The following is a 57671-nucleotide window of genomic DNA, read 5'->3' as shown; positions in this document are numbered from 1 at the left end:
GGCCGGGAAATGGGGTTGGCACCAGCTACGGTAACGGATCGGCTGGCTGCCTTGGAGGAGCATTACGGCGCGCGTTTATTGACGCGCACCACGCGATCCATCACGCTTACCGACGAGGGGCGCGAGCTTGTGACTGGAGCGCGCCGCATTCTGGCAGAAGCCGAAGAAACCGAGGCCCGCATCAAGCTAGGTGTCGAGAAAATCTCTGGTGCCATCCGATTGAGCACGCCAATTGATCTGGGCCACAATCGAATTGTACCGATCCTTGATGCGTTCATGGACGAGCACCGCGAGGTCAGCGTTGATCTGACATTGTCAGATGGCATAGTGGATCTTGTCGGCCAAGGCATTGATCTAGCCTTGCGATATGGCAAGTTGACTGACAGCTCAATGAAGTCAAAGAAGCTGCACGACAATCACCGTCTGCTGTGTGCCTCCCCCGAATATCTGGAGATAAACGGCGTTCCGCAGCACCCCAAAGACCTGGTACAGCACAATTGTATTGTTATTAGATTTGGCACCCAATTGTTCCACGATTGGTCATTTTCGGTTGATGGGCAGCAGCAAACCTATCGTGTTCAAGGAAACCGGGTGGCCAATGATGGTGAACTGGTGAGGCGCTGGTGTGTGGAAGGGCGCGGTCTCGCGTTAAAGTCGGAATGGGATGTACATGCCGATTTAAAGGCGGGACGGTTGGTTTCGCTTCTTGAAGATTTTGCACCACAACCCAATTCGTTGCAAATGACGTATCCCGCTGGAGCCGTTCAGCCCCGTCGGGTACGTGCATTGATGGAGTATCTTTCAAACGCATTTGCGACATGGGATCAGACAGTTTGACCTTGGCCTAACAGCGGGCCGGATTGCTCACGCCTGTCTTAGCGTCCTGTTTTTCTGTAAAGTCCGTGGTTATCACCGAGACGCGGCCTCGAACTTGGCTGAAAATTCTCTACGTAATTAACGGCACCTTCTGCCGAATTCAAATCGCCTCTTGTCGATTTCATCAGTAATTTCAAGTTAAATGAACCCGATTTTTGCCTTGAGGCGTGTGCGTTAGGCGGATCACCCCTGCCGCAATACTTTGCACGACAGGGGTAGTGGCTTGGGAAACGGCCAAGCTAATTCAGGCGTTTCAGGCCGAAACCTTGTCAGAATAAGCAAGGTAATCCGTGTAGCCCACTTCCGTTCCACCAAAGAGTGTAGCGCCATCAAAATCTGCAAGGGGCAGATCATTAGCATAGCGGTTTGCCAAGTCGGGGTTGGCGAGAAACGGACGGCCATAAGCTACCAGATCGGCTAAGCCAGCAGACGTTATTTGTTCGCCACGCGCCTTATCATATTTGCCGGCAACAATGATTTTCCCACTGTAAGCCGCCCGCAGATCGTGGCGGAATTGCTCTGGTACTTTGGGCGCATCGTCCCAATCGGCCTCGGACAAGTGGATATAAACGATCCCGATCTTCTCCAATTCTTGTGCCGCTTTCAGAATCACTTCGATGATTTCATCATCAGCCATGTTGCGTTGTGTGATGTAGGGTGACAGGCGGATACCTGTGCGTTCTGGCCCTACTTCATTGGCGACGGCCTGTGTCACTTCTTGCAGAAAGCGAATGCGGTTTTCCTGGGATCCGCCGTATTCGTCCGTGCGGTGGTTCGACGATGTCCGCAGAAACTCGTCGATCAGATACCCGTTGGCACCGTGGATTTCTACACCGTCAAAACCTGCAGCGATGGCGTTTGCGGCGCCTTGGCGGAAGTCCTCAATCACGTCCTTAATTTCGCTGTTGCTCAGCGCGCGGGGCATCGGGCAATCGACCATGCCGCCAAGACCTGTTTCAGGGTCCACAACCCAGACCTGCGCATCAGGTGACAGAGCAGAGGGAGCTACGGGCAGGCCATCTGCATGAAAGCTTTCGTGGCTCATCCGGCCAACGTGCCAAAGCTGCAAAAAAATACGCCCATCCGCTTTGTGGACGGCGTTCGTAACCAGTTTCCAGCCCGCGATCTGCTCCGGAGAATGGATACCGGGGGTAAAGGAATAGCCTTGACCTTGTGGCGAGATTTGCGTCGCGTCGGTGATCATAAGTCCCGCGCTAGCGCGTTGGGCAAAATACTCTGCCATCATCGCATTTGGCACATTTCCGGGCTGCGTTGTACGCGCACGGGTCATCGGGGCCAAAGTAACTCGGTTCGGCAAAGTCATTGTGCCCATTTTCAGTGGTTGGAAAAGTGCATCGGTCATCTTAAATCCTCGTGTTTGCAAAGTTATAGGGCGGTACGCCAATAAGATCGACGGTTATCCTTGGCGACAACTTGGAGTTTTTCACGAGCTTTATTAAGGGCTCTTTCACAATATCGCTTTTGAGTGTATTCAAACAATATGATCGAAAAGATATCTGACCTTAAACTTTTTAAACGTATCGTCGAAATGGGTACGCTAAGCGCTGCCGCCGGCGAGATCGGGCTTTCACCTGGATCGGCGTCGCTGCGGTTGTCGGGCATGGAGCGTGTGCTTGGCGTGCAGCTGTTCAGGCGCACAACGCGGCAAATGCATCTTACACAGGCAGGCGCGGAGTTTTTGGAAACCGCCGAGGCCGTGCTTGCCGAGCTTTCCAATCTGGAAGAAAATCTCTCGGACAAAAATCAGAACCTGTCTGGCAGTCTGCAGATCACCGCTCCCGTGGATTTGGGCCGCAATTATATTGCCCCGTCGATCGACAAATTCATAAACGCCAATCCCAATGTGTCGATCAATCTGGTCTGCACTGACAGGATCACTGATCTGACCGAACGCGGGATCGACATCGCGATACGGTATGGTGCGCTGCGTGACAGCAGCCTGCGATTGCGACGCGTTTCGTCCAATCGGCGCATTCCTGTGGCGTCCCCCGCGTATATCCAAGAGCATGGTAAGCCGATGCACCCGCAAGACCTGAAGACGCACAATTGTATGTTGCTGTCTTCGCAGGGGAAGAAGAACAGCAATTGGACATTCTTTGAAAATGACAATGCGATAACGGTTCGTGTCTCTGGCGACCGCTCGACAAACGATGGCGAGGTCGCGCGCCATTGGGCCAAGCAGGGGTTCGGGATTGCGCTAAAATCCGCGTGGGATGTTGCGGAGGATATCAACTATGGAAGATTGGTCCCACTGCTTACAAGTTATTGTCCGCCGAATGTCGACCTACAGCTGGTGTTTCCGCCGCTTGCACGACAACCGCAGCGGGTCCGCCGTTTGGCGGACCATCTCGTTGGCGACCTTAAGAAACTCGACACTTGCCTGACGAATGTTGAACTGACCCCGTTTTATCGCAATCAGGACGCATAATCGCTAGGTAAGGCGCATGCCGTCAGCGCTGAAGTAGTGAAAATACTGTGGGTCAATGCCAAGACGCACTTCGGCAACATCTTCGAAATTGTGACTTGCATCAACGCTTGCGGCTATTGGAACATCTTGTGCAATCAACAGCAGCGTCGCACGATTTCCCAGAGGCTCTTGATCCGTGATCCGAGAGATCAGCGTAAAGGCGTCGTCCCCGCAGTTCACGTGCAGGTCCTCAGGGCGTATTCCGATAACCACGCCTGTTTGATCCGCGCCGTCTGGAAGGGGTGTTTTGATATCAATCGTAAGTGACCCGACCTGTGCCGTGGCACCGCTAGCAGTTTTCTTAATCTTGGCGGACATCAGGTTCATGGGCGGATTGCCAACGAATGTTGCGATTTCTGAATTGGCAGGGTGGGTGTAAAGATCAACGGCACTGCCGCTTTGCACAATCTTGCCAGCCAACATGACGTTCACATTGTCGCCAAGTGCCAGGGCCTCGGTGTAATCGGGTGTCGCAAAGATGAAGCTATGACCAGACTCTTTTAGCAGGCGTTTCAACTCGGATCGCAGACCGGTGCGCAGAACCGCATCAAGACTAGAGAGCGGTTCATCCAGCAGGTAGATTGCGGAAGGTTTGATCAGCGCACGACCAATCGCAATCCGTTGTTTTTCGCCGCCACTAAACGAGGCAGGCTTGCGATCCAAGATGTGCGACACATGAAGGATTTCGGCAAACTTCCCGACTTCTTGTTTGATTTCGCTTTCAGATGCACCACGAATCCGCAATGGGTGCGCCATGTTTTCGAACGCTGAGAGGTTCGGATAAAGGGCAAGGCTTTCAAATACGACGGACACATCGCGCTGGTTGGGCTGTAATGTTCCCATTTCGCGCCCGTTGATCAGCACTTGACCCGCGTCTGGTTTCTCAAGGCCAGCAACAACGCGTTGCAATGTTGTTTTCCCCGCGCCGGTCGGTCCAAGCAGCACAACAAGGCTGCCTTGCTCGACCACAAGGTCGATGTTGTCTAACGCCTGCGTATCGCCAAAACGTTTCGAGACACCTTTAAGTTCGAGTGCGTTCATGTTGGCTGTCCTTGCGTTTGCGATGCTGTATCAAGACGGACACCGCTGGTTGGCTCAAAAATGCTGATCATCCCCGCAGGGGCGGTCAGGTGGCACTCATCACCCGCGTTCAATGACGTAAGGCCGGTCGTCAGGATACGCATTTCCTGCCCCTCAAGATCGGCACTTAGGACTGTATCCGCACCGATCTGCTCGACCAATGTGAGTTGTGCAGACACGCCAGTCGGGGCCTCAGAAATTTGGATGGACTCAGGGCGGATGCCCAAGGTGACGCTACGCCCGTTTTGCGCCTCGACAGCAGGCAGGACACGGCTGACATCCATGCGGGTTTGCCCGGTTTCAAAGAAGCTGCGCGACTTTTCCACAACGATCTTACCCTTGAGAAAGTTCATCGGTGGATTGCCTAAGAAACCTCCGACGAAGGTTTCTTGCGGATAGTGGTAGACATCATAGGTGTCGCCATATTGCACGAGACGGCCCTGTTCCATGACAGCGATCTTGTGGGCCAGCGAAAGGGCCTCGATCTGGTCGTGGGTCACGTAAATGACCGTCTGCCCCGTCTTTTTCTGGATGCGGCGCAGCTCTTGACGCATTTCATTGCGCATCGCGGCTTCAAGGTTCGACAGCGGTTCATCCAGCAATAGGATTGAAGGATTGGTGATAAGGGTTCGGCCCAAAGCTACACGTTGTAGCTGTGATCCACCCATATCCGCCGTTGCGTCATCTAACGTGCTGCTAAGCCCCAAAAGATCGGCGGTTTTCTCTACCTCTTCTTGAATTTTACTTTTGCTCAGCTTGCGAACCTTAAGGCCAAACGCAAGATTCTGACGGACCGTCATGTTGCCAAAAACGGCGTAGTCTTGGAACACCAAACCGATACCGCGCTGGCCGGGTGGTGTGCCGATCACTGATTTACCGTCGATACGAATGTCGCCAGCAGTAGGTTCGGTCAGACCGACAATCATGTTAAGCGTCGTCGATTTGCCGCAACCTGATGGACCCAAAAGCGCGACGGTTTCGCCCTCTTCAATCTCCAAGTCTAAACCATGAACCGCCGTGAACCCGCCATACGTTTTGCGAAGATTTGATATCTGAAGTTTGGTCATCGCTTAACTGCCCCGAATGTAAGACCCCGAACGAGGTGGGTCTGAATGAAGTAACCGATCACGATCAAAGGCAGCACGGCCACAACCGCAAGTGCGGCTTGCACACCGTATAATTGCCCCGCAGTCGCCGCGAAGTATTTGGACAGTTGGACTGGGATTGTCACAACGTCTTTGGCTGTTAGCACCAGACCGAACAGGAACTCGCTCCAGTTCAGAATGAAGATGAACAAAGAGGTCGAGATCAGTCCGCCACGGATCAGTGGAATAGTGAACTTGAAGTGCGCTTGAATACGCGTCAGCCCGTCAATCATTGCGGCCTCTTCGATCTCCTTTGGAAGATCGTCGATGAAGCTTTTGATCATCCAAACCGAGAAGGGCAGGGTGAAGGCTGCGTAACACAGGATCAGACCGATATATGTGTCAATCAGCCCGATGGAGTTGAACATCACCAGAAACGGAATGGCGATTGCGATGGGTGGAAACATCCGCCCGCTAAGGATCATCAACGGGGTCGAGGTGCCGCCGAACTTGTAGCGCGAGATAGCGAGTGATGCCGCTAAGCCAACAGAGATGGATAGGATCGTGGCACAAATGCTGATGATCAATGAGCCGATGATAGCGCGCCACCCGGTTTCCGAGACAGATGTCACAGACGTATTGGCCGCATCCGCTTGGCTGATGAAGACAGCGCTGAAATTGTCCAGCGTTGGCTGGCCAGATATCCACACGGGCGGAACGGCGACCCATTCGGTAGAGGGTTTGAACGCGGTCGACGTGATCCAGAAGATCGGGAAGGTGGCAAAGAATAGCGCCGCTGCCAACGCCACCCATGCCCACCATGTCATTTTTTTTGAAACAAACATGAGTTTAGCCTTCTTTCAGAAGTTGTTTGGTGATGGGGCGCAGCATCAAATTGACGCCGATGACCGTGAGAATAAGCACGATGAAGGCCGCAGCCGCTGCATATGCGAGTCTGAAGTCTTGAAACGCGAGCTTATAAAGATATTGACTGACCATTTCAGTCGCAGTGCCTGGGCCGCCACGTGTCATCAGGAAAATTTCGTCAAAGATTTTTAGGATTTCCATGGTGCGGATGACAAAGGCTACGATGATCACGGGCAGCAAAGTAGGCAGCACTACGGACCAAAATATTCGAACCGGTCCGGCACCAAGCATGATCGCGGCACGGATTGGGTTTTGCGGCACAGCGTTAAGTCCAGACAACAGCACTAGAAAGAAAAGCGGTGTCCAGTGCCAGACTTCGGCAATGACGATAGATGTGAAGGCGGTCACATCATGGCGGAACCATTCAATTTGTGGCTGACCGCCCTGAAAGGTGATCCAACCGATGATCTGATTGATCGGGCCGTTGGTTTGAAAAAGCATAAACCATGTGTAGCCAACCACGACGGGCATAATCATCATGGGACTGAGCAACAAAGAGAACAGTAATTTGCGTGCCGGGATTGCCTTGAGGAACAAGATTGCCAGACCAAGACCAAGCATGAATTCCAGCGAAAGACAGATCACAGCAAACAGGATCGTGCGGCCGAGCGCTTGTAGGAAGCGCGGTTCGTAGATGATGAGTTCTTTGTAGTTAAACAGCCCCGAAAATTCCGCATCGCCAAGCGATCCGAAGGTGGGCTGCCAGTTGGTCAGGCTAATCCAGAGTTCCAACAGAAACGGGAAAACCATCATTCCCATCAGCAAAATCTGTGATGGGATAATCAAAAGTAGAGGAAGAGTTTTAGGATCGTTAGCGTTGAAACCGCGTTTGGTCTTCGCGGTTGGGGAACCCGTTTCCGGGCCCCCACTGGTATTTAGTTCGGACATTTTAGGTCTCCAAAATATGCTGGCGAAGCTCAGCCCCAAGACGCGACGTCGTTACGCGCTTTGATTTTTTCGGGGAAGGTCCGTGCAAGGGAGCGCCAAGATTGAACCTGACGATCTTGTCCAAGCCGCCGCGTGATCCGCGCCATCTCAGTGGCCGCATCATCCATCGCTTCTTGCGCAGTCTTCTTGCCTAAGATTGCTTCGACACAATTGCGGTCAAGGGCTTCGGAGTATTCGAACGTGCCACGGATAACGAAATCGGGGATCACGTCACCGATCTGCTCCCATGCCGAGTCCAACCATGCTTGCGTGTATTTGGCTTCCATCTCTGGGCCTGGCTCTTTGAAGTGGTTGGTGCGAGTGGGGTCAAAATAACCACCGTTTTTCGGAATAGCGCGGTCCGAAATGTCAGGTGCCGTGTGCCACTGGGCGAATAGATATGCCAATTCCGGATTGTTGGAATGGTCGCTAACTACATACAGCCAACCAAACGCGTTGACAGACGCACGTATCAATTCGCCATCGACCATTGTGCCGGGAACAGGGACAGACATCAGGTTGCCTGCAACCGCCTCGGAAATGTCTGGATCGTTGTTGTAGCGGAAGAAGGACGGCCAGCTAAACGTCGCGAAAACCTCGCCCAAACCGTATTGGTTATAGTTCTCTGACCAGCCATTGGTGAACGCTTCTTTCGGCATTGTGTTTTCAGTTGCGATCAATTCCTCAAGGGCGGCTACGCCTTCAGCGCTGTTGCACTGTGGAACCATATCTTTGTCGAAATACATTGCGCCTTTCGAGCAGAACCGCTGCATCCACTGCCATTTTGTATAAAATGGCGCGCGGTATTCGAGCGAGCCGTAGCGATCATTCTCTGGTTGCGTGAAGAATGTGATCAGGTCGTCATACTCATCCCATGTATTCGGCGCTTCTAGGTCGCGACCATAGGCCTCTTTGAAGGCAGCTTGCTGTTCAGGGTCCTCCAACCAGTCCTTGCGCATGTAAAGTGCCCAGTTGTCAGCATCCGCATAAAGCGCGCGATATTCATTGTTATATTTGCAGCCAAATTCCGAAAATGGATAAGGAATACGGTACGGACCGGTATCCAGCTCCGGTTGGTGGGCTGCTACATATTCAGTGATGTTTTTTGCCAATCCGGCTTCCGAAAAATCGGGCAGAGCGTAGACAGGGCCAATGACCAGGTCATATTGGCCGGTCTTCGCGACGGCCTCTTGCATAGCCTTGGAGTAAAGTTCTGTGTTGGGAACTTCGACAAGCTGAATGTCGATGCCTGTCAGCTCTTTCCACTCGTCGATGAATGGCGTGATGTTACCGCCCGACCCACCAGGGATCAGGATGGAGATCTCGGTCTGTCGGCTACTTTCAGAAAGAGCCTTGGCGGCGGTTGCAGCGCGATTAGCAATCGCGTGTATGTCGCCTCCTTCGGCAAACGCCGGCCTGAAGATACCTGGTGCCACGCTGCCAATGGCAAAGGCGGTTCCTGTCAGGGCGGTCGATTTCAAAAACTGGCGACGCCCGATTGTTGATAGAGTTGTCATGCTGTCCTCCCGATTGCATTTCCGATAGCATGACGGTTAAATATTGCTCAATAATTCCACTTTATTATAAAACTTTATTGAGTTTTATTAACCAATCGGGTGAGGAGGGTGGTTGAATTTTTCAAATTGCGATCCCAAGCCATGGCAAGGCCCTGTGTCTGGCGCGGCCAAAACTGCTCGTTGTCGGCATTTTTGATCCTAAAGGATTGTTAATCCTATAATGCGTATTTTCAGGATTATAATCCAACATTTAGGGTAATTATCCAATTCATAAGAAGTATCTAGTCTCCACTTAGAAATGGCCGGCAATGGCGCTTGCCCATTACCAATGGAGATACAGATGAAAACTAAAGCACTTTGGGCTGCGGCCACACTGGTTGCCACGTTCGGCACCTCTGCGCTGGCTGATTTTTCGGTCACCAGTTCTGACTTGACCCCAGGCGGTCAGATATCAAATGCGCAATATTGGAGTGACTTTGGCTGTACCGGCGAAAACGCCCGCCCGGAAATTAGCTGGCAAGGCGCGCCAGAGGCAACCAAAAGCTTCGCCGTGACCTTCTATGATCAAGATGCACCAACAGGTAGCGGCTTTTGGCATTGGGTTGTTTTTGATGTTCCGGCTAATGCAACGGGAATTTCGTCAGACTCGATTCCTGCAGGTGCGATGGAAGGCAACACAGACCTTGGTCAACCGGGGTTCTTTGGTCCATGTCCTCCCATTGGTCGTGAGCACACCTATACGTTCACAGTCCATGCGCTTGACACTGACACGCTGGAGGCACCTGAGGGCGCAACTGCTGCACTGACCAGTTTCTTCATCAACATGCACAGCATCGAGCAAGCGACCTTGTCTGTTCAAGCGGGCCCACGCAGCGAATAAACTAACGGGCTGAACTCAGCCAAGGACACAAACGCCCAACAGCCCATGCCATGTTTTGACACCGTCAGATCGCAGCATGGGCTGTTGATTACTATTTGGTTCCTGCAAAGAGTGAATTTGGTTCTATGCCGTAACTCCATTGATCTTCTGCCCATAGGCTGATTGGGAAAGAGGAGGTCGCCCGTGCCGAATACTAATGAGACCGATTTTAGAAGCATTTTGCGCGATCTGGAACGCAAAGCACTGTGGCTTGCCGCGTGGACTGTCCACCATGCAAACCACGTCCGGCCAAAAGATGATGATCTGAAGGTGGGTGGTCATCAGGCATCGTCCGCATCGCTCGCGTCGTTGATGACGGTCTTGTATGGACACATCCTTAGGCCCGAAGATCGCGTCGCGGTAAAACCACACGCGTCACCGATGTTTCACGCGCTGCAATATCTTATGGGCCGACAGACACGCGACAATCTTGAAAACTTTCGTGGCTTTGGCGGTGCGCAATCTTACCCATCACGCACCAAAGATGCCGACGATGTGGATTTTTCGACCGGGTCCGTCGGGTTGGGCGGTGCCATTACCGTGTTTGCATCGCTTGTGCAGGATTACATCGCTGCCAAAGGCTGGGGGGATTTGGCCACTGGGCGTATGATCTCAATTCTGGGTGATGCAGAGCTGGACGAAGGCAACCTGTATGAAGCCCTGCTAGAAGGTAAAAAACATGACCTACGCAATTGCTGGTGGTTTATCGACTACAACCGTCAAAGCCTTGATGCCGTAACACCTGATGCGCAGAACCGTCTATTTGGTGACATTTTTCGGTCGATGGGGTGGGATGTTATCGAATTAAAGCACGGTGCTTTGTTGCAAGCCGCATTTGCCGAAGAAGGCGGTGCCGCGTTGCATGATTGGATCGATGCGTGTTCCAACCAGACGTATTCGGCGCTGACCTATCAAGGCGGGGCTGCCTGGCGCAAACAGTTGTTGGATGATCTGGGTGATCAAGGACCGGTGACGGCGCTGCTAGACCGACGTACCGATGATGAATTGGCGATCCTAATGACCAATCTTGCAGGTCATGATCAGGACGCTTTGATCACGGCACTGGAAGCAATCGACCATGACCGTCCGACCGTTTTTGTCATGTATACCGTCAAGGGATACGGACTGCCGCTTGCCGGTCACAAGGACAACCACGCAGGCATGATGAACCCGACGCAAATGGAAGTTCTGCGCAAGCAACACGACATTCGTGAAGGCCACGAATGGGGCCTGTTTGAAGGCTTGCCCGCAACTGACCTGGTATATGAAGCCTTCCTGGAGAACATTGCCTTCCTGCAAAAAGGGTTGCGCAGATATGAAGCACCCACGCTTGATGTGCCGACCATCGGCGCTCCGATGACCAAGGGCCACATGTCGACGCAAGAAGGCTTCGGCAAAATCCTTGATGAGATTGCCAAAAACGGCGGTCCTTTGGCCGAACGGATCGTAACGACAGCACCTGATGTGGCGACCTCGACGAGCTTAGGAGGCTGGGTCAACCGGACAGGGGTGTTTGCGAAGGCAAAGACGCGTGACGTGTTCCGCGATAGCGGCATACCATCAATGCAAAAATGGGCGGCTTCGCCGGAAGGACGGCATATCGAATTGGGCATCGCTGAGATGAACCTGTTTACTTTACTTGCTGCTGCCGGCTTGTCGCACTCCATTTTTGGCGAGCGCTTGATCCCTGTAGGCACACTATATGATCCATTCATCGAGCGTGGAAAAGATGCGCTAAATTATGCGTGCTATCAGGATGCCCGTTTTATCGTAGCGGCGACACCTTCGGGAATTACGCTAGCGCCAGAAGGTGGCGCGCATCAATCTATCGGCACGCCTTTGATCGGGATTAGTCAAGACGGGTTGGCGTGTTTTGAGCCCGCGTTCGTTGATGAATTGGCCACGATTATGGAATGGTCGTTCGATTATGTGCAACGTGACGGTGAAAGAGCCCCAGACTTAGCCGATTGGTTGCGCGATGAAACTGGCGGGTCGGTCTATCTACGAATGACAACGCGTAAATTGGAGCAACCCGGCCGGACGCTAAGCGAGGAGCAACAAAGGGATATCATTAACGGAGCCTATTGGCTGCGCGCCCCGGGCCCAGCCTGCCGCCTGATTATCGCTTACACAGGTGCGATAGCACCAGAGGTGATAGCGGCGGCGGGCCAGATCGGTCAGGATCACCGCGATGTTGGCGTTTTGGCGATCACCTCAGCCGATCGATTGAATGCGGGCTGGCACAGCGCTGACCGTGCGCGTGGCTTAGGTCATGACGATGCACTCTGCCATATTGAAAAACTGGTGGGCGAAATCAGCACAGATGCAGCCATCGTTACCGTGACCGACGGGCATCCGCTTGCCTTGTCATGGATCGGATCGGTTGCGGGCCATCGGGTCACACCGCTGGGTGTCGAGCATTTTGGTCAAACCGGTAGCATCGCGGAACTTTACAGGGCGCACCGGATCGACACGCGGGCCATTGTCCGCGCCGCAGAGATGGCGTTGCGCGGGCGACCCCTGCGCCTGTCACAAATAGCCTGAATCGAAACGACCAAGAAACCTAAATGGGAGGAAAGAACATGAGACGTACAATGCTATCAATGGCGCTTGCCGTCGTAACAACAACGGGCGCATTCGCACAAGACGTTCAACAAGCCGAACTTTTTGCAGAATTGCCGGGCTCTGTAGGGAATATCACCTTCACGCCCACCAACCGCGTGATCTATAGCCACCACCCGTTTTTCGGGCCGGATATTCGCGTTGCGGAGCTGGGCGCTGATCGCAAGTCCTACACACCGTTTCCGAACGCTGAATGGAACACCCCGCGCGACGGAACTGACTGCTACTTTGACAGCGTGCTCGGGCTGCGCGGAGACGAAAACGGCATCGTCTGGATTTTGGACATGGGGCAGCGCAATGGCCTGACGCCCAAGATTGTTGGTTGGAACACCTGGACTGATGAACTGGAGCGAATTTACTACATTCCCGCCCCTGCATCGGTGCCGGAAAGTCAGCACAACGATATGGTCGTGAATCTTAAGGATCAGGTGTTTGTCATCGCGGATGAAGGCATCGGACCAGGTGGTGACGGCAGTCAGGCCGCGCTTGTGATTGTGGACATGCAAACCGGCGCCACGCGCCGCGTGTTGCAAGGCCATGTGTCAACTTTGCCAGAGGATGTAGCAATTGTAGTTGATGGCAATCCGCTGACCGTGCCTGATGGCAATGGTGGCCAAGTGGTCATCAAGGTGGGTGCCGACGGGATTGCTGCGGATTCTGATTTTGAATGGCTCTACTATGGTCCACTGAGCGGATCAGCAATTTACCGCATCCGTTTTGCAGACCTGTTGAACGAAGAGCTGAGCGATGAGGCATTGGGCGAGACAGTCGAGCGCTATGCCGACAAGCCAAACAATGGCGGTCTGACGATGGATCAGGCTGGTAACCTATATCTGACTGAAGTGGAATCCAACGCAGTAGGCATAATCCCTGCCGATACGCGGGAGTATCGACGTTACGCCGAGGCAGATGATCTGTCTTGGCCTGATGGGGTCAGCTTTTCGTTGGACGGGCATATGTATGTGTCTGCCGCGCAAATATCTCGTGCGGATTTATTCAATAACGGCGAGGTCAAAAATGCGCCGCCCTACCTGATCTACCGGTTCGAGCCTGAAGCACCGGGCCGAATTGGCCATTGAGAACAATTTGGCCGCGTTAATCGCGGTCAAATGCCTACAGTAGATAATTTGATATTTCTGCATTAAGTTACCTGAAGGAGATCAACAATCTGGAATGGCGGAAGAATGACATTGGACATTAGATCAGTTGAACTCTTCCTTCGTGCTGCAACGCTTGGCGCTTTGGGGCGTGCAGGCGAAGAATTTCAGCTTTCCCCGACCGCGACAACACAACGCATTCAAGCGCTTGAAGCAAGCCTTGGCACCAAGCTTTTCAATCGAACGACACGTTCAGTTTCTCTCACTCGCGACGGCGAAGTTTTTCTGGAGCACGCGCGGCACATCATTGACAGTGTTGAAGCGGCACATGCATCTATTGACGAAGCAAAGGGCAGGGTGATCGGAGAGCTACGCGTAACGGCATCCGCGTCCTTTGGCAGGTCACAGATTGTTCCTTACGTCCAAGAGTTTTTGGAACTTTATCCAGATGTCAGGCTCAGGCTTAACTTAAGTGACAGTATCGTTGATATTGTAGACCAAGGTTATGATCTGGCTATTCGGGTTGGGGTACTGTCATCATCCACCTTGCTTGCTCGCAAGTTGGCTCATAATCCCCGTGTTTTGGTTGCTGCTCCCAAATATCTCGAACAATTCGGGACGCCTCAACGGCCCGCAGATTTGAAAAACCACAACTGTATTCTGCTTGGTGAGACTCGAAACTGGAACATGCGTGACCCGCAGGGCAACCTGCACGAGGTTAGGGTCACAGGTCATTTTACTACCAATTTAGGAGAGGCCGTCACTGATGTTGTCTCGGCAGGAGGCGGGATCGGCCTAAAGTCAGTTTGGGATCTGGTCGATCATTTAGAATCCGGTCGTTTGGTGCAGGTTCTTATTGGTCACACCATTGAACCTGCTTGGCAAGTTTGGGCCGTCCGACCACCAAACAAAACTCCACCCACACGTGTGCAGGTGTTTACTAATTTCTTGGAAGACAAATTTCGCCGCGCTCAGCTTGGGGTCATTTAGACCGAGCGTTTTGGCGTGTTATTGTCCGATGTGTCGCAGAGAGTCGTCCTCGATCAACTTCATATCTGAAGACAAGCCTTTGGAATTCCTAAACTGTGTCCTTTGAATTCGATAATTCCCAACCTCGCGATTGAGCCTATTTGTAATGCATTACGCATTACGCGTAGCGGAGAACGGCGATGCAACTTGACCATGTCACAATCAGAACTCAAAATCTGGCGGCAACGCGCGCCTTTTTTCTTGAGGTTTTTGAACACCTTGAAGAAGGGTCGCGTCCACGTGCCATCCAGCGCATTCCCGGACATTGGCTATATGCCAAGGATCAACCAATTGTACACATCATCGGGGCTTACGGGCAAGGGTTTGACGGTGCGCCGGAAGCCTGGGATCATATTGCGTTCAAACTTGACGGGTATGATGAGTTTCGCGCCAGGTTGAACGCGCTGAAGATACCCTACAGTCCGATGGAACTTCCAGAGTTGGGCGAACGCCGTTTGTTTATTCGGGCACCAGGTGGTCCGGTGATTGAAACTGTTTTCCGTGAAAATCGGGAAAACGAGGGACAAGTTGACGGTTAGCCAGCACGTAGTCCTACACCGCTTGGCCCAAACATGAGACGAAAAAAGTAACCAGAGGCTCTCAGAAACTTGGAAAACCGGAAAGAATCTGACTACCGCGCCTATGTGGCACTTTGGATATCCGTGGGGATGCTGGGGCTGAACTGGCCATTTATGAAACAAGGCCTATCCTACATCAGCCCGTTCTGGATGTTGTCACTTCGCTTTTGTCTAAGTGCCCCCGTCGTTGCGGTTTTGCTTATGGTTCAAAAACACCGATTGCCGGTATTCTGCCGGGGCGATCTTCGTGTAATTTGTGGCGTGGCCTTGATGCAGTTTGTCGTTCAAACGGGCCTTGTGACGGTGTCTTTGCAATGGGTGCCAGCCAGCACAGCAACAATTCTGATCTATACAACGCCGCTTTGGCTGGTGGTGTTAGATGTTTTTGTCTTCCGGCATAGGGTGGACCGGCACCGTTTGCTGGTCACTGGCATTTCTGTCCTTGGCTGCGTTATCATTTTATTGGGATCAAGCGGGGGTGGCCCGCTTGGCCCGCTTTTCTTTATTCTTCTGGCCTCTGTGTTCTGGTCCATGTCCATGCGGCTGATTGCAACCCATGTTTGGGTTGGTGACATCCGCGATGCGGTGTTTTGGCAGTTTCTCATTGCTGGTGTCGTGACACTTCCTCTCGCGTGGTTGATCGAGGGCCCACCAGCGAGCAGTGTTTTCACGTTTCCCGGCGTGGCCTATTTGCTGTTTATCGGACCTGCGGCAACTGGACTTGGGTTCGGATTGATGGTTTCGGCTGGCCGTTCGCTTCCTGTTGCTCGGGTTTCATTGATCAGCACCGCAGCCCCGCTCATTGGTTTTCTAAGCTCTGCTATTTGGCTGAAGGAGCCCATCCACACGCCCGTTCTGATTGGTGGAGCAACCATTTTTGCCGCGCTCATTATTGGGTCAATCAATATAGGTAAGCGCATTTAACATCCCGACTTGGCGAGATGGCCGATAATCGGAGGTTTATGTCCTTTTGGCGAATGCGGGCCAAACCGCGATGCACCATCTTTGGTGTGACAGCACAGGTTTCGCACCTTGTGTGGTTTTCGTGAAAAAGGAATGTGACCATGGCGCACCATGATTTACCGACACCCGATTATGCTAAGAACATGAAACTGATCGGCCACTCTGATCAGGGTGGTCGCCCCGATGGGGTTCAGTTGATGGTCAACAAGGGCTTTGCCTTTACCGGACATATGTTCTCAAAGGGGTTTAGCGTCATCGACGTGCGCGACCCGCGTGATCCGAAACCGGTCAATTACATTCCCGCGCCAGCAAATACGTGGAACATCCATTTGCAAACCCACGAAGATTTACTGTTGGTGATCAACGCAAAAGACATGTTCGCCTCGGTCGAATTTCAGGACGAAAGCGAATACTATAAAGGGTCAATTGGCAAAAAAGTAGGCACCGCGCAGCAAGAGCGGGTACGGGACTGGACGGCGGGCATGTCGGTCTATGATATTTCCAATCCCGCAGAGCCACGCAAGATATCGTTCATGCCAGTAGAGGGCGGCGGCATTCATCGCTTGTGGTATACGGGTGGCCCTTGGGCCTATGCGTCGGTGCTTTTGGATGGTTTCACTGATTATATTTTCATGACTATCGACATGAGCGATCCAGCCAACCCCAAAGAGGCGGGCCGCTTTTGGTTGCCAGGCATGAACCTTGCTGCCGGTGAAACGGGCGGTGATGAGCGGCGCGGCGGGCTGCATCATGCCATCATTCATGGGGACACCGCTTATGGCGCGTGGCGCGATGAAGGGATGGTGGTCATTGATGTGTCTGACCGTACTAACCCCGAATTGTTCGTTCACAAAAATTGGTCACCGCCCTTCGGCGGTGGAACGCATAATTGCCTTCCATTGCCGGACCGTGACCTGTTGGTTGTGGTCGATGAAGCGGTGCTCGACAATTGCGAAGATGGCACCAAGCATATCTGGATGTTTGATAACCGCGTGCCGTCCAATCCGGTCAGCATTTCAACATTTCCGATTCCGTCTGAAGCAGACTATTGTAAAAAGGGCGGCCATTTCGGCCCACATAATATATATGAAAATCGCCCCGACGGATTGGTGAGCGATCAGTTGATCTTTTCGGCAATGCAGAATGCAGGCATTCGCGTGACTGATATTTCAAACGAGTACCGGCCCACCGAGGTGGCCGCGTTTGTTCCTCCGAAACCTAACAAGCTGATTGATCAACGTCCCAGAAGGCCCTTGGTTATTCAAAATTGCGATGTGTATGTCGACAAACAAGGCTTGATCTACGCCAATGATTACAACGGCGGGCTGTATATTCTAGAATACGAAGGTTGAGATGAAAGATTTACCACCCCCGCAGGTTGCTGAAGTCGAGGCAGCTTCACTGGCCTATCTGGATGCACTCCATAATGCTGGATTCACGGGGGATGTCGAATCGGATTTGGGTCACCGGATTGCCTGTTCAACGGATAATTCAATCTACCAGATCATGCCGCAAGGTGTGATCTATCCTCGGTGTGCCGCTGATATCTCGCTGGCAATGCAGGTCGCGCAGGAAGCCGGGTTTGAGGATATTCGCATTTATCCACGCGGTGGCGGCACCTCGACAAATGGGCAGTCGCTAGGTGCTGGAATTGTCGTGGATACCTCGCGCCATATGCGAAAAATTTTGAACTATGATCGGGGCACCGGACTTGTGCGGGTTGAACCTGGTTTGGTCCGTGACAAATTGATTGAGTTCTTGGCACCTCACGGACGCTTCTTCGCGCCCCATGTGTCGACAACCAGCCGTGCCACGTTGGGCGGCATGGTTTCGAATGACAGTTCCGGAAAAGGGTCTGTGGTGTATGGCAAGACCTCGGACCATATCCAGTCCATCGAGTTCGCACTGCCCAATGGTGAAGACGTTGAAATCCGCCGCGTCGCGGCGCAAAATCTTGCGGCGCTGGACGGCACCTTAGGCAAGTTGGCCCGCGAGATTGACAGCATGCTTGCGCCTCATGGCGATGACATTAGGGCTAATTTTCCCGAGATGAAGCGTGGGTTCACGGGCTATAATCTCAAAGAAACCCGCACAGAAGGTGGTGATCTCGATCTGATCAAACTGGTGGCGGGATCAGAAGGCACATTGGGCCTGATCAAATCTGTCACCCTGCAAACCGTACCCATTCCGGCACATACAGTTCTCACGGTTCTAGTCTATGCCAGCCATGAGGTAGGGTTGCGCGCCATTCCCAACCTGCTGACTTCACGGCCACACGCGATTGAGTTCATCGACGACAAGATTCTCGGGGCCGCACTACGGTCTCCTTTTGCCCAAGATGTGAAAGATATTTTGGGCATAGATCAGGGTGCAGAGAGCTTAGCCGCGCATTTTTTCGAGATGTCAGAGGAAGATGAGGGCGCGCTGGAAAATCGGCTTGAGGCGTTCCTTGAGCACTTAAGTACTCTGCCTGAAAAATCCCAACGCCCCATCGGGGTTAAGGTGTTGCGCGAACCAGACCAGATTGCCCGGGTCTGGGAGATCCGCCGCGCGTGTCAGGGGCTTCTGGCAGGGTTTGACCGCAACAAACGCGCTGTTGCGTTCATCGAGGATTGCGCCGTTCCACCGGAAAACCTAGCGGATTTCGTCGTGGAAATGGAAGAAGTTCTGAGCGCAAAAAAAATACCACTGGGCATGTATGGTCATGCGGATGTTGGCTGCGTTCATATTCGTCCGCTTATGAACCTGAACTCAGAGGATGAGCGCCGCCAAATTCGTGAGATTTCGGATGCGGTGTTTCACCTGACGCAGAAACACGGCGGGCTACTTTGGGGTGAACACGGAAAGGGTCTGCGGGGCGAATATTCTGAACAGGTGATCGGCCCGAAGCTGTTCGATGTCATGCGGCAGGTCAAAACCATATTTGATCCGTCAAACCGCATGAACCCCGGTAAGATTGCGCGTCCACATGGTGATGCAAACGCCTTGATCAAACTCGACGGAGTTCGGATGCGGGGTGAATTTGACGAACAGGTGTCACCAAGTCTTCGTGAGACATTCTCGAACATTCTGCGCTGTGATGGCAACGGGGCCTGCTTTAATCTTGATGACAGCCTTCCATTTTGTCCTTCTTATAAGGCAACCGGAGATCGACGTTTTTCCCCTAAGGGGCGTGCCATGTTGCTGCGTGAATGGGCGCGAGCGCGCTCGCTGGGTAATGAGGCAGGCGCGCGCGCGATGTCGGGTGAACTGAATGAAGTTTTGGACACCTGTCTCGCCTGCAAAGCCTGTGCCGGGGCAGCTTGCCCTGCTGCGGTCGATATTCCGCAGATGAAAGCACAATTCTTAGACTGGTATCACAAAAAAGCGAAGCGTCCGCTAGCGGACAGGTTTGTTGCCAACCTTGAACGCCTCGCACCAATGATGGATCGCCTTGGTGGGTCTTTGTTCAATACGGTGCAAAGAATGGGGCCCGTTAAACGGTTGATGTCGCGGGGGATTGGGTTGGTCGATTTGCCCGAGCTGCGAAATCGACGGGCATACCTCAAGAGGCTCCGTGCGCTTGAGGCGCAGACAATGGCGGTGAAGGATCTCATGCAACTCCCTGTCGTGGAGCGCAAGAAGACAATTGTCATCGTTCAGGATTGTTTTACTAGTTTCTACGATGCGGACGTCCTTTTGGCACAAGTTGAACTTGTCCAGAAAATTGGGTTTAAGCCCGTGCTACTTGCTTACCGCGAAGGCGGTAAACCGCTCCATATTCGTGGATTTATAAATCGGTTTGCGCGCGTAGCAGAGCGAAATGCGCGTGATTTGTCACAGCTAGATCAAGCGGGTTTCTGCCTTGTTGGGGTCGATGGGGCGACCACTTTGATGTATCGCCATGAATACCCGGAAACTCTGCCAGATTGCCCGGTCTTCAAGGTGCATCTCCTGAGTGAATGGTTAATGAGCGTGACACTGCCATGCCTGGAACCTGGTGCCACGTTCACCTTAATTCAGCATTGTACCGAACGATCTCTATTGCCAGAAACCTCGGGCCAGTGGTCCACGGTTTTTGAAAAGGCCGGCCTTGACGTGCAGATCGTCAAAGCGGGCTGCTGCGGTATGTCGGGCTTGTTCGGCCATGAGGTTGCGCACCAATCCATTTCAACAACGCTCTATGATCAGAATTGGCGCGACATCGTTGATGCTCAGGCAGGTGACACTCTGATCGCGACGGGGTATTCCTGCCGATCACAGGTTAAGCGGCTGTCAGACGTTCAGTCACTGCATCCGGCGCAAGCCTTACTAAAGTACTGGAAAGACTGAACCTGTTGGATACGGATCGGCGGGTGCTAATGAAGGAACCCACCGACATCCTCAAAGATCTTCGCGTTCCTTGTTGTAAGGATGTTCCAGATCGTTCCCGAAAACCGCGCGATAGGTGTCATACCGCTTGCCCTTGTGTTCGCGATAGATCGACACGGCCAACAAAACCACAATGGTAAAAATGATCACTCCGGCCAGTATAGGCATTGGAAACTGCATCAGCCCCGACCCTACCGCGCCCACCGCGCAAGCCATGGTGAAGAAGCCGGCTGTCTTGTGGTAAGACTCCATTCGGCGGCGACGCGCGGTCATGGAAAAATGATCACCTTCCCACGCTTTGGGGTCATTTTGGTCAGCGTTGTTGTAGTAGCGCCCTCCGTGGCTGCCCCTGAAATAGGCGGAAATGCCCTGCAGGACGCCTAGGCCGATCGTCGACAGCCCAAAGACAGAATGCACTGATCCTGAAATACCGCCACTTACGGCTAGCGCGACCGTCATCCCGGCCAACGACATGAAGATTGCAAAGTTCAGCCCGTATTGGTGGATGTGAAACCATACCCACTCAGGCCTGCTGATTGTCCGATAAACAGTAATACCTTCTTTTGTTGGTCTAGGTTTATAATAGCGCAGCGAAATAACGCAGATAGGCACCAGAACAAACCAGATAAGTACCATCAAGATTGCATGGTAATTCCAATGGATTTCAATCGTCCGCCCTAGAAAATCTACATAAGCTTCGGTGGGGATGTGACCTTGCTTTTCCATTACTTTTCCTCCCGAAAACTATTCAGCACGTGGTCCGGCGATCACGGAAAAGCTGGCCTTGGCGAGCGTATGCTGGTGGATGAAGAACCCTGCAAGTGCGCCGGTTGCATTCTCTGGGACGTCAATTGTGTTCGCATCAAGGGCATGCACGTAGTATGTGTAACGATGCTTGCGCCCAATGGGAGGGCAGGGGCCAAAATACCCAGGCTCGCCAAAATCCGAATTGGCTTCTTTTGAGCCTTTCGGATTAGGGCCGCTCGTGACCTCGTTCACGTCGCCAGGAATATCATAACATACCCAATGCCAGAATCCGCTGCCTGTAGGCGCATCTTCATCATAAAAAGTCACCGCAAAACTCTTGGTTCCCTTAGGGGCATTGCACCACTGAAGAACAGGGCGTTCATTTTCCCCAGTGCAGCCAAAACTGTTCAGGTATTGGCTTTCAGAGATGTTGGTATTCTCCGTTAGGGTAGGGCTGGTAACTGCAAAGGCAGTGTTGTCAGACATGCTCGGTCTCCTCAGATTTGCTTATGAGGCCAATCGTTCATAAACGGGCCTTTTGTTTCGGTGCGTTCAGATGTCGCTTGGTTCGCAACCAACGGCTTGGCCTAAAATATCACTTTTCCAAGCATATTGCCAAAAAAGGACATCAACGGCATGCGAAGTCCGGCCAAAGTCAGCCTGGTTTCGGACACTAGGGTTTAGTTCGGCTTTAGTGCAGGACAACATGTCCCGATCTTAGTGTTGCGCAACGCGCTCCGGCTTGTTCCGGATCGTTTTGACAAAAGCAGAAGGGGTTTTCCCGACATAGTTCATAAATGCGCTCGAAAACGCAGAACTGCTTGAAAACCCGACTTCAAACGCAGTTTCAGTTACTGATTTCCGGTCCTTCCCCAACAGAACCATTGCCTTGTTCATCCTCAATTCGCGGATAAAGTCCCGCCAGCTCTGGCCAAGTTCAGACTGCATGTGCCGTCTTAGGTTACGTTCTGACATGCCAACGTGGGCTGCAACTTCGGGCAACGAAATGTCTGGGCCACTCTGTTTCGTAAAATCTATCACCCTCTGGATTGATGAATTCTCTGCATAAGGGGTCCACATAAACCGTTCGTGCTGAAACCAGTTCGGTACCATTTCCCCCACTGTCACAAAGAACGCTTTGGCCTGGTCGCTCGTCCTGTCCTTATGCGAACTCCACTTCAGTGCGTAATCTGAAAGATGCGAAGTAATACTTTGAACTTGGCCAACCCAACATCCGTTGTGATTCCATGAGACTTCATCGCGGCAAAACTTGATGACATTTCCCGACGACGGGAACCGAACCCGAATTCGGAACATACGGGCTGCCGGGACATAGACCATATAGCCTGCGGGAATTATCCACTCACCGTCATGGCCGGACAGCTCAATTTCACCCGATTGACATAATACAAGCTGGCCTGCGGGCTCACTCTCAGATGTGAATGCTGAACGGTCGGTCTTAAATGGCACTGCATAACTAAGGGTCGCATCCGAAACTTCAAATGGGTTTTCCATACAGAACTCCTGTGGTGCAACTTAAATGCGGTTTCAAACGGGCACCCGCATGATTCGATATCAGTGCAACTTGGCCGATTAAAGCAGTATTATGAATTACTATAGGAATTAGACAAGACAAGTTTTTCGATAATTGAAATATTCTTTTTGGCCCGTGATGGGTGAATTTGAAGAAATTACCTCATATGCGCAAGCATAGTAGATTACTATTAGGCTGTGCCAAAAACTGTTTTCCTTCTTGATTGCATAGACAGTAACGAGGTTGGTCAGACATCTTCATCAGAATTTTCAAATAATGAAAGTTATAAATGATGATACAGATAAATACCGAACTCTCCGAAACGGACACTCCGGAAAAGCGTCTTGAAAAACTTGGCCTGACTTTGCCTCCAGTCCCTTCTGCTGTTGGGGATTACGAGCCTTGGATCAAGGTGGGCTCGATCATCTATACATCCGGTCAATTGCCTTGGATCGACGGTGATCTAAAATTTACAGGTAAGATGGGCTCTGATCTGTCCACCGAGGAAGGCTATCAGGCTTTCCATCTCTCGGCCCTCAATGGCATCGCGCAGTTGAAGTCTGCTGTCGGCGAGTTGAGCCGTATCAAACGGATCGTCCGCGTCGAGGGGTCAGCCAATTCGGCCCCCGACTATACCGAGCAACCGGCAGCGCTGAACGGCGCATCCCACCTTATCAATGATGTTTTTGGCACAAAGGGACGGCACACACGGATGATCTATTCCGATCCATCCATGTGCCTTGATTGCGCGACGTTGGTCGTGCTGTGGGCCGAGGTCGAAGATTAAATCAGCCCAACATCCAAATCTGAAAAGAATATCCATATCCTAAAGTCTGGAGTTTTACCGGCAAGCGCACAGGCAACATCTCTGGCAGCAAAGACCTGAAAACAAGATGCGTTTCTTAAGCGTTTGATGCCATTCGCCTCACTTTTGCAGGTTTTCTTGCCCTTTTGCAAAAGGGCGTTGATCTTCAGGCGGCTTGGCCGAAATAAGATATTTTCTGGCCGATTTGCGATTGCGGGCCAATCTCAAACCAGTTGAAGTAGGAAGATCGCAGATTCAGGCCAATCCTGAGTTTTAGGGAGGAAAACAATGTCCAGTAATCTTACACGTCGCGGCTTTATGAACACCGCAGCATTGGGCGCGGGGGCCACTGCCCTTGCCTCACCAGCGCTTGCACAGGGGGGGACTGAGTTGAAGATGCTCATGTGTTGGCCCAAGAATTTCCCCGGACTTGGTACCAGCGCAGAACGGTTTGCAGAACGCGTCTCTACTGCAAGCGACGGCGCGTTGCGGATCAAGGTCTTTGGTGCCGGCGAGATTGTTGCGCCCTTCGAGGTCCTTGACGCCGTAGCATCTGGTGCGGGGGACATAACTCATTGCACTTCCTATTATTGGTTCGGTAAAGATCCGGCTTTCGTATATTTTGCGACGGTTCCTTTTGGTCTGACGGCAGACGAGCATTTCACATGGCTAAAATTCGGCGGCGGTCAGGAACTTTGGGACAAACTCGGCGCTGAGCATGGTGTGAAACCGCTGGCGGTGCTGAACACCGGCGCACAAATGGGGGGCTGGTTCAAGGAAGAGATTAAATCTGCCGCCGATCTTCAGGGGCTACGTCTTCGCTATCCGGGTCTTGGTGGGCAAATGCTTGCCACGTTGGGCGCGACACCGGTCAACATTCCTGGAGGCGAATTGTTCACTGCACTACAGTCGGGAACCATCGACGGGTTGGAATGGATTGCTCCTTGGAATGATTTAGCCTTTGGCTTCCATCGCGCGGCCAAGCACTACTACTACCCCGGCTTCCACGAGATGGGGCACACAATTTCCAGCTATGTAAACATCGACGTCTGGGAAGGGCTGAACGATGCAGAGCGCTCGATCCTGCAATCAGCGGCAGACGCGGAATATGCGACATCATTGGCCGAATACAACGCTCGAAATCTGGCTGCCCTGAACACACTGACGTCAGAGCATGATGTTCAACTGCACCGCTGGCCGGATGATATCATCGCAGCGATGCAAGAAGTTGCACCTGAGATTACTGCGGCAAGTGCAGCGAAGAGCCCAATGGCCACTGAGATCCACGAAAACTGGGTCGCGTTTCGCGAAGAGCAGCGACAGTGGGGTGATATCGGTGAATATGCGAACGCCGAATTGAAAGAGAAGGGCTAAACCATGGGCAAGCCGTTGGTGATTGGCCAAATCTCCCTTTCCTTTCACACGGCGGCTGCCGCAGTCGTGGCCGAGCTTCTCGAACAGCTCGGCCACGACGTTGTGCTTCGCGAGGCACCGCATGAGGCCATGTATGGATTGATGCAAGCGGGCGACGTTGATCTCGTCGTTTCCGCGTGGCTGCCAGACAGTCATGGTGTCTATCTGGAACCGTTTAGAAACGAGATCGAATTCCTGAGCGTCATCTATGAGCCCTATTGCATTTGGGGCATCCCAGCTGATGCGCCAGCAGAAATCACCTGCGTGAGTGATCTGGCCAAGCCAGATGTAGCTAGTCTGTTCCGCAAACGCATTCAGGGGATCGCGCCGGGCGCAGGAATCAGCCGCTTCTCGCGCCAAATGGTCGAAAGCTATGGGCTGGCACCGTTCGGGTTCCACTTTGAAAACGGAACACTAGACGATTGCACCAACGCCTACCTCGACGCGATGGCCGCAGACGAGCTATCAATCATGCCGCTTTGGCACCCGCAATGGGTCCATACTGAACGTCCGCCGCGAGAATTGAGCGATCCAATGGGGTTACTCGGCGGTCAGGATAACGCGACATTGGTGCTGCGCAAAGATGCGATGCACAAGATTTCGGCCCAAGGGCTGAACATGCTGCGCAAAATCTATTTTGGGAACGAAACGATGTCGGGCCTCGATCATGACATCTGTCGCAAGGGCATGACCCCACAAGAAGCGGCCCGGGCCTATCTGACCCGAGCGCCGGAGCGTGTTCGCGGTTGGCAGAAGGACGGCGCGGATGTCTGAAAAAGCGTCACATTTACGAGGCTCGAGCATCGTGGACCGGTTGGTGCAACACGTGGGAAACACGGCCCGATGGCTTTGTGTCGGGCTGGTTTTATTGCAATTTGCCGTCGTTTTAGCGCGCTATATTTTCGATGCGGGGTCGGTGATGGCGCAAGAAGCCATCCTGTATCTGTTCGGAACCATGTTCATGCTGTCGATTGCGGACGCACTGGCGGCAGGGCGGCATGTTCGCGTCGACATGATTTATCATGGACTAAGCGAACGCTGGAAACGGCGTATTGATGCAGTTGGTGTGATCGTATTCCTGCTGCCGTTATGTAGCTTCATGGCCTATACGTCATGGGGATATGTAGCGGCATCTTGGGCTGCACGCGAAGGGTCGCGAGAAGCTGCCGGACTGCCCGGTGTTTTCCTCTTCAAAACTATAATTCTGATTTCACTGGCCCTGTTGATTTTGCAGGCGTTGGCCATTTTGGTGCGTTGCTTGACTGGAAAGCGTCATGACTGATTTTTTCCTCGCCGCGCTTGTCGTCAGCCTGCTGCTCTGCCTGATGTCGGGCTTTCCCGTTGCGTTTGTGCTCGGGGGCGTGTCGTTGGCAGTTGCTGGAATCGCAACGCTTGTCGGCATCTTTGATCCTTCGTTCCTAACCGCCATCCCACAACGGATTTTTGCGGCTATGACCAACGACTTGTTGTTGGCCGTGCCCGCGTTCGTCTTTATGGGGGCCATGCTAGAACGCTCTGGCATTGCTTCTGAAATGTTAGACGGAATTGGTCGCCTGTTTGGCCGCAGGCGCGGCGGCTTAGGTTATGCAATTACCATCGTCGGTGCCTTGCTCGCGGCCTCAACAGGCATTGTTGGCGCAACGGTCACAACCATGGCACTGCTGTCACTTCCTGTCATGTTGAAGTGGGGATATTCCCCGCGATTGGCGTCGGGCGCGATCTGTGCTGCTGGGACGTTAGGGCAAATTATTCCGCCCTCACTGGTTCTGGTCCTGTTGGCCGACACGATTTCGTCCGCCTATCAAAAGGCACAACTCGCTCAAGGAATTTTTTCGCCTGAAACGGTTTCGATTTCAGACCTGTTCGCTGGGGCAATTGTGCCCGGGTTTCTTCTTGTGGCAGTCTATTTGGTGTTTCAGGCTGCTGTGGCTTTCTTTTTGCCGCAGACCAGCCCGCCTCCCCCCGAACAATCAGCCGAAGACGCCAGTATCGGAGTGTTTGAGCTGGCCACCCAATTGTTGCCGCCGCTTGCACTGATCGTTGGCGTTCTTGGGTCCATCCTCGGCGGCGTTGCAACCCCCACTGAAAGTGCATCTATCGGTGCCGTCGGCGCTATCCTTCTCGCAGGGTTTGGTAAAGAACGACGAGGTTGGGCGAATGCCGGTCTTGGTCTATTGGCCTTCCTTGTAATTCTGAAGCAGGTAGTTTTTCCGTTTTTCGGAGCCTCGCTGTTGGTGGAACGACTGGTCTTGGCTGTGCCCACGCTTGGGTTTGTCGCGATCCTAGGTATTGCGCTAATCTCGACTTGGCGCAGCAACAACCTTGCTCGCGTTTGCACTGAAACTGCGCGTCTCAGCGCGATGGTGTTCATGATCCTAATTGGGGCCGCAGTCCTGTCGTTGGTATTCCGTGGACTAGGCGGTGAAGAGGCCGTTCACGCATTGATCGAGGCAGCACCTGGCGGTGTTTACGGCGCTTTGGCGATGGTTATGGCGGTGATGTTTCTGCTGGGGTTCATCCTCGACTTTATCGAGATTATCTTTGTGATCGTTCCTACCGTCGCTCCGGTTCTGCTGATGTCGGGCATTGATCCAATCTGGCTTGCGATCTTGATCTCGATGAACCTACAGACATCCTTTCTAACGCCGCCCTTCGGGTTTGCGCTATTTTACTTTCGCTCATCTGCACCGCCCGAGATCAGCACAAAAGACATCTATCTCGGAGTATTGCCGTTTATTGGTCTACAGGTTGGTGTCCTCATGTTGGTTGCGTTCTTTCCACAAATATCTACATGGTTGCCGTATGCGCTTCGATAACCACTTCGCGGAATGAACAACGCCAACAGTCTGGTTTCACCGCCAAGCAAAACGCTTGCCCGTGGGCTGGAGATTCTTGAGCATATCGCTTTGGCCAATAGATCCATGCGGCTAAAGGATGTTGCTGAGGCCTTCGATATGGATATGGCAAGCGCGCATCGCATTCTCAAAACGCTGGAAGAGATGGGTTTTATCGATAGGTTAGCTGTTGGACGCACATACGGGGCGGGACAGAAACTGCGATCACTTGCCGACCCTCTCCGGCCGACGAAGCGGATAGTGGATGCTTTGCGGTCCTTGGTCCCCAAACTAACAGAATCCACCAGGCATGTTGCGCACGTTGGCATTCTGCAACGCAGTCAAGTCGTGCTGGCTGAAGTTGCACTGACCGAAACTGCCAAACTCCGAACAAATGCCATTACTGCGCGCACAAAGTTTTACCCTCATACTGAATTCACATTGCAGACAAAATTAGCTCTGCGCCGCAGTCTCGCTGATATTAAGACAACCAAAATTGCATTTGATGATCGGGAGGATCCACCGACATCGCCTGTATTGCGGCACCGGTTCTGGATCAAACAGGTTATCCGGTTGCCTCCATTGGGATCTCGACAATTTCTTCTACTCTTGAAGGTCCTATTACTGATCAGACGCGACTCATTGATGCAGTGAACAATGCAGCCCTGCAGGCATCATTTGTCCTGCAACAAAGACCAGTCATATCCTAAAGTCTGGTGTTTGACTGACATGCCAGCAGGTCGCACCTCCGGCAGAAATATCTTAATACTAAGATTGCGCTACCTAGGCGTCTGACACCAGCGATCTTGCTTGTTCAGGATTTCCGGAACTTCTGCAAGGATCACTGGTCTTCTGGCTGCTTGGCCGAAACTAGATGAAAATTGGCCGAATTACGATTGCAGGCCAAACCCAAACCCGACGAGGATCGAAGGATTGCAGATTCAGGCCAATCCTAAAGAATAGGGAGCAATTCGAATGACGTTGGTAAACGCTACAGTTGCGGGAGATCGTGTCTTAACCATTACCTCAGTTAGCAAACGGTTTGGGGGCACGCTGGCAGTGTCTGACGTTGGCTTCTCGGTGTCGAAAGGTGAAATTGTTGCTCTTTTAGGCGAAAATGGTGCTGGAAAGTCGACGCTGATTAAGATGCTGGCAGGCGTTTATACCGCCGATTCCGGAACATTCATGTTTGATGAAATGGAATTTGATCCACGTGAAGTTCATCCCGGCATTGCCTTCATCCATCAGGATCTAGGGCTAATTGAATGGATGACGGTGGCTGAAAACATCAGCCTCATGCAAAATTCCTTTCCCCGTAGATTTGGATTGATCGACTGGACTGCGACACGGGAAAATGCGCGTAAGGCTCTTGCCGCGGTCACAAATACCATTGATCCCGACGCGCGGATACAGGAACTGACCCGAACCGAAAAATCTCTTGTGGCCATCGCACGCGCGTTGGCACGGAATGCAACGTTGCTGGTTCTGGACGAACCCACGGCCAGCTTGCCGCAATCAGACGTCGAAATGCTGCACGATGTTCTTCGCCGCCTGCGCGACACGGGTGTCGCGATGATTTATGTCTCGCACCGTCTGGATGAGGTTTTTGCCATCACTGATAGGGCCGTTGTATTGCGCGACGGTTTTCTGGTCGGGGATAAGTTGATTGAAAATCTGGACGGTGAAAGCCTGATCCAATTGATCATCGGCCGCGCATTAGAAGATGTTTTTGTACATTCTGAAGCCCGAACTGACAGTCCAGTCGCACTTACCCTTAAAAGCCTTTGTACCGAAGACGTCGGCCCGGTCAGTTTCGAGCTTCGACGTGGCGAAGTTCTCGGACTGGTTGGATTGCGCGGGGCAGGGCATGACGCGGTTGGTCATGCGCTTTTCGGGCGCAGCAAAATTACGTCAGGCAACGCCCAGCTTGAAGGCGGCAAAGCCCTTGTAACCGGACACCCCGAAGATTCCATTCGCCAAGGGATTTGTATGGTCGCAGGGGACCGCAATGCGGATTCAGTGGCGCAAGGCATGACGATTCAGGAAAATCTTTTCCTCAATCCCGCGCTGACAGGACGGGGGCCATTTTCGTTCCAGACGCCGGCCTTTGAGGCGCAATCTGCTCGTGACATCGGGACCACTTTTGACATCCGTCCCAATGATCCATTTGCACCAATCGAAACATTGTCCGGCGGTAACCAGCAAAAAGTAGTGATGGCGCGCTGGATGAGTGTTGGCGGATCTATCCTGATCCTCGAAGACCCGACAGCGGGCGTCGATGTTGGGTCAAAGGCAGATATCTATGCGCTGTTGGATAAGGCCTTAAAGGATGGGCTGGCAGTTTTGTTGATTTCGACAGATTTCGAGGAAGTTGCAGCATTGAGTCATCGCGCCTGTGTGTTTCATGACGGTCAGATCATGGCAGAAATTCCTCGAAACGATCTTTCAGTTTCTTCCCTATTGAATGCAGCGTCGCTTGATCCGACGCGTAAGGAGTCCACCCATGCAATCGCTTGAATCAAACGCTCTCGAACCGACACCGGCGCAGTTGAAAGGCCTTTCAGCAAAGGCAAAGTTCATGCGGTATCTGCCCGTCTATGGCCTGCCGATCCTGACCATTCTGTTGATCATTGTCTTCTCGGTTCTGTTGCCGCGCACCTTTCCGACTTTCCTGAACCTAAGGGCCATTCTGGGAGAAAAGTCCGTCATTGCGCTGCTTTCGCTGGCAGCAATGATTCCGATGATGACGGGGCGGATCGACCTGACCGTGGGCTATGGCATCGTTATTTGGCACGTTTTGGCGATCAGCCTGCAGACGGCTTATGGGCTCGATTGGACCGTCACGGTGTTTATCGTCCTGTTGGGCGGTTGTTTGCTAGGGCTGCTGAACGGTCTTTTGGTTGAAGTCGCCAAGATTGACAGCTTCATCGCCACGCTCGGAACCGGTACCGTCATTTATGCGCTGGCCCTTTGGTATACGGGCGGACGGCAGGTCCTTGGCGCGTTACCCGAAGCATTCACCGCAATCTACACAACAAATATATTCGGGCTGCCAATTGCCGCGTTCTATGTTTTGGCGATCGCCATCATTCTTTGGGTGATCTCAGAATATTTACCGATAGGCCGGAACCTCTATGCCATTGGTGCCAACTCACGGGCCGCCGAACTCAACGGAATTCGCACCCGTCGCTATGTAATCGGTGCATTTATTGCCTCGGGTCTGATCGGTGCTCTTGCGGGTGTTGTCTTGGCGGCCAAGCTGCGGATTGGACAGGCAAGTGTCGGGTTGGAGTTTTTGCTTCCCGCGCTGGTTGGGGCATTTCTGGGATCAACAACAATTAAGCCCGGTCGGGTGAATGTCTGGGGCACCATTGTTGGCGTCATAATCCTGGCTGTCGGTATCTCGGGAATTCAACAGCTGGGCGGCGCGTTTTATGTCGAACCGCTGTTCAACGGTGCGACGCTGCTGATCGCCATCGGGATCGCCGGATATGCGCAGCGCAAACGCAGTTCGGTTCGTCATGCGCGACCACCTGAAATTGAAACCACCAAAGTGACTTGAGACCAATCAGTTCAACAAGGAGAGAACCAATGAAAATGAAATTTAGAACAGCGCTATTCACAGCCATGCTTGCAAGCACGACGCTTGGAGGGCAGATCGCCAGCGCAGACGCAGTCAGTGATGCCATTGCCTATGTCGAAGCCATCTCGCAACCCAATCCACCCTGGAGCGGCCCCACAACAGGTCCTGTTGCCCAAGCTGAAAAAATCATCGTTTATGTGTCGGCAGATCAACGTAATGGCGGAGCTTTAGGCGTCAGTGAAGGTGTCGCCGAAGCTGTTGAAGCGATTGGGTGGACATTGCGCATCATGGACGGTCAGGGGTCGGTTTCTGGCCGATCGGCAGCCTTGCAGCAAGCCATTGCTTTGCAGCCAGACGGCATCATCCTTGGTACTGTTGACGCTAATGAGCAAGCGCAGGCAATTATTCAAGCCCATGAAGCCGGTATTGTTATCGTTGGTTGGCATTCAACCGCATCAACCGGCCCATCGGACGTGCATCCCATCTTTACCAATATCACCACAGATCCGCTGGAAATTTCGCGCGCTGCAGCATCGCTAGCGGTGGCGGACAGTAACGGCACTGCTGGCGTGGTGATCTTCACGGACAGCGCTTATGAAATCGCGATTGCCAAATCCGACGCCATTGCCGAGGTCATTTCAGCTTGCGAAGGCTGCTCAATTCTGTCGATTGAAGATACGCCGTTGGCCGATGCCAGTACACGTATGCCGCCGCTGACCAATGCGCTGTTGCAGCGCTATGGCGATGAATGGACCTATTCGCTAACCATCAATGACCTGCCCTTCGACTTTATGGCACCAGCGTTAATTTCGGCGGGTAAACCTCAGGGTGGCTTCCCGCGCAACATTTCGGCAGGAGATGGTTCCGAGGCTGCGTTCCAACGCATCCAGCAGGATTTTTATCAGTACGCGACGGTGGCGGAACCGCTCAATTTGCACGGTTGGCAGGCCGTAGATGAAATGAACCGTGCACTTGCAGGTGAAGATCACTCTGGGTTTGTTATCCCTGTCCATCTGTTCACACCTGAGAACATCAATGAGGATGGTGGCGCTGATTTGTCTTTCGATCCGAGCAATGGATATCGTGATATTTATAGCGGAATCTGGAGCGGCAACTAAAGGATACGAGTACGTCTGAGTACAGCCACTTTCGTGCTCAGTGATACCGAAAAAACGATTGTAGGGTCCGGGCACGTATCGTTTCCGGACCCTGTTTGCTGAGGGCGACGCCTCCCTTCGTCCTCAGCGCCACCTGTCTCACCTCTTAAAGGACCAAGTTATGCTGTTTGATTTACGAACCTATCGCACCTGTCCCGGAACCATCAGGAAACAACTGGACCTTTATGCGAAATCCGGTTTCGATGCCCAACGTCGTCATTTGGGGGACCCTTTGTTTTACGGCACAGTAGAGACCGGCGATGTGAACTCCTATGTTCACCTGTGGCAATACAAAAATGCTGCTGACCGAGAGGCACGTCGCGCTGCGTTGTATCAAGATGCCGACTGGCGTGCCTATCGTGAGGCCGGTGCTGAGCTAGGGTATCAAACCGAGCAACAAAATACATTATTGCGCGCAGCATCGTTTTGGACACCACCTTCCAACAAGTAAGTAGGTTGAGCCGGAAATCCTGCTGGATTTGCAACCAGCACATTGTTTAATTAACAAAATAGAAGGCTTTGCCTCCAAAAAAGAAGAGGGCGCAATGCGCCCTCTTCTTGCAAAAACCCTCAGAAACGTTGGTCTTTAGAATGTACGTGCAGGGTTTTCCGGTGTGTTATCTTGCGCGAGTGCAAAACGGGCAATCTCATCCTTACGCATGAAGGCTACGCCATCGTGTCCTTTTGCATAGGTCAAGAACCGGTCGAGAGCATTCACAACACCCGGAGCGCCGCCGATACGATCATGCGTGCTGATCGACATCATCCGACGGCGGTCGGCCCCCTCAGCATAAAGAACGTCAAATTCAGCCTTCAATTCCTGCTCAAAACCAGCGCCGGTCATGCCTTGTGATGAGAACCGCGCAATATCGTTGCAACGCAGCGTATAAGGCACGACCATAAAGGGCTTGCCGCGAACTGGCATCGTTGCGGGTTCATCGCGTCCCAGATCATCGGTGTGGTACTCAAAGCCGAGGTCCTGCAGAATTTCCAAAGTTGCACGTGTTTGGCGCATCCAGAAGGCGTTGAACCCAACAGGTCGCTGCCCGGTAATACGTTCCAGAACTTCGATGTTTTTTTCGTAGGACTCCCGTTCTTCATCCGGCGTCATCGCGAATTGCGGCGTCCAGTTGTAACCGTGCGCCGCAGCTTCGTGTCCGCGCTGAACCAGCTCTTTGGCCAGATCGGGACGTCGTTCAACAGCTTCTCCGACCATATGCGAAGTCACTTTCACATCGTGCTTATCCCAAAGATCAAGCAGCCGCGGAATACCTTCGTTCATACCGTATTCATACCATGTCGGTGTGATCGTATCGACAAGCCCCGGCTCCATTGGTGGGAACGGGCCTTCGGCGTCTGCACCTTGCGCACCGGCTTCGAACTGCGTTGAAATTGAAATCACCAATTGCGCATTGTTTGGCCAGAAGCCACCGGTAGGTTTCTTAGTTTTCGTCATTTTCTGTCTCCTTCATTAAACAGATCAGGGAAAAAGGGTAAACGCGGCAGCAACTCGGCGCTTGTCCGCCACGCTGCTGCCACGCTTTGAATTTCAGTTTGGAAGTTGAAAAATCGTCAGGGTAAACGGATCGGTTTCAGCTGTGGGATCCGTCAAGACGTCGTTTTGCGTGTTGGCGATAACCACTTGACCATGCGGTAGAAACGCAGCGGTTGCGGGAACATCCAGTCCGTCAACTTCAAACTCCTGCCAAGTGTCTGCAGCGTTTTCTGGATCAAACAACGTCACACCAGGCCTGCCACCTTCGACGACAAGGGCCCTGCCATCATCAAGCATCAAGACGCCATCAACACTTTGCAGCGTGCGGGGCAATTCGATTTCGTTCAGTACGCCGGCTGTTCCATCTTTTTGAATTTCAGCACTGAACATACGGCCATCGTTCTGTTTGACAAAAAACAGTTGATTGTGATGAACGCCAAGACCATTCAACGCAAAGCCTTCACCACCAAGCGCGGCATCCTCGATGAAAACCTCCATCGCATCGCCGTTCTTTGGCAGTCGCAAGATGCGCGGATGAAGAGAATCTGTTGCGTAAAGCGTGCCATCCGGCCCAAAGGCCACATCGTTGCAAAATCCACTGTCGGGAAAATCATATCTGGTAATCGGCGCGCCGGTCTCAAGATCAAACACCAGCACACCCGCTGGCCCTGCCGCTGCTGCAAAATCGCTAAGTCCCAAAATCGGACCCGAGCAGACGTAAAGCCGCCCACTTCGCTCATCAACCTTCAGGCCAACCGCCGAATCCATTCCAAGGGAACCCGGCTCTATGAACTGGGTTATGTTTTGGTGGTCTGGTGACACCACCCAGACTGAACTATCAAGCAAGCTGCTGACAAAAATCCGACCATCGGCCGCCACATCAACACCTTCGATGTGGAGTTTAGCATCGTTGGAAACCACGATCTCTTCTAAGAATGGTAGCGCCTCGGATGAGGCCATAGTCCCAATCATCGCGACACTCGCGATGGCAGCAAGGTTCAGAAATGAATTGTTCATTTTTTCAGCTTTCAATCTATTGAAGTCCTGTCGCTCAATCTAATGGGTGCGGCGCGGGCATCAATTCCCTTGAGCTATATCACTTTTGTGATTTCCTAAATGGTCAGGCCGGCCCAGAGACTAAGGCCTGTGGACATTCAGGATTCCCATTTGCCGTGATTTCTGATTCACCCTTCCAAAATGGAGGGATGAATGGACGAACATCGTTTTGTGGTCTCGGATCGAGTTTGGAACCGGCTTGAGCCCCTCTTGCCGGGGAAAGTTACAGATAGCGGGAGGACTACCTGTAACAATCGGTTGTTTCTTGAGGCCGTCTTTTGGCGCGTGAGAACGGGCGCGCCGTGGCGTGATCTTCCGCCAAGCTTTGGTCATTGGAACAGCCAGTTCCGTCGGTTTCGACGATGGGCTGAGCGGGGTGTTTTCGAGAGTCTTTTCAGTGTCATGAGCGATGCCCCCGACCTTGAATATGCAATGATCGACGGTACGATAGTTTCGGTTCATCAGAAGGCAACCGGCGCAAAAGGGGGACTCGAAATCACGCCATTGGGCGCTCGCGTGGCGGGTTGACGACGAAGATTGTCGCGCTTGTCGACAGGTTTGGCAACCTTGTGCGGTTTTTGCTTTTGCCCGGCCAGGCCCACGACATGAAGGGCGTTGCCCCGCTGATCAAGGATAGGTCATTTGGCGCGTTACTGGCTGATAAAGCGTTTGAGGGGTCGTTTGCGGGAGAGTGTGAAATCCTACGTTAGTGCGTAGCAGCCGTTCGTGCAGCGCGCAGCGAATTCACTGAAAGAGCCCATTATGACCAATGCTGCGACGCACGCAAATTGGTGCAACACACGCTATTCGAACATTCAGATCACATAAGAGCATCCAAGATTTCACCAAACTGTTGATCAATTTCACGCAAGCCAGACCATAAAAGCACGATATCCGCAGTCGCCTGGGGTGAGCTTATCGGAACGGTCACAACAGGTTTGCCATCATAGGAGATGTCGCTGGGCGGATATGAGTAGCTTATGCCAACTCCAACGCCATGCGCAGCGAGGGAACGCATCATCTCCAGAGAAGTCGCCCTTTGAGCAATATTTGGCATTAGCCGGAACTTATCAAAAAGCGTCCGGATATATCCTTCAGATAAGCCCTCAGTGGAAAGGATCAGCGGGTAATTTATCAGTTCTTCAATCTCAACGGATGGTTGCGCCGAAAGAGGGTGATCTATTGAGAGAAACGCAACTGGTTTGATCTCTTTGATTTTCCGGCGTTCAAATTTTCCCTCAAATCCGATATTATAGGAAATCACAATATCAGCACGGCCCTCTGCAAGGTCGGTTGCTAGATTGGAAAAGCGGCCCTCCTGACCCTGAAATTTGATCAACGGGAATCTAGCTTTCAACTTTTCCAAAATGGAAACAAGATACCAAGGCGCGATGTCTTCAAAACACGCCACCACGAATGGAGGCGTCTCATCAGGCCCTGACTCAATCTCGACAGCCAGTTCAAGCAGGTTGCGCGCCTTGTTAACTAGGAGATGTCCGAACGGCGTTATCTGGATTGCGGCACCCTTGCGCCGGACAAAAATTGGCTGCCCAAGTTTTTGTTCGACACGCGTGATCGCAACAGACAAGGACGGCTGCGAAACATGCAGCAGTGCCGCCGCATCGGTCAGGCTTCCTGTCTTGACGACCGCAACAATGTATTCATATTGGCGGAGTGTATTATATAACATAAAGCTATTTATACTATATTTAAACATTATTGGAAGCTAAGTATTGGTGAGGCTATTGTGGCTCCAACATGGAGGATACCAACAATGCATCAACTACTGACACAAGAGCACATCGATACGTATCAACGTGATGGAGTTGTCTTAATAAAAGGGTTGTTCAAAGATAGTGTTGATTCAATTCGTTCCGGAATTGAGCACAATATGAAGGAACCCGGGCCTTATGCTTCTGAAAACCTGAAGGACGGCGAGGGTGGGCGGTTTTTTGATGACTATTGCAACTGGACCCGCATTCCTGAATTCGAACGGATTATCCGCACGTCATCTGCTGCGGAAGTCGCGGCCGATCTGATGGGCTCGAACCGAGTGCAGGTTTTTCACGACCATGTGCTGGTTAAAGAACCTGGGACGTCCAAGCCGACACCTTGGCATCAGGACGCACCCTATTACTTTGTGAGCGGCCAGCAGAATATTAGTTTTTGGTCCCCGATGGACGTGGTCAAGGGCGCTGGCCTTCGGTGCGTTGCGGGAAGTCATGACTGGGAAAAACCCGTCTTGCCAACCCGATGGCTTGCGGACTCAAGCTTTTATCCGAATGACGATGAATACATGCCGGTGCCTGATCCAGATGCCGAAGGCATGGATATCAGGGAGTGGGAGATGGAACCCGGCGATGCCGTCGCGTTCAACTACGGCACGCTTCACGGTGCACGTGGGAATGCAACAGGAGCGCGTCGGCGCGCATTCTCACTGAGGCTGGTTGGAGATGATGCCCGCTATGTAGAACGTCCGGGTCCAACCTCTCCACCATTCCCCGGACACAACATGCAGCCAGGTCAAATATTACGTGAAGACTGGTTTCCAGTTATCTTTCAGCGATAAGGCAATTGGGAGCATTCATTCAGTTGAGTGCTCTCAACTCAAACCAGTTGTCGGCGATAGGCCAAGAGCGGGCATTGGTGCGGTCAAGGCGAACGGTCGCTTTGTCCGCGTTGTGTGGGTTCAGGCGTGCCGCAGCGAAAGGCAGTTCTTTAGGACGTCACGTTTGTCTGGCCAAGCTTCTGTTTGAACAGCATAAAATCGCCTTCCCAATGACCAAACTGACGACGGTGCGCTACGTCGTCCGGGCGGAACAAGATGCTGACATCGCGATGGAACTTGGGTTCTCTGCGACGTCTGGTCCGCCGCGGACGACGGGCAACACGGTGTGTCGGCAGGTACCACCACAAGTCATCACGCATACCGTCCTTGGAATAAATGTAGCGGTATATCGTTTCTTGGCACACCCGCAGCTTGGCACGTTCTTGGATCATGCGATTGCCGATCTGCTCGGGCGTCCAGCCGTCTTTGATCCGTTCAATGACACGCTTACAAAGTTCTGGATATTTGATCAGTTTGCGATCCCGAGCACGTCGATCCGCCTGCATCAAATGCGCAGCGGCGCCATAGTAGCCGTCGTGTTTGGGCATGCTCTCATCGCTGAAATGATTACGTTTGAGCTCACGGAAGATCGTCGAGCGACAGCGGTTCAAAACACGCGCCATTTCATCAACAGGCACTTTAGCATGCCTCCAGCGTTCTATTCTGCGTCGTTCTGTGATACTCAGTTGCGTATAAGTCGTTCCCATACCGATTCCTCTTGCTAGATAAACTACTGTTTTCTAACAAGAGTCGCAGTTGGGGGTAGCGCGCGCCTTAGAATACAGTTTATTCGTATAATAAGGTTTATGTTAAATTTAAGACATGTCGGGGATTACCTGCACTTCAAAGAATATACGCAACATATTGAGCTATTTGTGCAATTCCTTGTTGCTACAAAGTAAAAGTGTAACACTTCCCTGTCGAACAAGTAGGATTGGAATGTGGCTGGTAGAGAGTTCCGAATTGCTCAATCCTCGGAAAATTTCTCTTTCAGCCACTCCATAACTACCTTCCGAATGCGAATAGGCCCAAGATCGTCAAGTGCTGATACTGGTAGTTTTTCGTCTTCGGTTAAATTTAGAAGCCTCTGGGCCAGATGATTTTTGCCGAGTAGTCCTAGCAAGCACTGAGCGGCATCAAAATCGCGGTCAGACAAACCATATGCGCCTAACAACACCAGCGCTCTACTCTGTGACGAATGCGCAATTCGCTCCATGGTTTTTACCACTGCATCAACCTGTCCATGTACTGCCAGTAAAACACTGGAAGACGCGGCTAATGGAGGTGGCAACTGTAGAATGAGTTTAGCACTAATTGCATCAAGAATTTCTTGTTCAACGACCTCTGCCCAGATCAAGGAGTCAACGGCGTCGACGCGAAACCAACTAGGTTGGTCAAGGAAAGATAGTTTCCAAATATTTGAACGGACGTCCGGACTACAACACTGAGCTGCCGTGTTGAGAGCGACAATGCCGAGACCCCTGTCATCAGTGCGTTCCGCAATTTGCAACAATCTTCGGCCAACATCGTCCGGTAAACGCTCATACTTTGCAATGCCAGCTATTGCTCTAGTGGCGATTGGATAAGATGCATGTTCATTATGGTGTGCAGGACTATCCGACCAGTTATCGTCAATGAGATGAAGCAATGTATCGTAATGATTAGAATGTGGCCGGGACGAAATGATGTTAACCAAAGCTCGCCGTACAAGGCTACTTGGATCGTAACACAGGTTCAGCATACTTTGCGGCAAGGGATCGGGAAGTTTGCTCGCGAGGTAGTTGATGGCCACTTCGCGAGCACCTGCGCGAGCATGCTTCAACGCGAGCCAAACCAAATCGTCGTCCTCAATTGCAACTGCAGACTGGGCAGCCGCTTGCGAAAACTGATAGTCAGTTGTTTCAAGAAGCCATCGCCGGATAGTTTTAGCTGGGGTTCCGCCGCTGACAACCATCACAGGTACAATTTCTTTAAGCACACTGGGCCGGACTATTTCGGCAGCATCGCACAGCAAGGATAAGGTCGCTTCTGCCACTTCAGTTGGTGGTTTTTTCTTTGTCGACAAAGCTTCAAATATTTCTATGCCAGCTTCAGAAATCGATAATTTGATCTTATTTAGGAGTCGCTTACGCTTCTTCTTTGGGGAGAGACTATTTGCAGCATGAAAATCAACTAAAAGCTGAACAAATGTCGAAGGTGACTCACAAACTTGTTCGAAACAGCGGATCAATGTGCTTGGCGACTTTGTCATAGCGCAGTAAGCAAGCGACATACGAAGTCTATCATCTTCTGCATTTGAGAGCAGTCGTTGTTCTAAATCTGGAGCTAACTCAGGATGCCAATGCTCACGTGCCGCATCCCACGCACGACTTTCGTATTCGCCAGACCGCGTGGTCGCCATGACTGCACGAAGCTCTTCCACAGAGACCGACCCGGCGGTTTTCGCAATATCATCCGCCCATGCCCTTCCCATCTCGGATACACGGGGATGGCCGCATAAGGATTGCCATTGGCCGAGCGTCCTAATTTGGTTGACATAAGTCTCTACAAAGACACCTGCGGCATATCCGTCATCTTCATGATGTGTTTGATATCCCTCCTCGTGGGCTTCATCACATTCTCCGTCTCTGATTGCTCGCCATTGCTCTTTGCCGTCCTCCTCAAAAAACTTGTTAATTCTCGTCAGTTCCTCTAGCGCCGCATCGAGCACAGGTTCATAGCCTTCCAGATCTCGTACAGCCCCGACGGCAATCGTTCTAACATTTCCATCGAAGCCTGATGTAACTAGCTTTCGTGCCGCAGAGGTAAATGCAGGCGTTAGACCAAGGGCGATCCTGTCGAGTTTGCGAGCAAGGCCATCGCCGAAGCCATCCCGATCCTGCGGTAGTCGTTCACGAACAAATCTGTCTGCAATCACAAAAGATCGCGGGTCGCTGGAAATTCTTTCATACCAATCATCATCGAAGATCGGCGGCATCCACTTCTTCATAAAAAGCTGACCGCCTCTTCGAATGCTCTTGATGAACCACCGAGCGAGTTCCGAAGGATTTGATCTCGTCGTACCGATGTCTGAGGCCAGATGAAGTACAGACCGGAAATCAGCTTGGGGATCGATCAAACTCTCTTCCAACCAACCGTCGATTAGACCACTGCTAATATCGTCAATCTCAAATTCTAAATCAGTATTATTAATATCTGAGAGGAGATCGATGATGGATTTTAAACACCGTGCTGCTGTCTCCATTGACCATTTTTGTTGCGATCCACCAAGCCGGGTCAAGGCGGAGATTAGCGATGCGAAAACAGCTTCGCTACGGCTTAGATTTTCCTTTATGTGGGTTTCAAAACCCGCCTTAACACTTGGATGTGAGAAACTTACTGTTTGACCTGGCTGACGCAAGTGTCGCGTGGCTACCAGACGGTTCACTAGCTTTTCAATGCTATCCGCTAATGGCGGGTCCAATATCCGAAGTTGCCTACTTAGGTTAACTAGCTGATTGCGGTCGAATTGCGATCTTGCAGCGAGTAACGCCCAAACAATTGCTGATGCGCCGGTTGAATCGCTAGAGTCTAGGTAACCCACAACCACATCTTCAACGGCGTCACGATGTGCCAATGCCAAGATACGACGATAGAAGGCTTGATCAGCTTCCTTTGGTTCCGGCCCATCTGCTAGATGTGTAAAAAATAGATCAACTTCGTACGGCGTTTCAAGCGCGTCTAAAGCACCCTTACGAAAGTCCAATGCTTTAGCTTGCAAATTTGTGGGCAATAGCTCGAGACGCTTGTTGTAAATGTTTTTAAGCTCACCATCGCGATATTGATCCGCGTCTAGAACAACGGACCACGGCTTGAGGCCTTTGTCCGCTTTAGCTTGATTAAGCATATCTGTGCGAGAAGTGATGACGAATTGTTGCCCAGCATGCGCGTCTCTCAAGAGTCGGGGGAGCTGATCCGTCCAAATATCGGATCCACCTAGGAGGCTATTTTGTCCCCATGGGTCTTCAATGTAGAAGAGCTTCGGCCCGGTATCAGTAAGCGTTCGTGTGCTCGACGGCCCGTTGTTAACATTTACCTGTATGACTTCTGGGGCTGAAGGTCGCTGCTTTACTTGGTCAACAAGCGCTAGAGCCGCCCATGTCTTGCCTGTTCCTGATGGTCCGGTGACAACCACGGCGTTCTTACGCCGAAGTGTGTTCAATAGGTCATTGAAATTTGTTGGAGGTACAAAAGCCTCAAGTTGCGGAGCGCTCGCTAGATAGCCCCCAAAGCTGCGTATGACATCTAGCAAGTCCTCTCGAGTCCATACGCCTGGAGTGGTGCCACGCATTCGCTGCAATGCTTCTTCTTTCAATCGGTCACGGCAGTCCGCCCTTCGACTCTGCGGAACCCTTAGGAGAGTTGAAAGGATATCACCTATTTCTAAGTCCAAAAATCGTTCTGCGAGACCGCCCCATAACGCAACCCGCCCCTCCGGCGAATGAGGCAAGGTAGACTTCAAGCTGGGTGGGAAAATCCGTTTCTCGGGCCATTCTTCTAAACCACGGACCAATAGGTCTCGTGCTTTTCCTGTCGCATCAGCATTCGAGATCAGTAAATAGCGAGTGTTAGGATCATCTAGATGTTGTCTTGCAGGTCTGCGTCTTTTGCCGTGCTTGAGCAACGTTTTAAACGCTTCTATGGACCAAGGGCCACTATTGCGAAGCTTAACTTGAACGACAAGTTTATAGCCCTCCGTCATATTTGCTTTTGGTTGGACGCGACCAGGAGTCTCTGGTTCGAGGTCTACCTCAAGGTCTTCGTCGTTGGCAGGCTCGAGCGTGATCTGAGTAGCTGATTTCGTGATCAACATTAGCTGAAGGGCCATTAATACCGAAACGTTAAGTTGGTATTCAAAGCCGTCCAATGCTGCCTTGGCGCCTGTTGTAGAGGGCTTTGATGTTGGTATGCTCAAGGCTGGTCACTTTGCGCTGGTGGATTACTTAACATCGACGCCGTACCTCTAATTAACTAGTATCTGTTCTATGGATCATTCAGTTTTAGCTACTGCCAAATCACGCAAAGAACGCGAAATGTAAATGTAAGGCCTGGAATGGCCAAGAGCGTGAACCCCAACAAAAAGCTGCTCAGCACAAAGTAGACAGCTTTTCGCGCCGTGTTGCGATCCAAAGCACTGTAATGGCTGCTCAAGATATCCATCTTAAGTTGCCCATCCTCATCTTTTCGAAGTGCATCAGCAGCCGTTTTGAGGCTTTTTGACCGATCCAACCATGGGGCGCGATCAATCAGGCCTTTGGCCGCGGAAGGCCTGCGATAATTAATGGTTGTGTACATCGATCGAAGATTTCTGGCCGAAACATTATCAATCGTAGAGGTCACATAATCCTTGATGTCCCGAGAGTTTTTGACAACGACCGGCGCAAAAAAGCGAAATGCAATGGTTCCTACCCCGAGGCATAGAAGGCCAAGATAGAGGAGGTTCAAGCGAGTTGAGAATGCCATCCACGGACCACAAACATCTTGATTTACTTGAGTTTCAAGTAAACCTCCCATGCCCCCAAGGTAATTCCCAATCTCAGTATGATACAGAACCATATATCCTACGAAAGGTGTCGACATTGATAGGGTTGCTGGAACACTTTGCCCAAAGCCTCGCAAGAGATGCCAGTTTACTGTCTTCTGCCACCATCCTTCAGGCTTCCATTCTGAATTGGTAGTACCATTCAACGCCATGCTTAATGCCTCACCGTGTCTGTAGCTGCAAAGTTCTATTTTCATGAGTGTAGAAATCACCAACGGTAATTTCGGGTCGGTCGAGTTCTGCAGCAATCATAGACGTTGCAATAATGATCTGGTTTTTGGAGGTCGCCGCAAAGGACTTTTCGTGAAGAATTCGTTGGAAGTTTCTACTACGTTCTGGCTCCATACCTTTGTCCTCAATTGTGTCCATCAACAAGAACCTAGGATGAGAAAATGCAGCTGAATTTGCCGCTGCTATGGCAAGAGATGCGATAAAACTGTTTCTTAGATAAACCATAGAACTCGCCGAAAAATACGACTCATCGTTTACGTTCAGCCGATCGCCGTCGAATTCAAATCCAACGGTACTTGCGTTAGTAAAAGTCGACTGACGCTCAAGGTCACGCCTAAGAAAATCAAGCACCTCATTTTCAACGGATTGGCGCGCTCTAGATATTTGCTCTCGATTGAGGCGTTCGGTAACTCCAATCGTGGTCTTTACGCGGTCAATCTGGCGTTGCAACTCATCTCGTCGATCTTGGGCCTCGGCTAGCTCCGCAATTACAGACTTTCGAGTTGCCAACTCTTCGAGCTGGCGCTGCGAATACCCTGCATCACGATTGAGCTTTCTAAGCCGGGTTCGGAGTTCTGTCGTGGGGCTCCTCACTGCTACGGTGTAGTGCCTGCCCGCCTGTTCCCAAAGCTCTGTTTTTGTTGTGAGCGCTGCCTTCAGATCTGTAATCTTCTGATGACGAGAGGCTTGTAGACTAAGTGAACTTTCCCTTTGGCGGGCATATTCGTTGATGAGACGGAGCGCTCTTTCCTTAGTCTTTTCGTGATCTGTCGCTTGCTTGCAAAGCGAACAGGCTCCCTCAACTTCCATCTCAGTAACGGGTGCAAAACAAGCTGGGCAAAACTCGAAAGCAAGGGCATTTAGTTCATCAACTATGACCTTAGATTCGTGCAGCGCATCAAGTTTGCTTGAAAGCGAAGCGATGAATTCATCTGAGTCCGCGGCATCTAGCTCGACGCTCCGTAAATCATTGTTGATCTGGGCTATCTCTGCCTGCAGTGCTTGAAGCTGGGAAAAGGTTTCATTTTGATCATTCAAAGTGAGTCTATCTTCGAACTGAGACGAGAAGATTTTCTCCTCAACTTCCTCAATTTTCTGGTTCAGTTCCGTTAGCTCGCGTTCAAGTCGCTTTTGTTCAGCAATTAGCCATTCTGATGTTAATGGGTTTCCATCACGCCCGTGGGTCCGCATTAAAAGTCCGATCCGGTCGATCACAACCTTGATCTCGGCGTCAAGCGCTTTGAGACTGAGGCGTGCAGCGTAGTAATCTTGGCTAAACGCACCGATGATCAGATCACCAACAGTTTGCCGCGTGATGGCATCATCAAACGGCTGACTTCGGAATATCTTCTCGACCGAGCTCAGCTGATCAGAGTACATCAGTCGAAGGATTTGGTTCATAGTAATTTTGGTATTGGTCTCGCCATATTGCACTTCAGGCAGACCTAAGAGGCGAAACATAACTTGGGTAAAGCTCTCCGAGCCTCCCCTTCGAAACGTATATCGTTCCCAGCCCGCATCGGCGCTTAACTTTGCTTGCTCGGCCGGCCCAAAAAAGATTCGCATCGGTTGCGATGATTTGCGCTCTACTTCACGCCTAAGCGTGATCTCTTTTCCGTTCAACTTGACGCCAAGCATAACAGCGTCACACAACAGTGCAGATTCACGCCATTGATTTTCAAGAAGATCGCCTCCCAACCCGTAGAAGATGAAGTCCATAATTGTCGACTTACCGGAGCTGTTTTCTCCACGGATAATATTCAGGCCTGAGTGAAAGCTTTCATCAAAAACCTGATTTCCACGCCGAAAGACCGTCAGTGAAGAAACCTCTAGATTGGGATTAAACATTGTCATAACTGAACTCACCTAATCGGGTTCTTGCAAAAATGCCATTTGGGCCATGAACTTCCATTTGAGGAAACTTCGTAGCCAAGAAGTAAACCAGATCAGAGTTCTTTTCTTTGAAAACTCGGACTGGCTCGAATAGTCGACCTTTTAAAAAACTAGGCAATAGTCTTACCTTTTGGCTCTTTAGGATGTCTGCATCTATCATGTTAGCGCCAGCCAGCGCACTTACTGCAGCAGCTTGGATTACTTCCATTCGTTCGAAAATTAAACGCTCGTTTGGAACCTGGTCATAGCTGTTCGGAGGGTACATCTTAACAAGAGCATTTCTATCTTTTGCAAATCCCGGCACCTTTCGTGGTGCCTTCACATCTTGAAGGTACCACGGAAAACATAGAAAGAAATCAGCCGCTCGGGCTGTTCTGTAAGGAAGAGTCATATCTTCAGCAGAGCTCAACAACACCAAGTAACGAAAGACCGTATGATAGGGATCATAGGTCGATGTGTAGGATAGTGAAAACATCACTTCCACCTCACAAAACAGCGCTCTGCAAGCCAATAAATCATGCCGCGCACATGCGCGTGGTTAATCGTAAAGTGTTCAAAGCCATCACCCATATCGCTAAGTGTCGGAAGGATAATTTTGTTCTCAATAATCTCATCGACCTTTCGTCGGTCCATGTCTGCATCTGTCATATGTGGTGTGATGTGATGTTCAAAAACGTCATTAATTCTTGCGAGGAAAAGAGCAAAAATTCGCTGTGCAGACGGATAGTGCTGTAGCCGCAAGAGAAGCTTTGCAAATAGTTCCTTTTTTTGCTCAGCGCTCTCATACTCATCTATTCGGTCAGCATATTCGAGCTTTGCCTTTAGACCCACGATATCTGCAGTCGAACGATGGTCTTGGAACATTTGCAGATCATCGATGAAGCCTTCAAATGCCGGATCACCACTGCTGATTTCATCGCCAAGGCGCCTTAATAGGCTGGGAATCTGAGAACTGTTTGTCAAAAAATGGATCCAACGAAATCTATGTGGAAAATACACTGCGGTAACAACCTATAGTATAACCGTCCGCGCGAAGGTTGCCATCACTTTTGGCAGAAGCCAATTGATTTCACTAGAACATGAGAGCCCAAATCAACTTTCTAGACTCGATTTCTAGGTTCGACCCAAGCCAATCCAGAAAGGATTGTATTAGTCATAACCTATTAGTGCGGCTGAGCAATTCAACGTAATCTGGAAATCGCCGTGTTAGGGCAGTGCAAATCTCATGAATGTCGCTTCCATACATAGGTCAATGAGAGCCAGAGAAAGGGAAGCCCGATTGCCGGGCTTGAAAGGATAGAGAGAGTCTCATCCGGGCCCGTTCAAAAGGACGAAACCCATGGCAAAATCCCAAACCAAAGTGAAAACCACGAAGCCGCCGGTGGCCGCCAAAGCTGCTGACGCCGCCACGACCGTGATCGCAATGACGCAAGACCTCCGCATGATCCCGCTCGATCAGCTGGAACTTAGCCCGCTAAATGTGCGCAAAGTTGCGGCGAGTGCGAGCGACGACGCAGAACTCCTCGCCAGCATTCGCGAAAACGGCATCAAACAAAACCTTGTTGTCCATGCGCTAACTGACGGGAAATTCGCAGTGGATGCAGGTGGCCGTCGCTTGAAGGCGCTCAAGCAGCTGGCGAGTGATGGTGTCATCCCGAACGATCACCCTGTCTCTTGTTTGGTCGAAGACGAGCAAAATGCGATTGTCACTTCGACAACAGAAAACCTCCAGCGCGCGGCGATGCATCCAGCAGATCAGTTTGAGGCTTTTGCCCAGATGATTGCCGAGGGCCGCAAGGAAGACGACATTGCTCTGAAATTTGGTGTCAGTGTTGATCTCGTGCGCCGCCGCCTCAAGCTGGCCCGCATTGCGCCTGAGCTGATTGAGCAGTTCCGCGCTGGTGAAATGACACTTGAATGCGTCATGGCATTCACGTTGACGGACGATCATGATCGTCAGATGACTGTTTGGAACGCGGTGAAAGACAGCTACCACATTCATCCACAGTCCATCAAACGTCAGCTGATTGAGACCGCACATTCTGCCAGTTCCAGCATCGGGCGCTTTGTCGGCATCAAGGCCTATGAAGCTGCAGGTGGTGTTCTGTTGCGGGACCTTTTCGATGACAATGCCGCAGCACATATGGAGAACCCTGAGCTTCTGGAGCGTCTTGCCATCGAAAAGTTGCAGGACGCGGCCAAGACTTATGATGCCGATTGGAAATGGGTCGAAGTGCATCTTGCCGTCGACTATGGCGCGTTTCGCAGTTTTGGGCGCGTTTATCCGCAAGAAATCGAACCGGATGCTGATCTGCTCGCGGAGGAAAACAACTTGATAGCCCGCGAAGAAGAATTGGCGCTGGCCAATGACGGCGCGGACTGGGCTGACGCTGAAGCAGATGAGTATCACGCCATCGAGCCTCGGCTTCGTGAAATCGAAGCACTGCAAAAGGCGCGCCAGCCCTACGCTGCTGCGGATCAAGCGATCTCAGGGTGTGTCGTAACGATTGGTCATGATGGCACGTTGCGGGTTGAAAAAGGGTTGGTGCGCCCTGACGACATTCCCGTGGTTCAAGAAGATGCCAAAGATGCGGCAGATGATCGCAATCAGGCTTCAATCACCCGTCCGAACGTCACACCACCGACGTCATCAGCGCCAGTGCCGGTTTCAGATCCAGCGACAACACTGCGCAAGGCAGATGGTATCTCAGCAAGCCTTGCAGATGATCTGCGCGCCTCGCGCCAGCATATTTTGCGCGCACATTTGGCCGCAGATTACGATGTGGCGTTTGACGCAATGCTCTATGCGCTTTGCGAACAAGCGCTGTCTCGGTCCTACGGTACGGAAGCGCTCAACATCTCGATCAGCCCGTTTCTGACCCAAAACCGTGAGGCCTTACACGCTGACACAGTCGCGCAGAAGATGCTCGATGCATTGGAACAAGATCTTGCGGTCGAGTGGATGACCCTTGAAAAGCCTGATGATTTTCGGGCGATGTCAGCGCTCTCCCTGCCCCAAAAGCAATCCTTGTTCGCTTGGGCAGTGGGTCTGGCGGTCAAACCGCAGCTTCTGTCAGATAACCACCCTACCCCGATCATCGAGGAAATTGGTGCGCGTCTGGACGTCGATGTCGCCGCCTGTTGGCGCCCGACAGCTTCGACATACTGGGGCCGGGTCAACAAAGGGCATGCAGTTTCAATGGCCCGTAAACTTGTTGGCGACGACTATGCCGAAGAGCGCAGCAGAGAACGCAAAGGCGATATTGCGGCCGCGATGGAACGCGCATTCGCTGAACAGGCGGCTGAAACGGAAGGGTTTGACGCGGCCGTGGCCTCCAAGACGGCACGCTGGCTTCCTGAAGGCATGGCGTTCCAAGGCTTTGGAAATGCTTCAGAGACGTTCAGCGCCCCAGACAATGCCGCCGCTACGCCAGCGGAGGTTGCAGATGTAACAACCTCAAGTGCTGAAGATGCCGCGCCAGACGCCTTGCCAGCGTTCTTGAACGAAACTGCTGCCTAGCCTTCCAAATTGACGACAACAGCGTCCAATTGGGCCGTCCTTGTGAAAAGGGCAGCCCTTTCCGACCGGCGGGTGCCTCAGGCTGAAATTGGTTCAGCTCGCTCGCAACGGAGACGATCCATGACAACTGTATTGCAAACCAACCCGACAACTGAAGCCGCAACCATCGCTGCCCAAAACGACGCGTTCCGCAAATCGATCATGTTCTTCAACGACACCGAAGATACGCCAAAAGGGCAGTTCGTAATGACCTCAGGCGTATCTGTCATGGGATCAGATGCCCGCCTTTATGCCACCCGCCAAGTGGCTGCGTTTGAGGCCTTCACGCCCGACAATGACCCTTACGGGTGGCACGAATTTGGCGCAGTCGAGGTCTTTGGCACAACGATCTGGTTCAAAGTTGATCTGTACGACGTCAATTATAAAATGGGGTCAGATGCGCCAACTGATCCAGAGCAGACGCGCCGCGTTCTGACGTTGCTTTTGCCGTCGGAATACTGACGCCCCCTCCCCTCCTGTTTGATCGATCCTTAGGCCGCTCTCTGATTGAGGGCGGCCTTTTCCTGCTGGCGGATTTCAACGCGCGAGATTGTCTCAGCAGCCGTCATAGGAGGCCACAAAATGGCACAAACACGCGATTATCAGATCACTCTTTATCCAGCGCATCGCGAAGGCGCATTTGTCGTGACCAAGTTCACGATGATGGACAGCTACCCCGAAAAACGGCTGCAAGCTGCGGGAATGGACGACCTCATCGCGCAGGTCACCCATTTTGCGATGGAGCATGGTGAAGGATGCCGGGCTTCGGTGCGGTGTATCGCTGCCCGAAAGCCGCCGGGCTTCAAGAAGGCGACCGAGGACCTCTATTTCAACCTCGAGGACCGCGCTGCTGAGAAGTCCAGCCGCTCCGTCGCCTGACATTCCTGAAACCCCAAATATCAGGCGATCCGGATGTGCTGGATCGCCTCCTTTTCCTGTTATGAAACATTGGAGACACAACATGAATGCTCAACCTAAAACGGCTGCGCTTATCAACACTATTCCCGCTCATCCGCCTGCCTCCGTGACGGCGCATCGCTTAGTTTCCGCGGCAAACAGCCTTCTGCCGCATTTTGAAACTGGCAAACCCATCGATGCCAAAACGCTTCGTACGGCGATGGAGGATGCCTTCGACGCAAGTGACACGAGCGGCGCATGGGTCTGGAAGGACGCCTTTGATGCCGTCGAGATCGCACAGATCATGATGATCATGCGCTACGGCGCATTGATGCGAAAGCAGGCCGCATCGCCAGCCCAATTTCTCAGCATGGTTGAACGCCTTTCCGCGCTTGCGCCCCCACACACGCGACGCTCGGAAGACAGCGTTCGTTTGCAGCAGTTTTCGACCCCCCTGCCCATCGCGGCGATTGTTGCTAAGGCCGCAGGGTTTCGCCCATCTGACTTTGTTCTTGAGCCATCTGCAGGCACTGGAATGCTTGCCGTTTTCGCGCAGATTGCAGGCGCAGGGCTTGCCTTGAACGAACTTGCTGAAACGCGGCGCGAGGTGTTGCGTGCTCTTTTTAAGAATGCTCCGATATCTGATCACGATGCCGCGTCCATCGACGACAGGCTTGATCGCACGATTACACCCTCTGTCATCGTCATGAACCCACCGTTCTCTGCCGCCCAACATGTCGAGGGCAAGTTCCGCAAAGCAACCGGTCAGCACGTTCTATCAGCCTTGGCACGGCTTGCGCCCGCCGGACGACTTGTTGTGATCACAGGCGAAAGCTTCGCACCTAAAACCAAAAGCCATCAGTCGACCTTCAGAAGCATTGGCGAAGTCGCCGGCGTTGTCTTTTCGGCAGCTATTGCTGGAAAGGTGTTCGCACGGCACGGCACGAGCATCGATACGAGACTGACTGTCATCGACAAGAAAAGCGCGGGCGACGACGTCGCAAAGATTGACGCCGAGGACGTCTATCATCCGCTGTGCGAAACGACTGGTGATCTGTTGGCCGCTGTTTTGGCCCATTGCCCGCGCCGTGCCGATGGCTTGCCCCCCTGCCCTCCTGGCGTGGGTCAGATCGCCCCAAAGCCTGCGACGCAGCTCAATCTGCATGCGCTGCGCAATGCTGCCCGCCAAGAAACCCGAGACCTTGCAGCAGAGCGCGCCAAACATCCGTTCGATAGCGTCGATGCCTGTCCGCTTGTGTATCAACCAAAGGAGTGGACAGATCCCCAAGGCGCTTTGCAGGATGCCGTCTACGAGGATTATGCGCTTCAAGCCTTCCAAATTGAGGGAGCAGCCACGCACCCCACATCACTTGTGCAGTCAGCCGCAATGGCGTCCGTTCCGCCGCCGCTGCCCGACTATCAACCTCTTTTGCCCTCGTCGCTAATGCGAGATGGCGTTTTATCCGCACCGCAACTGGAAAGCGTCATTTATGCGGGCCACGCTCACGCCTGCCATCTCAAGGGCTGGTTCAAGCCGAGCGAGATTGCAGGCCAGCTTGTTGCGGCCGCTGAAGATGATGAAGGGGCCTTTCGGCTGCGCAAAGGCTGGTTCCTCGGGGATGGCACCGGTTGTGGCAAAGGACGGCAAGTCGCGGGCATAATCGTCGACAATTGGCTGCGTGGCCGCAAACGCGCTGTTTGGGTCTCCAAGAGTGATAAGCTCATTGAGGACGCCAGACGTGATTGGATGGCCGTCGGCGGTCGGGACAGCGATATCGTGCCGTTGTCCAAGTTCCGCCAAGGTAGCGACATTCGACTGGCTGAGGGCATCTTGTTTGTCACCTATGCCACGCTGCGATCAGCCGAGCGTGAAGGCAAAGCCTCTCGTCTTGATCAGGTTATCGCATGGCTCGGTGAAGGTTTTGACGGCGTCATCGCATTCGATGAAAGTCACGCGGTGGCAAATGCCGCAGGTGAGAAATCTGCGCGCGGAGACAAGAAGGCGTCACAACAGGGCCTTGCTGGCCTCGCATTACAGAACGCCGTTCCCGATGCGCGCATCCTCTACGTCTCCGCCACTGGCGCAACCGTCGTCGGCAACCTCGCCTACGCGTCCCGTCTTGGCCTTTGGGGCACGGGCGATTTTCCCTTCGTGACCCAAGCCGAATTCGTCTCCTCAATGGAAGCAGGTGGCATTGCCGCTATGGAGATGATCTCGCGCGACCTCAAAGCACTTGGGCTCTATTTCGCGCGCTCGCTGTCCTATTCCGGCGTGGAATACGACATGTTGGTTCATGATCTGACGCCAGCTCAGGTCGCGATTTATAACAGTTATGCTGACGCGTTTCAGATCATTCACAACAATCTCGAAGCAGCGCTTGAGGCATCCGGCATCTCGTCTGATGGCGGTACATTGAACCCACAAGCGAAATCCGCTGCGCGATCAGCCTTTGAAAGCAATAAACAACGCTTTTTCAATCACTTAATCACCGCCATGAAATGTCCATCGCTGATCAAGGCCATTGAGGCAGATCTCGTGGCAGGCCATGCCGCCGTCGTACAAGTCGTCTCCACCAGCGAAGCGCTGATGGAACGTCGTCTTGATGAAATCCCACCTTCTGAATGGCACGATCTGCAGGTCGACATCACGCCCAGGGAATATGTGATGGATTATTTAGCGCATTCCTTCCCGACACAGCTGTTTGAGCCCTATACCGATGAGAACGGTAATCTGCGATCCCGTCCCGCGGTTGATGCGGATGGCACGCCGATCATCTGTCGCGAGGCTGAGCAGCGGCGCGATGCCCTCATCGAACACCTTGGGTCATTGGCACCTGTCCAAGGCGCGCTGGATCAAATCCTATGGCATTTCAGCGGGGATGTCGTGGCAGAGGTCACGGGGCGCAAGCGCCGGATTGTGCGGACAACTGAGGGGCGCCTAAAGGTCGAGAATAGGCCTGCCTCCTCCAACCTCGGCGAAACCCAAGCTTTCATGGATGATACCAAGCGCATTCTGGTATTTTCAGACGCGGGCGGCACGGGGCGCTCCTATCATGCGGATCTTGGTGCTCAGAACCAGCGCTTGCGCGTGCACTATCTGTTGGAGCCCGGCTGGAAAGCTGACAACGCCATTCAGGGTCTTGGCCGCACCAACAGAACCAATCAAGCGCAGCCGCCGCTGTTTCGCCCCGTTGCCACAAACGTCAAAGGTGAGAAGCGGTTCTTGTCCACAATTGCCCGTCGCCTCGATACGCTTGGTGCGATCACGAAGGGGCAACGTGAGACCGGCGGACAGAACATGTTCCGTGCTGAGGACAATCTTGAAAGCCCCTATGCGCGCGCGGCACTACGTCAGTTCTTTTACAAGCTGCGGGCAGGTAAGATTGATGCCTGCTCCTACGCGCGGTTTCAGGAGATGACGGGTCTGACCCTAGATGACGCAGATGGCTGCATGAAGGAGGTCCTGCCGCCCATCCAGCAATTCCTCAATCGGTGTCTGGCTCTCAAGATCAGCATGCAGGACGCAATCTTTGATGCCTTTGGTGAATTTCTGGCTGCGATCATCGAAGATGCGCGACAGGCGGGCACACTTGATGTCGGTCTTGAAACCCTACGGGCCGAGCGCTTTGAGATCATCGACCGCAAAGTCATATTTGAGCATGAGGCGACGGGGGCAACGGCCACAGCGCTGACGGTCGAGCGGACTGATCGCAACGCGCCGCTAACGCTCACCAAGGTCAAGTCTATTTGCGCCGCTATGTCTGATGCGAAGCTCTATTGGAACGCCACGTCGAAGCGTGCGGGTCTGATGACGAATGCGCCCGCCTTCATGGACGAGGACGGTGTCCCGATCCGGCGGATCAAATTGCTGCGTCCAATGACCTATGATCTGTTCGAACTGGGTGAGTTTATCAAATCAAACTGGCAGGAAGTCGATGATGCTAACTTTGAGCAGCTTTGGCAGGCTGAGGTCGACGCCGTGCCGGAGTTCACAACATCCAAAATCACGCTAATCTGCGGCTTGCTTTTGCCGATCTGGGATCGCCTGCCCGCCGACAATATGCGGATCTATCGTTTGCAGACGGAGGATGGCGAACGCGCTATCGGGCGGTTGGTCTCGCAGGAGCAGCTGATCAACGTTTATGCGCGACTTGGTCTTGATGCGGACATCCAGATGGCCCCAGACGAAATCCTACGCGCCGTTATGGAGACCCGTGCCACCCTCAGCCTTGTAAACGGGTTCCAACTCCGCCGCTCGCTTGTCATGGGCCAACCACGGCTTGAATTAATCGGTGCCACGGGTGCGATACTCGCCGAGTTGAAAACCATGGGCTGCTTTACTGAAGTGATCCAATGGAAGACACGTGTGTTTCTTCCAACAGAAGCAGTTGATGTTTTGGCGCCACTTCTGTCGCGCTTCCCCGTTGGCACGGCTGTGGATGGCGCGGCGCAATGACGAGGGATGTCTCGCTTGCTGAAATTTCAACAGACCTTGGGACGCGTGCAGAGAGTTTCTGCCGCGCCTACTTCTCAGAAGGCTGTCGCCAGGGCGATTATTGGCAGGTTGGCGACACGTCTGGTGCAGCGGGCCGCAGCCTCGTCATCCGCTTGCTGGCTCAAGACGGACGCAAAGCAGGTGGCTGGATAGATTATGCCACAGGTGAATTTGGTGATCTCATTGATCTGCTGCATGCCAAACTCGGATCAACCTCTTTCAAAGAAACCATCACCGAGGCTCAACATTTTTTGGGCATTACACCCATCTCTGCCAACCGCGCGCCAAGGCGGACCTTGAAAAGCCCTGCAGCATCCAACACGTCGCGAATGGTGTCTGCACGCAAGCTCTTTGCCGCTGGCGGACCTGTCTTGGGCACCTTGGCCGCCGCTTATCTGCACCAGCGCGGCATCGCACGCTTCGGGCCGGCTTTGCGCTATCATACTCGGGTCTACTTTCGTGGCGCGGACACTGGCCCAGATCAGCCAAGTTACGCCCCTGCCCTTCTGGCAAAAATCACAGATAATCAGGGCAACATCACGGGATGCGCCCGGACGTATCTCGACCCGAACACCGGCCGCATTGCAGATCTGAGCAACCCGAAACGGATACTGGGCCAACTTCATGGCAATGCCGTTCGGTTTTGGTCCGCGTCAGATTCCGTTGATCTGATCGTCGGCGAAGGTCTGGAGAATACACTGTCAGTTGGCACCGCCCTGCCCGAGTTCAACCTCGCGTCCTGTCTGACAGCCACGCATCTTGGCCTCTTCATTCCACCGTCAGGTATCAAGCGCATCTGGATTGCGCGCGACAACGATGCGGCAGGGGAACGCGCCGCGCACATTCTGTCGGCCAAACTGGGCACGGTCGGCATTGAGTGTCGGTGTCTCGTGCCAAAGCTTGGCGATTTCAACGAAGATTTGCTGGCTTTTGGCAAGGACACGCTTCGCCGCACTTTGCTCTTGGCCATGAAAAAGGAAGGTTGATCGCATTGGGCAGAAAACCTGAACATCGGGTTCGGTCGCTTCCAGTGGCAGACGTTCCAAGAGGTTCAATCTGATCCCGTTTGGATAAGGGGAGCGATGGGCCTACGGGTCGGAGCTGAGTGCTCCTCGTCCAAACCGCAATGCGCCCCCATAAGAAAATTCCCCTGCCCCTCTAGTGGGGCATTCCTCGCGGGCCAATTTTCTGCCGTGGCCGCATTCTCCGCTGCGCTGCGATCCCAAAAGGATGCGGTCCGGTCGCCGTCGGCCCTGTTATCGCCCCATCCAAATCGGGTCAGATCAAACAGAGGAACAAGACCATGCCCCTTCAAGACAAAACCAACCCCGAAGACAGCGGCCTCACGTCCGCAATCCTAGACCACCTCGCTCTTCATGGCGCAAAGCCAGGACCAGATGAAATCGATCATCGCCCCGTGCCCCAGCCAAATCAGGTCGAACTCGCCATGGCGACGCTCTTTGACACCACCGTCAGCCTGCTCGACGACAGCCAATTGGAAGACAACCTCGAAGAAATGCTCTGGTCCCTTACCTCGCTGTTTCATCGCCGCCTCACACATCTGCAAAGGCGTCTTGATGACAATGAATGCGAGATCCGCGACAGCATGAGCGCACAGGACGGGTCAGAGGTTGCTTCGGTCGAGCTGGAACGTCTGCAAATGATTGGATTGAAGCTCTGGGACCATCGCGACGCCTTCGAGCAGATGCGCGATCTGGCTTGTGACCATTTCTCTGCAGCGACAGGTTCGCCTTGGATGCCCCGCACCGGATCGAAAGTCTCGCACAGAGGTCTGACATCTGCTGTTGTGGACAGTCGGGCGTTTCTTTCGGCCAAGCGCCGCAAAGAGATCGAAGTGCATTGCCCGGAAGGCACCCGTATTGCTTTCTCAGGTGGGGACTACCAAGCCTACGATCTCATCTGGTCAGTCCTCGATGCCACGCATCAAAAATACCCCGATATGGTTCTGCTGCATGGAGGGACTCCCAAAGGTGCAGAGATGATCGCAGCACGGTGGGCAGATGCACGTGGCGTGACGCAGGTGGTGTTCAAGCCTGACTGGAAAAGCCACGGCAAAGCAGCACCTTTCAAGCGCAACGACAAGATGCTGGAAATCCTGCCTCAGGGTTTGATCGCAACGCCAGGGTCAGGGATCACCGAGAATATCGTTGATAAAGCGCGCAAGCTGGGGATCCGAGTAAAACGGATTGGGGCCTAGGGGGTGATGAGTGGTGCGTTTGCTCCCCTATCCCATCGAAGTGAGACAGAGAATCGGCGGGCCGATTCTTGGTATTTGGGTGTTGATCGCGTTCAATCTGATGAAATTGAATCCAGATCCTGCGAAATTCGACGCGCGCGTTTTCAAACAGCGATCGCATCTTTGCGGTACTCCGCTTAGTGGCGGGTGATTGATCGCTGGTCTGACGCCAGTCCCAGATAGCATAGTTTCTTGACAGCCGTGCAAGTCTAATAACGATATATAAAACAATAAGTTACGCGGACTTTACGCCTCAGCGATCCGATGCGCTGAACATTTCCATTCAGATAGACATGCCAGATTTAGTGGATGCCCAATTGCTTTCCACCTTCTGTAGCGGACCAAACAAGCCTATCCTAACGACTACGCCCGCCGATGCTGTAAGAGAAAATCGTTGTGGATAAGTCATTTCCGCGCTAAGTCACAGTTTAACGAGATAAATCGCGCAAAAAGCGATATTAGGCGAGGCGGCAACATGGGATCAGCACCATTCAAAGGCGATGCAGGGAGTATTCCCTTTGATGAGATCATCCTTCAGCAGGGTGAGCTGATCTCTGATAGACTCAATATATTGCGTCAGGAGCAGTATCCACCCGATGCTCAAAAGGGTTTGCGCCAGTTTTCTCTGGCCGAAGTCGCATATTTCCTCGGTGTTACACAGTCTACTATCAAAAAACTGCACCTTGAGGGCAAGGGCCCTGCACCAGAGACGTCTTCTTCCGGTCGCCGTTCCTACTCAGCAGCACAGATGCTGGAGTTACGTGCCTATTTGGATGCAAACGGGCGGCCTGGTAAGAGGCGCTATCTGCCAGGACGCGGAGAAGGTGATGAGCTTCACGTGATTTCGGTGGTCAACTTCAAAGGCGGTTCAGGTAAAACAACCACTGCCGCGCACCTTGCTCAGCACCTCGCTCTCAAAGGGCATCGGGTATTAGCGATCGATCTTGATCCGCAAGCTTCGCTAACGGCTCTACATGGCATTCAGCCCGAATTAGACTCTGTTTCATCGCTGTATGAAACACTTCGGTACGACGATGAGCGCCGACCGATCAGCACGGTTATTCGGCC

At 52.6% G+C, this 57671-nt stretch carries 45 protein-coding genes and 2 pseudogenes (1 of these 47 running past the window's edge); 29 read left to right on the top strand and 18 right to left on the bottom strand.

Annotated features, from left to right (window positions below; genetic code table 11):
• A protein-coding gene (locus tag V7775_RS20200) for a LysR family transcriptional regulator (RefSeq protein WP_335753733.1) crosses the window boundary here: on the top strand, positions 1 to 837 show its 3' portion. Its footprint begins 63 nt before the window's first position; 837 of the gene's 900 nt are visible here — the last part of the coding sequence; its start codon lies beyond the left edge, outside the window; it ends in the stop codon at positions 835 to 837.
• A 292-nt stretch (positions 838 to 1129) separates the two neighbouring features.
• Here V7775_RS20200 and V7775_RS20195 read toward each other — a convergent pair whose 3' ends face one another.
• Complete coding sequence (locus V7775_RS20195; protein ID WP_335753732.1) at positions 1130 to 2239, bottom strand: alkene reductase; 1110 nt, start codon at positions 2237 to 2239, stop codon at positions 1130 to 1132.
• Positions 2240 to 2377: 138 nt separating this feature from the next.
• Between V7775_RS20195 and V7775_RS20190 the strand changes: the two genes are divergently transcribed.
• Positions 2378 to 3325 (top strand): LysR family transcriptional regulator, encoded by a 948-nt coding sequence (locus V7775_RS20190; RefSeq protein ID WP_335753731.1) that lies wholly within the window; start codon positions 2378 to 2380, stop codon positions 3323 to 3325.
• A gap of 3 nt (positions 3326 to 3328) precedes the next feature.
• Here the strand turns inward: V7775_RS20190 and V7775_RS20185 are convergent, their stop codons facing one another.
• Genes V7775_RS20185 through V7775_RS20165 form a run of 5 tightly spaced genes read right to left on the bottom strand, consistent with a single transcriptional unit; the run spans position 3329 to position 8900 of the window.
• Positions 3329 to 4405, bottom strand: coding sequence for an ABC transporter ATP-binding protein (locus tag V7775_RS20185; protein ID WP_335753730.1), 1077 nt, complete (start codon positions 4403 to 4405; stop codon positions 3329 to 3331).
• The gene (locus V7775_RS20180; protein WP_335753729.1) at positions 4402 to 5511 is read right to left on the bottom strand and encodes an ABC transporter ATP-binding protein; all 1110 of its coding nucleotides are present in this window, start codon (positions 5509 to 5511) and stop codon (positions 4402 to 4404) included. Before V7775_RS20180 ends, V7775_RS20185 begins: the two co-directional genes overlap by 4 nt.
• Positions 5508 to 6374 (bottom strand): carbohydrate ABC transporter permease, encoded by an 867-nt coding sequence (locus V7775_RS20175; RefSeq protein ID WP_335753728.1) that lies wholly within the window; start codon positions 6372 to 6374, stop codon positions 5508 to 5510. Before V7775_RS20175 ends, V7775_RS20180 begins: the two co-directional genes overlap by 4 nt.
• 4 nt (positions 6375 to 6378) lie before the next feature.
• Positions 6379 to 7344, bottom strand: a complete 966-nt coding sequence (locus V7775_RS20170; RefSeq protein ID WP_335753727.1) for a carbohydrate ABC transporter permease — start codon at positions 7342 to 7344, stop codon at positions 6379 to 6381.
• Between the two features lie 29 nt (positions 7345 to 7373).
• Entirely contained in the window at positions 7374 to 8900 is a 1527-nt protein-coding gene (locus tag V7775_RS20165) for an extracellular solute-binding protein (protein ID WP_335753726.1), read from the bottom strand.
• A 340-nt stretch (positions 8901 to 9240) separates the two neighbouring features.
• Between V7775_RS20165 and V7775_RS20160 the strand changes: the two genes are divergently transcribed.
• The 8 genes from V7775_RS20160 to V7775_RS20125 all read left to right on the top strand — a co-directional run bounded on the left by V7775_RS20160 (position 9241) and on the right by V7775_RS20125 (position 20419).
• On the top strand, positions 9241 to 9780 hold the full coding sequence (locus tag V7775_RS20160) for a YbhB/YbcL family Raf kinase inhibitor-like protein (protein WP_335753725.1): 540 nt from the start codon (positions 9241 to 9243) through the stop codon (positions 9778 to 9780).
• Positions 9781 to 10131: 351 nt separating this feature from the next.
• Positions 10132 to 12363, top strand: coding sequence for a transketolase (locus tag V7775_RS20155; RefSeq protein ID WP_335753778.1), 2232 nt, complete (start codon positions 10132 to 10134; stop codon positions 12361 to 12363).
• A gap of 38 nt (positions 12364 to 12401) precedes the next feature.
• On the top strand, positions 12402 to 13520 hold the full coding sequence (locus V7775_RS20150) for an L-dopachrome tautomerase-related protein (protein ID WP_335753724.1): 1119 nt from the start codon (positions 12402 to 12404) through the stop codon (positions 13518 to 13520).
• A gap of 105 nt (positions 13521 to 13625) precedes the next feature.
• Positions 13626 to 14528 (top strand): LysR family transcriptional regulator, encoded by a 903-nt coding sequence (locus tag V7775_RS20145; RefSeq protein ID WP_335753723.1) that lies wholly within the window; start codon positions 13626 to 13628, stop codon positions 14526 to 14528.
• Positions 14529 to 14707: 179 nt separating this feature from the next.
• Complete coding sequence (locus V7775_RS20140; protein ID WP_335753722.1) at positions 14708 to 15106, top strand: glyoxalase; 399 nt, start codon at positions 14708 to 14710, stop codon at positions 15104 to 15106.
• A gap of 69 nt (positions 15107 to 15175) precedes the next feature.
• Positions 15176 to 16069, top strand: a complete 894-nt coding sequence (locus tag V7775_RS20135) for a DMT family transporter (protein WP_335753721.1) — start codon at positions 15176 to 15178, stop codon at positions 16067 to 16069.
• A gap of 140 nt (positions 16070 to 16209) precedes the next feature.
• Positions 16210 to 17460 carry an LVIVD repeat-containing protein gene (locus tag V7775_RS20130; protein WP_335753720.1) on the top strand — a complete coding sequence of 417 codons (1251 nt, stop codon included), beginning with the start codon at positions 16210 to 16212 and terminating at the stop codon, positions 17458 to 17460.
• A gap of 1 nt (position 17461) precedes the next feature.
• Positions 17462 to 20419: an FAD-binding and (Fe-S)-binding domain-containing protein gene (locus tag V7775_RS20125; RefSeq protein WP_335753719.1), complete on the top strand. Its 2958-nt coding sequence runs from the start codon at positions 17462 to 17464 to the stop codon at positions 20417 to 20419.
• Positions 20420 to 20470: 51 nt separating this feature from the next.
• On the opposite strand, the gene V7775_RS20120 is transcribed toward V7775_RS20125, so the two are convergent.
• The 3 genes from V7775_RS20120 to V7775_RS20110 form a co-directional block, all read right to left on the bottom strand.
• Positions 20471 to 21184 carry a cytochrome b561 domain-containing protein gene (locus V7775_RS20120; RefSeq protein ID WP_335753718.1) on the bottom strand — a complete coding sequence of 238 codons (714 nt, stop codon included), beginning with the start codon at positions 21182 to 21184 and terminating at the stop codon, positions 20471 to 20473.
• Between the two features lie 18 nt (positions 21185 to 21202).
• Positions 21203 to 21691 carry a YbhB/YbcL family Raf kinase inhibitor-like protein gene (locus V7775_RS20115; RefSeq protein WP_335753717.1) on the bottom strand — a complete coding sequence of 163 codons (489 nt, stop codon included), beginning with the start codon at positions 21689 to 21691 and terminating at the stop codon, positions 21203 to 21205.
• 231 nt (positions 21692 to 21922) lie between these two features.
• Entirely contained in the window at positions 21923 to 22720 is a 798-nt protein-coding gene (locus tag V7775_RS20110) for a helix-turn-helix transcriptional regulator (RefSeq protein ID WP_335753716.1), read from the bottom strand.
• 308 nt (positions 22721 to 23028) lie between these two features.
• Between V7775_RS20110 and V7775_RS20105 the strand changes: the two genes are divergently transcribed.
• The 10 genes from V7775_RS20105 to V7775_RS20060 all read left to right on the top strand — a co-directional run bounded on the left by V7775_RS20105 (position 23029) and on the right by V7775_RS20060 (position 32982).
• The gene (locus tag V7775_RS20105) at positions 23029 to 23526 is read left to right on the top strand and encodes a RidA family protein (protein ID WP_335753715.1); all 498 of its coding nucleotides are present in this window, start codon (positions 23029 to 23031) and stop codon (positions 23524 to 23526) included.
• 306 nt (positions 23527 to 23832) lie between these two features.
• Entirely contained in the window at positions 23833 to 24918 is a 1086-nt protein-coding gene (locus V7775_RS20100; protein ID WP_335753714.1) for a TRAP transporter substrate-binding protein, read from the top strand.
• A 3-nt stretch (positions 24919 to 24921) separates the two neighbouring features.
• Positions 24922 to 25731, top strand: coding sequence for a glycine betaine ABC transporter substrate-binding protein (locus tag V7775_RS20095; RefSeq protein WP_335753713.1), 810 nt, complete (start codon positions 24922 to 24924; stop codon positions 25729 to 25731).
• Positions 25724 to 26239 (top strand): TRAP transporter small permease subunit, encoded by a 516-nt coding sequence (locus V7775_RS20090; protein ID WP_335753712.1) that lies wholly within the window; start codon positions 25724 to 25726, stop codon positions 26237 to 26239. Before V7775_RS20095 ends, V7775_RS20090 begins: the two co-directional genes overlap by 8 nt.
• Complete coding sequence (locus tag V7775_RS20085; protein WP_335753711.1) at positions 26232 to 27773, top strand: TRAP transporter large permease; 1542 nt, start codon at positions 26232 to 26234, stop codon at positions 27771 to 27773. Before V7775_RS20090 ends, V7775_RS20085 begins: the two co-directional genes overlap by 8 nt.
• A 12-nt stretch (positions 27774 to 27785) precedes the next feature.
• On the top strand, positions 27786 to 28445 hold the full coding sequence (locus V7775_RS20080; protein ID WP_335753710.1) for a helix-turn-helix domain-containing protein: 660 nt from the start codon (positions 27786 to 27788) through the stop codon (positions 28443 to 28445).
• Between the two features lie 321 nt (positions 28446 to 28766).
• Positions 28767 to 30308 (top strand): sugar ABC transporter ATP-binding protein, encoded by a 1542-nt coding sequence (locus tag V7775_RS20075; protein ID WP_335753709.1) that lies wholly within the window; start codon positions 28767 to 28769, stop codon positions 30306 to 30308.
• Positions 30295 to 31353: an ABC transporter permease gene (locus tag V7775_RS20070; protein WP_335753708.1), complete on the top strand. Its 1059-nt coding sequence runs from the start codon at positions 30295 to 30297 to the stop codon at positions 31351 to 31353. Before V7775_RS20075 ends, V7775_RS20070 begins: the two co-directional genes overlap by 14 nt.
• Positions 31354 to 31382: 29 nt before the next feature.
• Entirely contained in the window at positions 31383 to 32492 is a 1110-nt protein-coding gene (locus tag V7775_RS20065; protein ID WP_335753707.1) for a substrate-binding domain-containing protein, read from the top strand.
• A 160-nt stretch (positions 32493 to 32652) separates the two neighbouring features.
• Positions 32653 to 32982 carry an NIPSNAP family protein gene (locus V7775_RS20060; protein ID WP_335753706.1) on the top strand — a complete coding sequence of 110 codons (330 nt, stop codon included), beginning with the start codon at positions 32653 to 32655 and terminating at the stop codon, positions 32980 to 32982.
• A 135-nt stretch (positions 32983 to 33117) separates the two neighbouring features.
• Here V7775_RS20060 and V7775_RS20055 read toward each other — a convergent pair whose 3' ends face one another.
• Positions 33118 to 33987 carry a polysaccharide deacetylase family protein gene (locus tag V7775_RS20055; RefSeq protein ID WP_335753705.1) on the bottom strand — a complete coding sequence of 290 codons (870 nt, stop codon included), beginning with the start codon at positions 33985 to 33987 and terminating at the stop codon, positions 33118 to 33120.
• A 93-nt stretch (positions 33988 to 34080) separates the two neighbouring features.
• Positions 34081 to 35043, bottom strand: a complete 963-nt coding sequence (locus V7775_RS20050; RefSeq protein WP_335753704.1) for an SMP-30/gluconolactonase/LRE family protein — start codon at positions 35041 to 35043, stop codon at positions 34081 to 34083.
• Positions 35044 to 35235: 192 nt separating this feature from the next.
• Between V7775_RS20050 and V7775_RS20045 the strand changes: the two are divergent.
• Positions 35236 to 35762, top strand: a pseudogene (locus V7775_RS20045) (IS5 family transposase); the annotation flags it as partial.
• A 140-nt stretch (positions 35763 to 35902) separates the two neighbouring features.
• Here the strand turns inward: V7775_RS20045 and V7775_RS20040 are convergent.
• A complete protein-coding gene (locus tag V7775_RS20040; protein WP_335753703.1) occupies positions 35903 to 36772 on the bottom strand; it encodes a LysR family transcriptional regulator in 870 nt (289 codons plus the stop codon).
• Between the two features lie 84 nt (positions 36773 to 36856).
• Between V7775_RS20040 and V7775_RS20035 the strand changes: the two genes are divergently transcribed.
• Positions 36857 to 37651 carry a phytanoyl-CoA dioxygenase family protein gene (locus V7775_RS20035; protein ID WP_335753702.1) on the top strand — a complete coding sequence of 265 codons (795 nt, stop codon included), beginning with the start codon at positions 36857 to 36859 and terminating at the stop codon, positions 37649 to 37651.
• Positions 37652 to 37803: 152 nt separating this feature from the next.
• Here V7775_RS20035 and V7775_RS20030 read toward each other — a convergent pair.
• From V7775_RS20030 to V7775_RS20005, 6 genes and pseudogenes are all read right to left on the bottom strand, one after another.
• Positions 37804 to 38397 (bottom strand): annotated as a pseudogene (locus V7775_RS20030) (IS30 family transposase); the annotation flags it as partial.
• A 260-nt stretch (positions 38398 to 38657) separates the two neighbouring features.
• Positions 38658 to 42644, bottom strand: coding sequence for a hypothetical protein (locus tag V7775_RS20025; protein ID WP_335753700.1), 3987 nt, complete (start codon positions 42642 to 42644; stop codon positions 38658 to 38660).
• An 89-nt stretch (positions 42645 to 42733) separates the two neighbouring features.
• Positions 42734 to 43423 carry a hypothetical protein gene (locus V7775_RS20020; protein WP_335753699.1) on the bottom strand — a complete coding sequence of 230 codons (690 nt, stop codon included), beginning with the start codon at positions 43421 to 43423 and terminating at the stop codon, positions 42734 to 42736.
• A gap of 10 nt (positions 43424 to 43433) precedes the next feature.
• On the bottom strand, positions 43434 to 45356 hold the full coding sequence (locus V7775_RS20015) for an AAA family ATPase (protein WP_335753698.1): 1923 nt from the start codon (positions 45354 to 45356) through the stop codon (positions 43434 to 43436).
• Positions 45343 to 45870 carry an ABC-three component system middle component 5 gene (locus V7775_RS20010; protein ID WP_335753697.1) on the bottom strand — a complete coding sequence of 176 codons (528 nt, stop codon included), beginning with the start codon at positions 45868 to 45870 and terminating at the stop codon, positions 45343 to 45345. The genes V7775_RS20015 and V7775_RS20010 overlap by 14 nt, the downstream gene beginning before the upstream one ends.
• Positions 45870 to 46358 (bottom strand): ABC-three component system protein, encoded by a 489-nt coding sequence (locus V7775_RS20005; protein ID WP_335753696.1) that lies wholly within the window; start codon positions 46356 to 46358, stop codon positions 45870 to 45872. The genes V7775_RS20010 and V7775_RS20005 overlap by 1 nt, the downstream gene beginning before the upstream one ends.
• A 376-nt stretch (positions 46359 to 46734) precedes the next feature.
• Here V7775_RS20005 and V7775_RS20000 point away from each other — a divergent pair, with 376 nt between their 5' ends.
• From V7775_RS20000 to V7775_RS19970, 7 genes are all read left to right on the top strand, one after another.
• A complete protein-coding gene (locus tag V7775_RS20000; RefSeq protein ID WP_335753695.1) occupies positions 46735 to 48915 on the top strand; it encodes a ParB/RepB/Spo0J family partition protein in 2181 nt (726 codons plus the stop codon).
• 120 nt (positions 48916 to 49035) lie between these two features.
• Positions 49036 to 49416 carry a DUF3768 domain-containing protein gene (locus V7775_RS19995; RefSeq protein WP_335753694.1) on the top strand — a complete coding sequence of 127 codons (381 nt, stop codon included), beginning with the start codon at positions 49036 to 49038 and terminating at the stop codon, positions 49414 to 49416.
• A gap of 120 nt (positions 49417 to 49536) precedes the next feature.
• Positions 49537 to 49833: a hypothetical protein gene (locus V7775_RS19990; RefSeq protein WP_335753693.1), complete on the top strand. Its 297-nt coding sequence runs from the start codon at positions 49537 to 49539 to the stop codon at positions 49831 to 49833.
• Between the two features lie 82 nt (positions 49834 to 49915).
• Positions 49916 to 54307: a strawberry notch-like NTP hydrolase domain-containing protein gene (locus V7775_RS19985; protein ID WP_335753692.1), complete on the top strand. Its 4392-nt coding sequence runs from the start codon at positions 49916 to 49918 to the stop codon at positions 54305 to 54307.
• A complete protein-coding gene (locus V7775_RS19980) occupies positions 54304 to 55332 on the top strand; it encodes a DUF7146 domain-containing protein (protein WP_335753691.1) in 1029 nt (342 codons plus the stop codon). The genes V7775_RS19985 and V7775_RS19980 overlap by 4 nt, the downstream gene beginning before the upstream one ends.
• 317 nt (positions 55333 to 55649) lie before the next feature.
• A complete protein-coding gene (locus V7775_RS19975) occupies positions 55650 to 56564 on the top strand; it encodes a DUF2493 domain-containing protein (protein ID WP_335753690.1) in 915 nt (304 codons plus the stop codon).
• Between the two features lie 514 nt (positions 56565 to 57078).
• A partial coding sequence (locus V7775_RS19970; RefSeq protein ID WP_335753689.1) for a nucleotide-binding protein occupies positions 57079 to 57671 on the top strand: 593 nt, incomplete at its 3' end.

Source organism: Sulfitobacter sp. (assembly GCF_036960155.1).
GTDB lineage: Bacteria > Pseudomonadota > Alphaproteobacteria > Rhodobacterales > Rhodobacteraceae > Sulfitobacter.
Note: the sequence above shows the minus strand (reverse complement) of the source record. Positions and strands in the feature narration are given on the sequence as shown.

Bases quoted from the DNA above. Each gene is read 5' to 3' on its own strand.
- V7775_RS20150 (WP_335753724.1), top strand. From the start codon at position 12,402: ATGAGACGTACAATGCTATCAATGGCGCTTGCCGTCGTAACAACAACG.
- V7775_RS20010 (WP_335753697.1), bottom strand. From the start codon at position 45,870: ATGTTTTCACTATCCTACACATCGACCTATGATCCCTATCATACGGTC.
- V7775_RS20175 (WP_335753728.1), bottom strand. From the start codon at position 6,374: ATGTTTGTTTCAAAAAAAATGACATGGTGGGCATGGGTGGCGTTGGCA.
- V7775_RS20160 (WP_335753725.1), top strand. From the start codon at position 9,241: ATGAAAACTAAAGCACTTTGGGCTGCGGCCACACTGGTTGCCACGTTC.
- V7775_RS20115 (WP_335753717.1), bottom strand. From the start codon at position 21,691: ATGTCTGACAACACTGCCTTTGCAGTTACCAGCCCTACCCTAACGGAG.
- V7775_RS20080 (WP_335753710.1), top strand. From the start codon at position 27,786: ATGAACAACGCCAACAGTCTGGTTTCACCGCCAAGCAAAACGCTTGCC.
- V7775_RS20100 (WP_335753714.1), top strand. From the start codon at position 23,833: ATGTCCAGTAATCTTACACGTCGCGGCTTTATGAACACCGCAGCATTG.
- V7775_RS20155 (WP_335753778.1), top strand. From the start codon at position 10,132: ATGACGGTCTTGTATGGACACATCCTTAGGCCCGAAGATCGCGTCGCG.
- V7775_RS20000 (WP_335753695.1), top strand. From the start codon at position 46,735: ATGGCAAAATCCCAAACCAAAGTGAAAACCACGAAGCCGCCGGTGGCC.
- V7775_RS19990 (WP_335753693.1), top strand. From the start codon at position 49,537: ATGGCACAAACACGCGATTATCAGATCACTCTTTATCCAGCGCATCGC.
- V7775_RS20090 (WP_335753712.1), top strand. From the start codon at position 25,724: ATGTCTGAAAAAGCGTCACATTTACGAGGCTCGAGCATCGTGGACCGG.
- V7775_RS20140 (WP_335753722.1), top strand. From the start codon at position 14,708: ATGCAACTTGACCATGTCACAATCAGAACTCAAAATCTGGCGGCAACG.
- V7775_RS19995 (WP_335753694.1), top strand. From the start codon at position 49,036: ATGACAACTGTATTGCAAACCAACCCGACAACTGAAGCCGCAACCATC.
- V7775_RS20145 (WP_335753723.1), top strand. From the start codon at position 13,626: ATGACATTGGACATTAGATCAGTTGAACTCTTCCTTCGTGCTGCAACG.
- V7775_RS20070 (WP_335753708.1), top strand. From the start codon at position 30,295: ATGCAATCGCTTGAATCAAACGCTCTCGAACCGACACCGGCGCAGTTG.
- V7775_RS20130 (WP_335753720.1), top strand. From the start codon at position 16,210: ATGGCGCACCATGATTTACCGACACCCGATTATGCTAAGAACATGAAA.
- V7775_RS20095 (WP_335753713.1), top strand. From the start codon at position 24,922: ATGGGCAAGCCGTTGGTGATTGGCCAAATCTCCCTTTCCTTTCACACG.
- V7775_RS20195 (WP_335753732.1), bottom strand. From the start codon at position 2,239: ATGACCGATGCACTTTTCCAACCACTGAAAATGGGCACAATGACTTTG.
- V7775_RS20015 (WP_335753698.1), bottom strand. From the start codon at position 45,356: ATGACAATGTTTAATCCCAATCTAGAGGTTTCTTCACTGACGGTCTTT.
- V7775_RS20110 (WP_335753716.1), bottom strand. From the start codon at position 22,720: ATGGAAAACCCATTTGAAGTTTCGGATGCGACCCTTAGTTATGCAGTG.
- V7775_RS20165 (WP_335753726.1), bottom strand. From the start codon at position 8,900: ATGACAACTCTATCAACAATCGGGCGTCGCCAGTTTTTGAAATCGACC.
- V7775_RS20065 (WP_335753707.1), top strand. From the start codon at position 31,383: ATGAAAATGAAATTTAGAACAGCGCTATTCACAGCCATGCTTGCAAGC.
- V7775_RS20185 (WP_335753730.1), bottom strand. From the start codon at position 4,405: ATGAACGCACTCGAACTTAAAGGTGTCTCGAAACGTTTTGGCGATACG.
- V7775_RS20170 (WP_335753727.1), bottom strand. From the start codon at position 7,344: ATGTCCGAACTAAATACCAGTGGGGGCCCGGAAACGGGTTCCCCAACC.
- V7775_RS19985 (WP_335753692.1), top strand. From the start codon at position 49,916: ATGAATGCTCAACCTAAAACGGCTGCGCTTATCAACACTATTCCCGCT.
- V7775_RS20035 (WP_335753702.1), top strand. From the start codon at position 36,857: ATGCATCAACTACTGACACAAGAGCACATCGATACGTATCAACGTGAT.
- V7775_RS20060 (WP_335753706.1), top strand. From the start codon at position 32,653: ATGCTGTTTGATTTACGAACCTATCGCACCTGTCCCGGAACCATCAGG.
- V7775_RS20055 (WP_335753705.1), bottom strand. From the start codon at position 33,987: ATGACGAAAACTAAGAAACCTACCGGTGGCTTCTGGCCAAACAATGCG.
- V7775_RS19980 (WP_335753691.1), top strand. From the start codon at position 54,304: ATGACGAGGGATGTCTCGCTTGCTGAAATTTCAACAGACCTTGGGACG.
- V7775_RS20120 (WP_335753718.1), bottom strand. From the start codon at position 21,184: ATGGAAAAGCAAGGTCACATCCCCACCGAAGCTTATGTAGATTTTCTA.
- V7775_RS19975 (WP_335753690.1), top strand. From the start codon at position 55,650: ATGCCCCTTCAAGACAAAACCAACCCCGAAGACAGCGGCCTCACGTCC.
- V7775_RS20075 (WP_335753709.1), top strand. From the start codon at position 28,767: ATGACGTTGGTAAACGCTACAGTTGCGGGAGATCGTGTCTTAACCATT.
- V7775_RS20020 (WP_335753699.1), bottom strand. From the start codon at position 43,423: ATGGCGTTGAATGGTACTACCAATTCAGAATGGAAGCCTGAAGGATGG.
- V7775_RS20040 (WP_335753703.1), bottom strand. From the start codon at position 36,772: ATGTTATATAATACACTCCGCCAATATGAATACATTGTTGCGGTCGTC.
- V7775_RS20190 (WP_335753731.1), top strand. From the start codon at position 2,378: ATGATCGAAAAGATATCTGACCTTAAACTTTTTAAACGTATCGTCGAA.
- V7775_RS20085 (WP_335753711.1), top strand. From the start codon at position 26,232: ATGACTGATTTTTTCCTCGCCGCGCTTGTCGTCAGCCTGCTGCTCTGC.
- V7775_RS20050 (WP_335753704.1), bottom strand. From the start codon at position 35,043: ATGAACAATTCATTTCTGAACCTTGCTGCCATCGCGAGTGTCGCGATG.
- V7775_RS20180 (WP_335753729.1), bottom strand. From the start codon at position 5,511: ATGACCAAACTTCAGATATCAAATCTTCGCAAAACGTATGGCGGGTTC.
- V7775_RS20125 (WP_335753719.1), top strand. From the start codon at position 17,462: ATGAAAGATTTACCACCCCCGCAGGTTGCTGAAGTCGAGGCAGCTTCA.
- V7775_RS20105 (WP_335753715.1), top strand. From the start codon at position 23,029: ATGATGATACAGATAAATACCGAACTCTCCGAAACGGACACTCCGGAA.